Below are 55615 nucleotides of genomic sequence, written 5' to 3' on the forward strand. Positions count from 1 at the left end.
GGATGCGTGGCGTTGCGCCCCGATGATCTGCTGGCCTTGGCGGCCAGGCTGACCGCCGCATCGGTGATTGATATTGGTCTTGATAACGACCGATGAGCCGGGATGTATCAGGAGGGGCGTGTGCCGAAAATGGCGGTGCCTACCCGCACATAAGTCGCCCCCATGACGGCGGCAATCTCATAATCGGCGCTCATACCCATAGACAATTTGGCCAGCCCGTGGCGGCGCGCCAATTTGTTGAGCAAGGCAAAGTGCAGGGCGGGATCGTCATCGGCGGGGGGAATACACATCAATCCGGCGATATCGAGGGCCAGTTCATCGCGGCAATAGGCCAGAAGGTCCGCCAGATCATGAAGTGCGGCGCCGCCTTTTTGTGGTTCGTTGCCGGTATTCACTTGAAGGAAAAATGTCGGATGGCGATCCAGCTTGTCCACGGCATCTTTCAGTTTTCGCGCCAGTTTCGGGCGATCGACGGTTTGGATAACATCGAACAAGGCCACCGCTTCTTCGGCTTTGTTGCTTTGCAATTGGCCGATCAGATGCAGTTCGGTTTTGGGAAATTCCGCTTTCAGGGCCGGCCATTTTTCTTGGGCTTCTTGAACCCGGTTTTCCCCGAATACATGGTGGCCGGCCTCCAGCAAGGGACGGATATGGTCGGCATGAAACCGTTTGGAAACGGCAATCACCTGCGGGCGCGGCGTTTCAAGGCCATGCTCTGTCATGGCGGCATCGATGCTTTTGGAAATATGGGCAAGATTGCCAGCCAGTGCCTCGGGGCGATAGGGTTCGGTCATCTGTTGCGGTCCTGTTTGTCTGTATGGAGTCTCAGGTGAAACACATCCGGCCTTTGGTCAAGAGGGCGCCGCCGTGCTTTTTTCTCGCCGATCGGGGCGCGGGGCGTGATCCCTTGGCCATTTTACCGCATTTGCGTCGGGGAAGTGGCGTGGTTTTGCGAGATTATGATGCCGGGGACCGGGCGGCATTTGCCCAAAAGATGGCCAATATGGCCCGCATGCACGGCCTGTTTCTGTTGGTGGCAGGGGATGCGGCCCTGGCCCAAAAAATAAGGGCGCAAGGGCTGCATCTGCCGCAATGGCACCTGTTGCGGATGGGGCGTACACAGATTGGACGGTTGCGGGCGACCTGCGGGCCGGGTGCAATTCTGACCGCTGCGGCGCATGATCGCACCGCTTTACGGCATGCGGCCTTTCTGGGGGTGGATGCGGCCTTTGTGTCGCCTGTGTTTTCCACATCCAGCCATCCACAGGCCGTGTCCCTTGGTCCGCACCGGCTGGCCCGCCTTATGGAGGCAACGAATATTCCGGTTTATGCTTTGGGCGGGCTCAATAGCCAGACCATGCGCCGATTGCCGCCCGGTCTTGCAGGATGTGCGGCGATTTCAGGCTTTGCCGATCCGCTGTCCCGTAGGGCGCTTCTTGGCCATTTTTAGAAATTGAGGCGGGTGCCAGATAAAGCAGGCCAGAGCGGTCCGCCGAGTCGGGGTCCAGGCTGAAGCGATTGCCATAATCGAACAGCCGCACCCCGCCAGACACGCGCAGCCGCTCTGAAACCGCATAAGCGGCCCCCAATTCCAGCTTGTGGAACTGGTTGTCCAGCCCGACAAGGCCGTTTTGTGCGTCTGTGCGGTTATATTCGCCAACGGAAATCTGGGTGGAAAAGGCCGACCATTCATAGCCAAAGCCAACATCGAAGCCTTCGATATCATCCAAAAGCCCGCCGGTTTCGCGGGTTATGGTGGCGCCCACCACAAAGCCCAGATATCCGACAGACAGCCCCACATTTACCGACTGGCGATCATAGGGGCTTAGCTGGTCATAAGGCGCGAATGCCGAGGAGGTCGGGGACTGTTCCACCAAAAATTCCGACCGAAGGGCCAGATTGACACGATCCTGCACATCGCTGGTTTTTTGCGGTGCAAAGCTCAGGGTCATTTCCGATGTGGCATAACGGGGTGTGAAACTGCTGAGGATTCGCGCCTGTCCGCCGGCATCAATGCCGCGATCAAGGCCACCAAGGGCGCTGATTCGCGGTGTGAAATTGGTGATGGGCCGTGAAACAGGGATCGGCGGCATATCGGCATCATCGTCTTCATCACGCAGATATAAAAAGCCGGGTTCTTCGCTGGCTTGTTCACTGCGGAAGGCGAAATCGATCTTCAGCCGGGCCGCGCGCTCTTCTTCGGCATTCAAATACGCGCTTTGATCGGTAAACAGGTCAAGGGATTGCAAAAATCCGCTGGATTTGAAACGAGGGGCATCGGCTGCGTTCACAGAGGTTGTGAATGCAAGACAAAGGGCCGTTGCCGCCAATCCTTTCAAAAACGTTTTCTGCACGGGTCTGTTGCTCTTGGGCTGTTATTGTCTACGCTGCTGGTTACGAATGGAGGGGATGCTCGGAAAACCGATGGTCTGAGATCCCCCCTTGAATGCACATTCATATAGTAAGTGCCCGATCAGATTACCATTCCCTTATCAAGGAATCCAGTCGGCTTGCGCATTTCCTTTCAACCTGTTGCCTATCTGCACTTGGGCCAAGAGGAAAGCGTCGGGAAGGGGGATGTCCGTCATGATCTGGACGGTTCTTCATGTCTCGCCTCTGGTCAAGCGCCGATAAGCTGGGTATATAGCCGAGTTCGGTGGTTTTCCGGCGATGATGGCCGGAGTAATAGAGCGAAAAGGATCTTCATGACATTCACACGTCTTGTGGCGGTAATTGGCCTTGTCGTTTCGGCGCTTAGCTATCTGCTTGCGGATCCGGCGATAAGGATCGCGTGCGTATCGAACCCACGGAATCGGGGGTGAACGGTTATTTATGGCGCGCGTCTCTGGATACGCTGTCCTTCATGCCGATGATTGATGTGGACGCTCGTGCCGGGGCCTTGATCAGTGATTGGTATGTGCATCCCGATACCCCGGATGAGCGGATGAAGGTGTCGGTGTTTATTTTGGGCAGCCAATTGCGCGCCGATACGCTGAAAGTGACCGTGGTGCGCCAGCTTCGCAATTCTACGGGGATTTGGACCAACCAGCCTTTGCGGGCAGGAACCGAACTGAAGATCGAAGATGCCATTCTGGCGCGCGCCCGGCAGCTTCGTATCGATTCACTGGATCAGTGACCCTTTAACCAAAGATCCTCAAGGCAGACCGAGCCATTACCCGACCTTGTTCGAGGTCGGGCCGATGCAAAGGATGAGAGAGCGGGCTGGCCGCCAGATTCGCCCTTAGGCCCGCAGCCAGGCTAGTTTTCAGGCCAGTTTTCAGGTCAAGTCTTCAGCTTAGTATTCAGGAACCATCATGTCGCGTTACAACCCCCGGGCAACTGAAATGAAATGGCAGCGTCAATGGGACGAGGCCGGCATTTTCCGTGCGGAAAATACGAGCACAAAGCCGAAATATTATGTGCTTGAGATGTTCCCTTATCCATCGGGGCGCATCCATATGGGGCATGTGCGCAATTACACCATCGGTGATGTGTTGACCCGCTTTTACATGGCACGCGGTTTCAATGTGTTGCACCCCATGGGCTGGGATGCTTTCGGCATGCCGGCGGAAAATGCCGCCATGGAAAAAGGCACGCATCCCGCCGACTGGACCTATGACAATATCGCCGCCATGCGCACCCAACTAAAGCAGGTGGGGCTGGCCATTGACTGGTCGCGCGAAATTGCCACATGCGACCCCGACTATTATGGCCATGAACAGGCACTGTTCCTTGATTTTCTGGAAGCGGGCCTCGTTTACCGCCGGGAATCCTGGGTGAATTGGGACCCGGTGGACAATACGGTTCTGGCCAATGAGCAAGTGATCGACGGCTGTGGCTGGCGCTCCGGTGCGCCGGTGGAGCGGCGGAAATTGTCGCAATGGTTTTTGAAGATCACCGAATTTGCCGATGATTTGCTCGATGGCTTGAAATTGCTGGAACGCTGGCCGGAAAAAGTGCGGCTGATGCAGGAAAACTGGATCGGGCGCTCCGAAGGCTTGCGCTTTACCTTCCAGATTACCGGCCATGATGAGGGAATCGAGGTGTATACCACCCGCCCCGATACGATTTTCGGTGCCAGCTTCTGTGCCATTGCCGCTGACCATCCTTTGGCGGCCCGTTTGGCGGAAGACAATGCCGAGCTGACGGCGTTCATCGCGGAGTGTCGCCGCATGGGCACCTCGCAAGAGGCGTTGGAAAAGGCGGAGAAAAAAGGCTTCAATACCGGTCTTACGGTTCGTCATCCTTTTGATGACACACTGGAATTGCCGGTCTATGTGGCCAATTTCGTTTTGATGGATTATGGCACCGGGGCGGTGTTTGGCTGTCCGGCCCATGATCAGCGCGATCTGGATTTCGCGCGCAAATATGATCTGCGGGTGCAGCCTGTTGTGGTGCCGCAAGATGTGCCGGTGGCGGATTTTTCCGTTGAAGAGGACGCCTATGTGGGGCCGGGCCGTTTGGCACATTCGGATTTTCTCGATGGCTTGAGCGTGGAAGAGGCCAAAACCCGGGTGATCGACCGGGCCGAGGCCGAGGGCTGGGGAAAACGCTCCATCACCTTCCGCCTGCGCGATTGGGGTGTTTCCCGCCAGCGCTATTGGGGAACGCCGATCCCCATCGTTCATTGTGAGTCCTGTGGCACGGTGCCGGTCCCACGTGAGCAATTGCCGCTGACATTGCCCGAAGATATTTCCTTCGATAAGCCGGGCAATCCTTTGGATCATCATCCGGACTGGAAGCACACATCCTGCCCGTCATGCAAAAAGCCGGCGCTGCGTGAAACCGATACGCTGGATACCTTTGTGGACAGCAGCTGGTATTTCATTCGCTTTACCGCCCCCGATAGCAGCCAGCCCATCGATATGGATGCGGCCAATTATTGGCTGCCGGTGGATCAATATACCGGTGGGGTGGAGCACGCGATCCTGCATCTTCTTTATGCGCGTTTTTTCACGCGGGCTTTGCAGCATTGCGGGCATGTGTCCTTGAAAGAGCCGTTCGACGGGCTGTTCACCCAAGGCATGGTCAATCACATGACCTACCGCGATGAAGACGGCAAATGGGTCTTTCCAAGCCTTGTGCGTGAACGGGACAATGGGGCCCTGATGCGATCAGACACCGGCGCTGCGGTGGAAGCGGGCCGTGTCGAGAAAATGAGCAAATCCAAGCGCAATGTGGTCGATCCCGACGATATCATCGATCAATATGGGGCCGATACGGCCCGCTGGTTTGTGCTGTCCGACAGTCCGCCAGAACGGGATCTGGTGTGGACGGAAACCGGCATTGAAGGGGCATGGCGCTTTACGCAGCGCTTGTGGCGGCTGGTTTCGGGCGCACAGGGGTCGCTGGTGGCACCGGGGACCGCGATTGCCGATCCCGTGTCTGAAGACAGCCTTGCCCTGCGCCGGGTGGTGCACAAAGCCATTGCCGGGGTTACCGCAGACATTGAAGGCTTGCATTTGAACCGGGCGGTTGCGCGGCTTTATGAGCTGGCCAATGCCATTGGCGGATGCGATGTGCCGGAAATCAATCCGGCGGTGTACCGCGAGGCATTGGAAATTCTGGTGCGGTTGGTTTCGCCGATGATGCCGCATCTGGCGGAAGAGCTGTGGCAGAGCTTGGGTCATAAAACTTTGCTTGCCGGGGCGGATTGGCCGCAGGCCGATGCCGCAATGCTTGTGGATGATACGGTAACCATGGGCGTGCAGGTGGGCGGTAAATTGCGCGATACCATTGTTGTGGCGAAAGATGCCCCGCGTGAGGATGTGGAAACGGTGGCCCTTGCATCGGATAAGGTGATGCGGGCCATTGATGGCAAAACCGTGCGTAAAGTGGTGGTTGTTCCCAACCGTATCGTCAATATCGTGGTATAAATCATGCACTGTCCCCCGCTTTTGGCCCGTTCTTGTGCCCGGATCACGCTGCTATTGGCCTTTTTGCTGGCTGGCTGCGGGTTTCAGCCGATTTATGGCACAAATGGACCGGCAGCCGGGACCGCGTTTGAAGATTTGACCGAGGCTTTTGCCGGCATCGATGTGGCCCCCATGCGTGATCGGGTGGGGCAAAAGCTGCGCAATGATCTGGTCAGTACCCTAACACCGCGCGGGGAAGCGGGCACCCCGCGTTATAGCCTGCAAATGGAATTGAAAGAGCGCTTTGAAGGCTATGCCTTTCGTGAAGACCGGGCGATCACCCGCCAGCGTTTGCAATTGGATGCCCGCATGGTGCTGGTGGATCTGGAAAGCGGCGAGATTGCGCTTTCCGATGATCTCAGTGCGTGGATGGCCTATGATGTGGTGCAATCGGATTTCGCCAATCTATCAGCGGAGCGCGATGCCCGTGATCGGGCGGCGGCGCAGCTTGTCGATAAAGTGGTGGCGCGTCTGGCCCGTTATTTCAGGCGTGATGCACCTTAGGGGACAGCGCGATGGTCAAGGCCAATAGGGGACAAAGTCTTGAGGCAACCCGGGCACTTCCCGCACATTATCGGGCTGTTTTGTTATATGGCCCCGATGAAGGGTTGATCCGCGAACGCACGGAAGCCATTGGCAAGCAGGTGGTGGCCGATCTCACCGATCCGTTCCGGGTGGTGCGCTTGGGAGGCGATCAGTTAAAGGCCACACCATCCTTGTTGGCCGATGAACTGGCGGCCTTTTCCATGACGGGCGGGCGCAGACTGGTGCGGCTGGACGGGGCCAGCGATAGCATGGCGCCCTCGATTGCGGAGGCTCTGTCCGCCGGTGGCGATAGCCTTTTATTGGTGACGGCGGATGGGTTGGGTGCCGGGTCGAAGCTGCGAAAGATGTTCGAGGCCGAAAAGCATCTTTTGGCCATCGCCTGTTATGCTGATGAGGGCCGCGACCTTCTGGATCTTGTGCACCGCACTTTGGAAGAGGCCAAGATAAGACCGGCGCCCGATGCGGTGACATGGCTTGCCAGCCATTTGGGCAGCGATCGTATGATCACCCGAAACGAGCTGGACAAGCTGATTTTATATAAAGGGGCCGATGAAGATCGCACGCTCAGCCTTGCGGATGCGCGGGCCTGTGTAGGCGATGGCGCGGCCATGACCCTGTCGCAAATTGCCGAAGCGGTCACCGGCGGCGAGGTTGGTCGTCTCGATCGCCTGATCGAGAAGGCTTATATCACCGGAGAAAACCCCATCGCCATTTTACGCGTGTTGCAAAGCCGCCTGACGCGTTTGCATCTGGTGCGCGGCCATATGGCGCAGGGGCTGGATGCAGCGCAGGCGGCATCCAAATTGGCACCACCGGTGTTTTTCAAGGAACGCGACGGGTTTTTGCGCGATGTTCGGCGTTGGCCTGAAAATCGTTTGAAGGCGGCTTTGGATCTGGCTTTGGAAACCGAACTCATGTGTAAAAGCACGGGTCAACCGGCGCAGACCCTGACGGCGCGGTTGTGTCTGCGACTGGCAGCTTCGGTGCAAGGCCGATAACCCTTTCGGGTTGTTATTAGCAGAAATTTTCCAATTTTATCGAGCATAAGATGTGGCCTATATGCGGCAAGACCACAGATTGGCGCGCTTTTTCTTGCACAGGCTTCACGTGGACGCATGATCCCCGCTAAGCACGAAATAAGTGCAGATTGCAAAAGCGCTGGGGAAAATTGCTGTGGCATCATCGCATCAGGTAGAGGCGCGTCCGGTTGGTCGGGCGTATCCCGAATTAAGTTGGCACGCCATTATCGTTGGCTGGTTCTTGGGTGTCATTATCGCGGCATCCATTGGCTATGCGTCTTTGAAGCTGGGCTTTTCCATTGAAGGCTCGGAATTGGCGGCCATTTTGGGTTTTGGTATTTTGCGCGGCCTTTTGGGGCGGCGGTCCATTGTTGAAAACAATGTCACCCAAACGGTGGCCAGTGCGGTGAACGGCGCGTCCTCGGGGATGATGTTCTCTGTTCCGGCGATTTTCATTCTGGGTCAGGGCAGCGAATTCGATCCGGTTTTGCTGACATTCGGCTGTATAGCCGGGGCGTTTCTCGGCATTGCTTCATCATTCCGCTCAGAAAGCAGATGATCGATTTCGAGCGTCTCACCTATCCCGGCGGGGTAGCGGTGGCGACCATCCTGAAAGCCCCCGGGGCGGGCATCAGGAAAGCGGTTCTGCTGTTGGCGGCGGCGGCCGTTGCGGCCATCTTGCACGGTATTTCTCTTGGGACCGGTGTTGACCATTTCGATCTGGGCGCGTTGATCGGGATGCCCGGCTATATGAGCGGCGTTTGGTATTTGTCGTTGCTGACATTGGGGGTTGGCTTCATTTCCGGGCGTGGCGGTGTGGCATTCATCATTGGTGGTCTGGTGGTCTATTGGGTCATTGCACCCATGCTGGACCTGACCGATGCTTTCCCCATTGCCGCCGATGGCGCGCGGATCACCGATCCAGAATCCTTGCGGGTTATGTTGTTCCGCCCTGTGGGCATCGGCATGCTGATTGGCGGCGCCATTGCAGGGGTGTTTTTTGCCTTTCCGCTGATCGCGTCCGCTGTGCGCTCGATGCAGGATGCGGCGAAATCCAAAGCGGGCATCAGTGCCGATGAAATGCCCATCAAACTTTTATATTACGCCATTGCCGGCGCCACGGTGCTTTTGGTGTTCATGGCCATCACATCGGTAGAAACCGTGGGCATTGGCCGCGGCCTTGTGATGGGGGTTTTGGGCACATTATGGATCTGGATGGCGGGGATCATTCTATCGGAAGCCATTGGGCGCACCAATTGGTCGCCGCTTTCAGGCATGACGCTGATCGCCGTTACTTTGTTGATCATTGTGGTTGCGGATCTGGAACGGGGCGATGCCATCGTTGCCGCCATCATGGTGGGGGCGGCCACCTGTGTGGCCATGAGCCAGGCCACGGATCTGATGCTGGATATGAAAACCGGTTATCTGGTGGGTGCCACGCCGCGGATGCAGCAATTGGGTCAGTTCATGGGCGCATGGCTGGGGCCGATTGTGGTGATGGCGCTTATTTTCGTCCTGCATGAAGCTTATGGCATGGGCTCGGCGGAATTGCCCGCGCCGCAAGCCACCGCTTTGGCGTCTACGGTGGATGGTATTCTGGGCGGCGATGTGCCGGTGCATAAATATATTGCCGGAGCCCTGATGGGCGCGTTGTTGACCGCCACTCAAGGTGGGTTGGGTATCACGGTGGGTCTGGGCTTTTATCTGCCCTTCGCCATCGTTCTCACCTATGGGGTGGGCACATTGCTGCGGGAAATCACCGATCGTCGCAAAGGCAAAACATGGTCTGAAGAGGTGGGAATCCCCATTGCTGCGGGCTTCATTGTCGGCGAAGCGCTGGTGGGTGTCGGCTTTGCCGCTTATATGATTCTTGGCGCGTGAGGGGACAAACCATGACCATTGATCGCATTGCTCTTCTTATAATCACCGCCTCATTCTTAACGGGCACCTATCTGGCTTCGCTTGACGAGGAGCTGGTGACGTGGGCCTTCTTTGTGCCGGTTTTGCTGGTGGGGGCGCTGGGTGTTGTGTTGCTGCGCCGCTCTCGCAAGGCACAAGCCAGCGCCAGTCATGTGTTGCACGGTAATCGTGACATACTTGTTTCCAGCCTGAGTGCCATTGTTTCCAGCCTGCAGGACTTTGATGCCATTAAGGAAACACTGCCCACCGATCAATTGCGTCATGAGGTGGACCAGCGGTTCCGCGGCCATCTTCTGGCCTTTGTGGAGGCGCGGGAAAGCTTGTCGCATCTTTACGGGTTGAGCTTTTATGCCCAGATAATGTCGAGCTTTGCTGCCGGCGAGCGTTATCTGAACCGTGTCTGGTCGGCCTCTACCGATGGCTATGGCGAGGAAGCCTGTGCCTATATCAGCCGGGCTTTGACCCAGTTTCGGGAGGCACAGGACATTTTGGCCAAGGTAACAAAAGCCGCCTAAGCGCTATAATCATAGCGATCCGTGTTGCCATTTATTCTCCGGCGGCGCGGATCGTCGTGTCCACATGTTTGCGGCGGGCATCCAGTTCGGCGGCAATGTCTTCGTCGCGTTTTTGCAGCGCGTCGATATCCACATCGGCAAAAGACAGCACGCCCATGTCACGATAAGCGGTCTGTACCTTTTCGCTCCACAAGCCGATATCTTTCACAATGGGTACGATGCGGCTGAATAGAAAGCTGCGGAATTGTTGCATGGTGCCGCTTTCTTGCAGATGCTTCACACATTCTTCCACTGGCAGGTCCATGGTTTCCCAAACCTCGCGGGCTTCAAAGCGGTCGCGCATCAAATAACAGGCTTCGATCAGGAAGTCTTCGCGTTCGCTGCGTTCGGCTGCGCTCAATTGCGGATAATAATCGCGCAAGGCCAACCGCCCAAAGGCCACATGGCGGGCTTCATCTTCCATCACATAGGCATTCACCTGCTGGGCCAACGGGTTTTGTGCCTGATCGCGCACCATGGCAAAAGCCGCCAGCGCCAGACCCTCGATCACCACCTGCATGCCCAGATAGGTCATATCCCAGCGTTCATCTTCCAGCACTTGATCCAGCAAGGATTGCAAAGGCTTGCTCATGGGCCATGCAATGCCGAATTTGTGCATCAGGTTTTTATAAGCCTCTACATGGCGGGCTTCATCCATCACCTGCGTTGCCGCATAGAATTTGCTGTCCAGATCGGGGACGCTTTGCACAATTTTGGCGGCGCATAAAAGCGCCCCTTGTTCACCATGCAGGAATTGCGAATTGGTCCAGGCCTGATGGTTTCGCCGGACCTCGATCTGGCGGGCCGGGCTTAGTTTCAAAAAGCAGGGCGCATCGTTGATGGGCAAGACTTGCGGAGGAAGCTGTTGCGGATTTTCCGGGTCCAGTTCCAGACTCCAGTCGATCCGCTCCACGGCATTCCATTGTTTGCGCTTGCCTTTTTCATACAGGCCCAAAAGAGATTGCCGGCCATCATCGAACCGCCAATCAAAGCGCGTGGCAAAACGGTTCATCACATCATGATGGTCGGGGGTGTCTATGGGATACAGATCCTTGAGGCTCATGGTTTGGCCTTTCTACAGCAAAAGAAACCGGAACAAGCAACAGATCACATGGCATCAAGGGCAGAATACCATGCGAAGTATAAGGCCGAACCAAGCGGTTCTGGTAGCCCGTTGGACGGGGGCGGCCGATCAATCGGGAAGGCGCAAAAGCTGGGCAATCACCGTTTCCGGCGATCCGGGGGCAATGGTGCGAAAGTTTCCGACGATACGGCTTATGATAACGTCTTGATATTGTTGTGTATCAAGGGGTGCGCCTTCCATGCTTTGCCTTAAGGTGGGAACAGCAAGCGCAATCACCTGTTCCAGCATGGCGGAAAAACCACATTGATCCAGAAATTTGTTCAGGGCATGGGGGCCGCGATGATAAAGCTGCAACCGTGCGGGAACAAGGCCAATTTCTGCCCGCACGGCACAGGCCGCTTCCAATAAATCCCGGTCCCCTAAAATCACGGCACGCAAGACAAGGCTGTCACGCAGATGACCTTTTGAATTTATGCGCCGAAGAATGGTCAGAAGGGTTTTTTCCGGCAGGGCATCAAGCCGTCCCAAAACCGCTTCATCGCGGGCACGTATCACAAGATTTTCCAAGAAAGGTGGGGGCAGGTCGATCTGCTTTTTGATGAAGGTTTCCAGACCGATACTGGCATGTAAAATGATGTCGATCGCAAGATTGGCGGGTAGATCGTGGCGTTTGGCGATGGCAGAAAGAACTTTGGCGCTTTGGCCGAACCGATCGGCGGCCCGCTGGGCATCATCGGGATGAAGCGCCGCCCCTTTATTTTGTAGCGCCTGTTCCACCACTGGTTTCGTACCCTGTGAAATCAGCATATGGGTGACGGCCTGCGTAAGGGCCGGACGCTTGGCAATGGCCATTTGCTTGCGATCATCATGTTGCATGATAATGGCGATCAGATCCTCATCGGTTAGAGCCAGCGCATTTATCAGGATGGGCTCGGCAACCGAAGTCACATCTTGTGCCAGTTTTCGGGCCAGCGAGGCGGGCAACACCGGCGTATTGGCCAGGCAATGCGCCAAAGCCCGACGCACAGACAGGCTGGTATCATGGGCAAAGCGGTGCAACACATCGATGGCCGCTTCCCGTTCGGGCGCGCTGAGGCCGTTTTGCGCATATATCTGGGCGACAAATTCCGCCAGACTACGCCGGGCGCGGGCATCGGGTCGGTGGCCGGTGTCGAGAATGTTCAGGATGGCATGGGGGGCTGCCCGATCTTTGTCGGCCTTTTTCGCCTTTGATGGCGTATGTGATCGCTGCTCCGACATGCGCCCGACCCCTCGTTGCGCTTTTGGATAGACCTTCAAAACAATACACAGATAAAAATAGAGAGATAGCGTTATTCTTGTTTTTTATAAGCGAAAGAGATCAAGTGAATAAAAATGTTACAGGCGATATTATAGAAAACAAAATCTGGCATGAAAGAAGAAATTTTGTCGTGTCTTTGGCAAGTGGATGGAAACATTTAAAAACAAATTTACCATGTTTGATCTGAAGTCTTTTTGAAACGAGGCCCCTATGTTTGACAGAACCATTGAAACCGGGCGTTTGATCCTACGTCTTCATCAGCTTGAAGATTTTGAGGATGAATGCGCCTTGTGGGCCGATGATCAGGTGGTGCGCCATATTGGGCCGCCTGCCTCACAAGAAGAATGTTGGGGCCGGTTGTTGCGCTATATCGGGCATTGGGCGTTGCTGGGTTTTGGCTTTTGGGCGGTGATTGAAAAACGCACCGGACGTTTTGTGGGGGAGGTGGGGTTTATGGACTTCAAGCGCCAGATCGACCCGCCTTTGGGGGATGTGCCGGAGATGGGATGGGCCTTGATCCCTGAAGCGCAGGGGCAGGGCTATGCCAGCGAGGCGGTGGCGGCAGCGCAAAATTGGGCGGATGCACATTTCAGGTCAAGGCGGGCGGTGTGCCTTATCCACCCGGACAATCGCGCGTCTTTGCGGGTTGCTGAAAAGGCGGGGTTCAAGAATCCGGTGGAGCGTTGTTACCGCGATCAGCCGACAGTGGTTTTATCGCGGGGCATGGATGGTGTGTCATAGCGGACGCGGCTCAGATACAATCCGTCGGGCGGAGCATTAAAGCCCAAAGCGCGGCGATCTTGGGCCAAAAGGGCCTCTTGCACTTGTTGCGGGGCCCATTTCCCCGCCCCCACCAGTTCCAATGTGCCCACCATAGAGCGCACCTGATGGTGCAGGAAAGACCGGGCCGCCACATGCACGATAATTTCCTCGCCCTGCCGCTCCACCATCAAAAGATCCAGCGTTTTCACCGGTGATTTCGCCTGACAGGCCACATGGCGGAAGGTGGTGAAATCATGGCGTCCCACCAGATATTGGGCCGCTTCATGCATGGCCTGTGCATCCAAAGGCCGCGCCACATGCCAGGCAAGGCCCTTGTCAAAGCTCAAAGGGGCCCGGCGGTTGATGATGCGATAGCGATAGGCGCGTCCGGTGGCGGAAAAGCGCGCATGAAAGCTGTCTTCCACCGCTTCCACCTTCAGGGCGGAAATGGGGTGCGGTTTCAGATGATGGTTCAGCGCGCCCTGTACTTGATGCGCCGCCATGGGTTTTTCGATTTCCACATGGGCCACTTGTCCGGTGGCATGGACACCGGCATCAGTGCGCCCGGCCCCTTGAACCAGAACATCTTCATTGGTGAAGGCGGCGATGGCTTCGGTAAGGGCTTGTTGAACGCTGGGGCCGTTTTTCTGCATTTGCCAGCCCACAAAGGGCCGGCCATCATATTCGATGGTGATCTTGAACCGTTGCATCACAGTCACGCGCTTTTATGGGGCGTAAGAAGCTGGCCGGCTGTTACGGGAAAGCCGCGCAAGAATGTGTCCCGATCCATGGCGGCGCGTCCGGGCCGTTGTATCTGTTCAAGGCGCAAGGCATTGTTACCGCAGGCAATGGTCAATTGATCGTCCAAAACCGTCCCGGGTATGGCGTTTGGATCTTCTTGCGGGATAAGGCGCGCTGCCAAAAGCTTCACCCGTTCGCCCTTGATCCATGTATAGGCCCCGGGAAAGGGATAAAGCCCCCGCACCTTGCGCGCCAGAATGGCGGCATCTTGCGACCAATCGATTTCGGCTTCGGCCTTGTCGATCTTATGGGCATAGCTGATGCCGGTTTCCGGCTGGGCGGCGGCATTGATGGTGCCCAGCGCCACTTTTTCGAGCACTTCCACCATCATCGGGCCACCCATAGACGCCAGCCGGTCATGCAAACTCAAGGTGGTGTCGTCATCATTGATGGGGGTGCGTTTCATCAAAAGCACCGGTCCTGTGTCCAGCCCCTCATCCATTTGCATGATGCTGATGCCGGTTTCCGTATCGCCGGCCATGATGGCCCGGTGAATGGGGGCTGCTCCACGCCAGCGCGGTAAAAGCGACGCATGTACGTTGAAACAGCCCAGCCGCGGCGCATCGAGAATGTCTTTGGACAGGATTTGGCCATAGGCCACCACCACCGCCGCATCCAGATCAAGGGCACGAAATTGTTCAATTTCTGCGGGTTTTTTCAGCCGCTTGGGGGTGAAGACCGGCAGACCGGCGTCTTCGGCATATGCATGTACGGCGCTTTTGCGCAGGCTATGGCCGCGTCCGGCAGGGCGGGGCGGCTGGCTATAAACGGCCCGCACATCGTGGCCAGCCTCAAGCAAGACGGCCAATGTGGGCACCGCAAAATCCGGCGTGCCAAGAAAGGCGAGTTTTAAACCGGCCATGGATGTCTCTTTTTATAATGGGGCGCGTTTTGGCTCGCCTTATACCATTTCCGTATCGCGGTTGGCCTTGGCCACTTTTCGGATGATCATATCGCGCTTCAGCTTTGACAGATAATCGATGAACAACACGCCGTTCAGATGGTCGATTTCATGTTGCAAACAGGTGGCCAGCAGGCCATCGGCATCAATGCTGTCTTCCTTGCCGTCACGGTTGATGAAGGTCACCTTGCACGCGGCGGGGCGTTCCACTTCGGCATAATGTTCGGGGACGGACAGACACCCTTCATTATAGACATTGCGCTCGTCCGAGGTCCAAACCACTTTCGGATTGATCAGGACATGCGGACTGCGCACCGCGTCGTCATCGGAAATATCAGCCACCAGCAATTGCCGGGGAAGACCAATCTGAATTGCTGCCAAGCCAATGCCCGGCGCGTCATACATGGTTTCCAGCATATCTTCGATCAGTTTATCGAGATCGCTGTCCACATGCTCTACCGGTGCGCTTTTCTCGCGCAATATGGGATCAAGACAGGTTACAATCGGGCGTAAAGACATGGCTATCCGGATTCATTAGGGGTTTGGCCAGATACCTAGGGGGGCGAAGGCCGCACGTCAAGAAAACGTCGTTCTTTTCGGTCGTGCGCCCTCGCCTTTGATTTTAGAGGTGCAACAAAATCAGCACCCACATGGCCACCACAATCAACACCCCGATCAGGAACACCGAAAAGCGGGCCTGCACCTTGTTTCCGCCAAGATGAATGGCGCTGTGCAAAAGCCGTGAAGCCACAAATCCCCAGGCCAGTATCATCATCACGGTGCTTACCGATTGGGTGAGATAGGCAATGATGCAGGTGAGGTAGAAAAGCGGCGGTACTTCCAGAAGATTGTGGAAATGCCGGCCCATTGCCGCCAGCTTGTCGGGCTCTTCCCCGCCGCGATATAGCCGATAAAAGGATAAGGGAACCTGCCCCTTTTTCACGGCCCCCAAACGCGAAAGGCCAACCATAAGCAGAATGGCCAAAGTCCATAAGACAAGAACGGCAACAGGATAGAAAATAACAGAATCGATCATTGGAATAAGCCCCCGATAGCTGGAAAGAGCGGCGTGATGCACCAAAGCATTTCACGAGCGGTAACAGCATAAGCCAAATGTGCCATGCCCGATAGGTTTTATGGGTGTTGGCGTTCGTGCGCCGGCGGGGTGCCTTTTTTATTGTTTGGGCTGTTGCTCAAAAAGGGCGTCCATAAAAGCGTTTTAAGGCCAAGCTGGTCTTGGGATCGCCATTGGGGAAGGCCGATCTGCATATCCTTCAGCTTTATCGGGGCGGGCTTTATAGGTGCCAAAGGCATAATCCCACCAAGGCAGGTTGAAGCCGTAATTGGTATCATGGTCGCGGCGCAGGGTGGAATGGTGCACCAGATGAAAGTCGGGCGTTACCAGAATTCTCCGCACCATGCGGTCAAGTCTTTCGGGAAGGTGCAGATTGCATGATTGAACATGGCGGTGGCATTCAACAGGATTTCGAACACAATCACTGCAACCACATCGGCCCCCAATGCCGTCACCACCCCCACCTTGATCAGCATGGACAGCACAAATTCAAAAGGGTGGAAGCGAATGCCCGAAGTGGCATCCAGCATCAGATCGGAATGGTGCATGCGGTGAATGCGCCACAAAAGGGGGATGCGGTGGAAGGCCACATGCTGGGCATAGATGGCCAGATCCAACAGCAAAATGGCGGCCACCAGTTCTACCCACCGGGGCAAATCCACAAGATTGAACAAGCCTATATCGGCATCGGCAGCGCGCAAGGCCGCTTCTAAGGCGATCAGCGGGACAATCATCCGAATGGCCAGACTGCCCAGCACCACCATGCCCAGATTGAGCGGCCAGCGTTTGAGGCGATTGGCCCCTTTCCGGCGTGGCGCAATAATCTCGGCCAAGGCCACGATCAGGAAAACAGAGACAAAGGCGGTGGCCCGCACGGCCATTTCATGATTGAGAAGAAAATCTTGCATAGGCGGACTATAGGGCGTTGTTTCGGACAAATCATCCAGGACGTGTTGCCGCGGTAGGACTGGCAGATTTTTATGGCGCGGGTTAGGCTTCGGGCATGAGCGCCACATCCCATATGCCCTTGTTGTTTTCCTTGCACGGCGTTGGCCAGATTTATGGTGCACACCGAGCATTGGGGCCGCTGGATCTGGAAATTCAGGCAGGCGAGCAGCTGGCGCTGATCGGGCCATCGGGCTGCGGCAAATCCACGTTGATCCGCTTATTGGCGGGGCTTGTCACCCCCAGTGAAGGAACGATCCGCTTTCACGGCAAGGCGCTTTCGGATCTGGATATGGGGCCCTATCGCCAGAATTTGGGATATGTCATTCAAAATGGCGGTCTGTTCCCGCATCTGACCGCTGCCCGGAATGTAACGCTGATGGCCCGGCAATTGGGCTGGTCAAAGGCGCGCATCCAAGACCGTCTTCTTGAATTGGCAAGGCTGGTTCATCTGGGGGAGGATCGTCTGGCGCAATATCCCGCAGATTTATCGGGTGGCCAGCGCCAGCGGGTCAGCCTGATGCGAGCTTTGATGCTGGAGCCGGAAGTTTTGCTGCTGGACGAGCCTTTGGGCGCCCTTGATCCGATGATTCGCTATCAATTGCAGACGGATCTGCGCGATATTTTCCAAACGCTGGGTCTGACGGTGATTTTGGTCACCCATGATCTGGCAGAGGCCGCCTTTTTATCAAAACGCATTGTTTTATTGCGTGAGGGGCGGTTGGTTCAGGATGGCGGATTCAAGGATCTGGTCGATCGCCCTGCCGATCCCTTTGTCAGTGCGTTTGTAAAAGCGCAACGGGGCGTGCTGGCCGGAGGGTCCCCGTGATGATGGCCCGTTTGATGATTGCCTGCGCATTGCTTTTTTTGACGGCGGCGGCAGCGCCCCCGAAGACGGATGATCGCGCGGTGGTGGTTGCGTCCAAAGCCTTCACGGAATCGGTGATTGTGTCCGAACTTGCGCGCCTTTCCTTGCGGGAAGCCGGCCAACAGGTGGTGCACCGGCAGGCTTTGGGGGGCACCCGCATTGTGTTTGGGGCATTGAAGCGCGGTGAAATCGATGCCTATCCCGATTATACGGGCACGCTGCGTTTTGAAATTTATGCGGCGGCAAAGGCGACAGACCCGGCCGCTTTGGAGCGCTTGTTGGCGCAAAACGGCATCGCCATGACAAAACCCTTGGGGTTTAACAATAGCTATGGCTTGGCGATGCGGGCCGATGTGGCCAAAGCCAAAAACATCACACGGATTTCCGATCTGGTGGGACGCACGGATTTGCGCTTTGGCCTGTCCAATGAATTTCTTGATCGCGGCGACGGTTGGCCTGCCTTGAAAGCCGCTTATGGCTTGGCGCAAAAGGCCGATGGCTTGCAGCATGATCTGTCTTATCGCGGCCTTGCGGATGGGCGTCTGGAGGTGATCGATGTGTATACCACTGACGCGGAAATCGCTTTTTACGACCTAAAAGTTCTTGAAGATGACCGCGGCTTCTTTCCCGCCTATGAAGCGGTGTTTTTATACCGGGCGGATCTGGCACAGAGCCATCCGCAAGCGGTGGCGGCCCTTCAGTCTTTGGCGGGGCGGATTTCGGCGCAGCACATGCGGCAGATGAACAAAAGGGTGAAAATAGACCGCCGACCGGAAACCGCTGTGGCCGCCGATTTTTTGAGCCAGGAAACCGGCCAGACAGTGGTGGGAGAGGGGGGTGCAGGGCTTTTGGGGCGCATTTGGCAACGCAGTGTGGAGCATCTGCGTTTGGTGGCCCTGTCCTTGACCATGGCGCTGGTTCTGGCGGTGCCTTTGGCCATTGTCGCTTTTCGCAAGCCGCATCTGGGGGGAGCGATATTGGGCTTTGTGGGTATTTTGCAAACGGTGCCTGCCTTGGCCCTGTTTGTATTCATGATCCCGCTTTTGGGGATCGGAGCCGCCCCCACCATTGCGGCGCTGTTTTTATATTCGTTGTTGCCCATTGTGCGAAACGGCCATGCAGGGCTTGCGGGCATCCCCGCCGATTTGCAGGAATCGGCGCAGGCCTTGGGATTGCCGTCGATGGCGCGGTTGTGGCGCATCGAATTGCCTTTGGCGCTGCCCACTTTGCTTGCAGGCATCAAAACGGCGGCGGTGATCAATGTGGGCGCGGCAACCCTTGGGGCGTTGATCGGCGCGGGCGGTTATGGGCAACCAATTCTTACCGGCATACGGCTGGATGATATGGGGCTTATTTTGGAAGGGGCTGTGCCGGCGGCTTTGCTGGCACTTTTGGTCACGGGGCTGTTTGATTTGGTAGAACGCTGGCTGATACCGCGCGGATTGCAGCTTTAAGGTCGCACTTTACCAAATTGGATTATCGCCATTTTTTGCCATTCAACGGGATCAGATCGCTGTGGTGGCCCCATCCACATGCAGATTGGTGCCATTGATATAGGCGGCTTCGGAGCTTAACAAAAACAGCACGGCAGCGGCCACGTCATGGGGCTTTCCGGGACCGGCGGGTGGAAATCCCCCGGCATATTTGCTGGTGTCCGATCCGATATCGCGCAAGGCTCTGGCCAGCATCGGTGTGTCCACAGGCCCCGGCGACACGGCATTGATGCGCAGGCCGAAGGTGGCATAATCCCGCGCTGCCGATTGGGTGAGCCCGACCACCGCGTGCTTGCTGGCTCCATAAGCGGCAATCCACGGGGCGCCGCGGGTTCCCAAAATCGAAGCGATATTGACGATGGCGCGGTTCCTGTCCGGATCCCCATTTTCCAACATGGCCGGGATTTCATGGCGCATGGCGTAAAAAATACCATCGGCATTGGTGGCCATCACATTGCGCCAATGATCGGGGTCGATATCGGCCAAGCGCTGCGGCGGGTGGCTGATGCCGGCGCAATTCACCGCCATATCAAGGCCGCCAAGGCTTTGAAGGCAGTTGGCAACAAGCTGGCGCATCTGGTCATCCACCCGCACATCAGCAGTCACAAACCGGGCCTTGTGGCCCTGGGCGCAGAGGGTGTGTTCCAGGGCTTCACCGCATCCATCGGGCAATCCGCAAAACATCACCTGCGCCCCTTCTGCCGCAAGGGCGCGGACCACATCGGCACCGATGCCGGAACTGCCGCCGGTCACTAAAACGGATGTGTCTTGAAATCGCTGCGGGCGTGCTGTGATGGTCATAGGGTCCTTGCCTGTCGCCAGTTTGCGCCCTTTCGGGGTGAAGAGAAGGGCCGTGCATAACGCTGCCATCTTCGGCAGGCAAGGCACAGATCATCGCGCTTTATCGCTTCTGTGCTCTTTTTTCGTATATTGGGCATTGTATGCTGTAAGGCCACTTTTAATCAGTGTGAGACGTCCCATGCCCCATTATCGCCCGATGACCGATCTCGCCACCCATGATGTGACCAACCAGCCGCCGCCTCTGGTTGATTATAATCTGTTCTCAACAGACAGGGCGCTGGTGGATGCAGTACGGCGGGAAGGCAATGAAGAGGCGGTGCAAAAAGCCTCTGCCTATGGGGCCGTTTTGGGGACGTCGGAGATTTTGCAAGCCGGTGACGATGCTAATCGGTATCCGCCGGAATTCATGCCCTTTGATCGCTATGGCCAGCGAATCGATGAGGTGCGCTTTCATCCCAGCTATCATCAATTGATGGCGCTTGGCATGGCCCATGGCCAGCAAAGTGTGGCCTGGACAACCCCGTCGGCGGGTCATGTGACCCATGCGGCGCTGGAATTTTTATTGCATCAGGTGGATGCCGGTGTGTGCTGCCCCCTGAGCATGACCTATGCCGTTGTGCCTGCCTTGCGCCACAATCCGCAATTGGCCGCTTTGTGGGAACCGAAATTATTATCCGGCCACTATGATCCGGCTTTTGTGCCGGTGGAGCGCAAAACCGGTGCCACCATGGGTATGGCCATGACGGAAAAGCAAGGCGGCTCTGATGTGCGGGCCAATAGCACCAGAGCCGAGCCTATTGATGGCAAGGATGGGTGCTATGAACTGGTGGGTCATAAATGGTTCTGTTCCGCCCCCATGTCCGATGCATTTTTAACGCTGGCTTATGCGCCAGATGGGCTGACCTGCTTTTTCGTGCCGCGCTGGACCCCCGATGGAGCGCGCAACCGCCTATTCATCCAACGCCTGAAAGACAAGCTGGGCAACAAGGCCAATGCCTCGGCGGAAATTGAATATCATGGGGCATGGGCGCAACGGGTGGGTGAAGAAGGGCACGGTGTCCGCACCATTATCGAGATGGTGCATCACACAAGGCTTGATACCACAGTGGGGGCGGCGTCTTTGATGCGCCGGGCTCTGGTTGAAGCGCTGCATCATGCAACGCACCGTCGGGTGTTTCAAAAGGCTTTGATCGATCAACCCGTGATGCAGAATGTGCTGGCCGATTTGGCTATTGAGTCGCAGGCCGCCACCTTGTTGGCCATGCGTCTTGCCCGTGCTTTTGACGAAAGTGCAAGTGATCCTGACGCCGGAGCCTTCGCCCGTCTGGCGGTGGCGGTGGGGAAATACTGGCTCAATAAGCGGGTGTCGCCGCTGATTTTTGAAGCCATGGAAGTGCATGGCGGTGTGGGCTATGTGGAAGAAACGCCCATGCCGCGTTTGTATCGGGAAGCGCCATTGAACTCCATTTGGGAGGGGTCGGGCAATGTGATTGCTTTGGATGCGCTGCGAACCGCTGTGAAGACGCCCGATTCGCTGGTGGTGCTGATGGATGAACTGGACCGCGCGCGGGGCGGTGACAAGCGCTTTGATGCGGCTCTGGATCGGTTGGGGAACCGTTTGGCCAAGGGCATGCCCGAAGAATCCCAGGCCCGGCGTTTGGTGGAAGATATGGCGGTGCTCTTGGAAGGGTCTTTGATGGTGCAATTCGCACCAGCGGCTGCTGCTGACGGGTTTTGTGCCAGCCGTTTGGGCGGTGATTGGGGCCAGAGCTTTGGCACATTACCGGGTGGTCTTGATATGGCGGCGATTATCGACCATGCCCATCCTTAAAGAAAAAGCGCTATCGCGTGACCATGCGACAGAGATATGAGGCAGCAAGATGGATGTGAGTATTGTCGCGGTGGGCAAAGCCGGACGACGGCCAGAAGCCGCGCTGGCACAGGGTTATCTGGATCGTTTGTCCTTTCCTGCGCGCATTATAGAAGTGGAAGAACGCCGTCCTTTAAGCGGCGAGGAACGTAAAAAACGCGAAGGGGAAAAGGTGCTGGCCGCCTTGCCTGCCAATGCGTTTGTAATTGTTCTGGATGAACATGGAAAACAACCGACCAGCATGGCATTGTCGCAAAAATTGCAAGACTGGTTTGGCTTTGGCCGTCCATTGGCCTTTGTGATCGGCGGCGCCGATGGACATGGGGCGGCGGTTTTGGCCCGTGCCGATGCCACGCTGTCCTTGTCAAATCTGACATGGCCCCACATGCTGGTGCGGGTGATGCTGGCGGAACAGATCTACCGCGCGATGTCCATATTTGTGGGGCATCCTTATCATCGGGAATGACCACATTATGCGCCTTCAAGGGACTGATATGACCATGATAAAGGCGACCGGACCCATTCTTTGGCTGCGCTTTTTGGGGCTGTGGTTTTTGGCGGCGGCCTCGGTGCAGGCGCAGGTTGCGGACCCCGATAGAGCCCGCGACCAGTTGCAAGCCATCGAGCAAGAACTGGCGGATCGGGCGCAGCATCAACGGGATCTGGCCGAACAAGCGCAAAAGGCGGGTCGCGAAACCGAAGCGCTTACCCGGCGGATCATGGCCGCCACCGCCGATGTGCAGGGTCTGGAAGAACGGGTGACGGCGCTTCTTATGAAGATCGAGAGTTTGGGCGACATATTGGTCGAACAGGAACAAAATCTGGACCGGCGACGCGGCCAGATGGCCCATACATTGGCGGCCCTGCAACGTCTGTCGCGCCGGCCCACGGATTTGGCTTTATTGCGCCCCGGAGAGGCGGACGACACCATCAAAAGCGCTATTTTGCTGCGTGAACTGGCTCCGCAGCTTGAACGTCAGGCGCGGGAAATCGGTGAGCAGGTGGCGCGAATTCTGGCCTTGCGGGAAGATTTGATTGCCGAGCGCGAGGCGCTTGAGCAAGAACATCAGGCTTTGGATGACAGCCGTCGGGAGCTGGAGATTTTACGCCAAAGCCGGGAGGCGGACCGGAAGCGCTTTTTGCATGAAGCCGATGAAGAATCCCGTGTCGTTCAAAGTCTGGCCAAAAAGGCGCGGACTTTGGAAGATTTGCTTGTCGCTATTGAAGCCGAACAGGAAAAACGCCGGGTTGCGGCGGCCGAGGCGGCCAAACGCCTTGATCAGGCCCCGAAGCGCACCGAATCTGCGCCACCATTCGCCAAACCTCTCAGCACTGCACGGGGCAGCCTGCCGCTTCCGGCGCGCGGGCGGCTTTTGCGGGCATTCGGCGCGCTGAATGGCGGCCTTCATGAAAAGGGAATCACCATAGAAACCCTTGCAGATGCACAGGTGGTGGCCCCATATGATGGACGGGTTGTGTATTCCGGGCCGTTCCGTGGCTATGGCAAGCTCTTGATCATTGCCCATGGCGAAGAGTACCATACATTGCTGGCCGGCATGGATCGTGTTTATGCGTCTGTGGGTCAGTGGGTGCTGGCGGGGGAACCTGTCGGGGCAATGGCGGGAGATACGAAAGTGGCTCAGATCGCTGCGATCTCATCGGAGCACGCGCCAAAGCGTCACGCACCAGAGCTTTATGTGGAATTGCGCAAGGGGGGTGAGCCGGTAGATCCCTTGCCGTGGTTGGCGGCGGGATTAGGAAAGGTAAGTTGAGAATGCGAGGATATCTTTTAGGCGCGGGCGTGGCGGTCATGGCCTTTGTGGGCAGCGCTACATCATATGCCGCAGGCAATAATGCGGAAACGTACCGGCAGCTCAATCTTCTGATGGAAGTGTTCGAGCGGGTGCGTGCCGAATATGTGGAAGAGGTGGAGGACAAAGAGGTTCTCGAAGCGGCTATCAATGGCATGTTGGCCTCGCTTGATCCGCATTCCAGCTATATGGGCCCCGATAGTTTCCGTGCCATGCAGGTGCAGACGCGCGGGGAATATGGCGGGTTGGGGCTGGAAGTGACCCAGGAAAACGGCGTTGTCAAAGTGGTTTCCCCCATTGATGACACACCGGCCTCACGGGCGGGTCTCAAAAGCGGCGATTATATCACCCAGATTGATGGCAAGCCGGTTCTGGGTCTGACACTCAATGATGCTGTCGAGATGATGCGCGGCCCCGTGGGAGCCCCTTTGACCATCACGGTGGTGCGCCCCATTGAAGGCGAAGAGGACGAGATTTTCGATGTGGATCTGGTGCGCGACAATATCACCGTTGCCGCTGTATCGCATCGCATAGAGCGCGATAATGTCGGTTATGTGCGGGTCCGTACGTTCAATGACCAGACCACGCGCGGCGTCAAGGAAGCGGTGCGCGACATCGAAGAACAACTTGGCGATTCCATGGTTGGTCTTGTTCTGGATCTGCGCAGCAATCCCGGTGGGCTTCTCGATCAGGCCATTGCCGTTTCCGATGCGTTTTTGGAAAAAGGCGAGGTGGTGTCCACCCGAGGTCGCCATGCCCGCGATACCAAGCGCTGGCATGCAACGCCGGGTGATTTGATCAATGGCAAGCCGGTGGTGGTTTTGGTGGATGCCGGATCGGCCTCGGCTTCGGAAATTGTGGCCGGTGCGCTGCAAGATCATCGCCGTGCCACCATTCTGGGTGATGATACCTTTGGCAAGGGAACGGTGCAGACCATCATTCCTTTGGGGGCGGAAAGTGCCCTGCGCCTGACCACGGCCCGTTATTATACCCCGTCTGGCCGGTCTATTCAGGAACGTGGCATCGAGCCGGATATCGAAGTGCATCAGCCGCGTATTTTGCCCAATGGGCGGGTGTTGAAGCCGCGTCGGGAAAAAGACCTGATTGGCCATTTGCGTAATGAGCAGTTGGTTGACGAGTCGGAAAGCGATGTGGTGGATGAAATCGCTGCCGTTATCGATCCGGATGCTGATGCTGCCAAGGATCAGGCCGCACCGGATCCGCAACGGGATGCAAAGGCCACGGCCGACGCTGCGGATAGTGCCGATGCAGAAGCAGAGACGGAAGAAGACCCCGGTGATTACCAGCTTAATTATGCGCTGGATCTGTTGCAGGGGATCCGCACGGTTGAAACCCAGCAACAAGCTGCAGCGGATATCGAAAATTAAATGGCGGGGCCGTGGGGTTTCAAAAGCTGTTCATGACTGGATTGACCAAGAGGCTCGGCGGTGTCGGGCCTCTTCTCGTGCTGTGGCTGGCAACGCTTTCGGGGTTGGCCGGGCTGGTATATGGCTGCAATTCAGCTATCAGCCGTTAAAGGCAGAAGGGCCGGACCATCATATGGTGGAGGATCGGCCCGCTGTTGCCCAAGCCAAAACGGGGCAGGATAAAGCGCCGTCCCGGACCGAAATGACAGATGCCCCGCAAACCGCTGTTTCAGCCGATCCCTCTCCGGCGCAAACACAGCAATCTGCAAACACGGCCTTGCCATCACAGCCTTCATTGGCTGAAAAGGGCGGCGCGGCTTTTTCCGATATGGCCCCGAATCCGGCGGCGCCGGTGATTTCCCTAGGACCGGTGCCAGATCCGGCCTTGGTGGAAACCACCGAAGACGGCACCTTGCCGGTGGTGGGGGCCGATGGTCGCAAGCCATGGCAAGCCTATGCGCGGCCCTATTTGCCCAAAGCCAATGAGCCGGTCATTGCGTTGGTGATCGAAGGCATTGGTTTGTCACAAGCCGCCACCGCGCGCGCCATTAATGATCTTCCCGCCGATATCACCCTTGCGATTTCACCTTATGGACGCAATCCGCAGGCCAGCGTGGAGGCGGCAAGGGAGGCGGGCCATGAAGTGTTGCTGATGGTGCCGATGGAGCCGATGGCCTATCCGCGCAACGATCCCGGTCCCGATAGTTTGCTGGTGTCTTTGCAGCCTGCGGAAAATATTGCGCGTTTGCATCGGGTGATGAGCCGGATGCAAGGCTATGCGGGGCTGACCAATCATATGGGATCGCGCTTTACGGCCAGCCGTGATGCCTTGGAACCGGTGTTGAAGGATATTGCCCGCCGCGGCTTGATGATTGTGGATTCACGCTCTTCGGCGCGGTCGGTGGTGGGCGCCGTTTCGCAAGAGCTGGGCTTGGCTTATGCGGTGAATGATCGCTATATCGACAATCAGGCATCCGAGGCCGAAATTGACCGCTATCTGGCAGATCTGGAATTGATTGCCAGACAACGGGGTGTCGCTGTGGGATTCGGGCGGCCTTATCCCATCACGATGGCGCGCATCCGCCATTGGGCCGACGGCTTGGCTTTACGCGGCATTTCTCTGGCCCCTGTCAGCCTTGTGGCGGCAAGACAATCCGCTCCGGATTCTGCCGCACCCTGAATTGGATTGTGAGATTGGGCCCCATGACAGACAAAATCGACCTCCCCTATCGTCCATGCGTGGGCCTGATGATGCTGAATGCGGAAGGATTGGTGTTCACCGGTCGCCGCATCGATACAGAAGCCAAGGCATGGCAAATGCCGCAAGGGGGCATCGATCCCGGCGAAGATCCGCAAAGTGCCGCCCTGCGTGAACTGAAAGAAGAAACCGGCACGAATAATGTACGTATTCTGGCGCAGACGTCCAAACCGGTGCTTTATGATCTGCCGTCAGAGCTTTTGGGCAAGGTATGGGGCGGGCGCTATCGCGGCCAGAGCATGATCTGGTTTGCCTTGCGGTTTCTGGGTCAGGATGCCGAGATCGACATCACCGGACCACATCAGGAATTCAGCACATGGCGGTGGTCACCGCCTGCCGAACTGCCCGATCATATCGTGCCCTTCAAGCGGCCGGTTTATGAAAAGGTGTTACGGGAATTTTCCCATCTGCTGTGATGGTCAACAACTCGTGATGATGCTTGGCTGAATTGGCAGGCTGTGCGCTTTTTGACTTGGGCTATAATGAAGCCATGTCAGACAGGTGCACATCTTTTACGGCATGGCGCAAAGCCGGGCACTCTTACAGGCTTTTGGGCCGGCAGATCTTTTGTGCCGATAGCGCCAGCGAAGACCCTGATGCGCTGCAAAAGCCGGTGATCCTTTTGGTGCATGGCTTTCCCACATCGGGCTGGGATTTTCACAAGATCTGGCCGTTTTTGACCCCGCACTATCGGTTGATTGTGCCGGATATGCTGGGCTTTGGCTTTTCCGATAAGCCGCGCAAACACCGCTATAGCATTCCGGAACAGGCGGATTTGCTGGAAGCTTTGGCGGCCCAGTTGCACCTGCCATCCTGTCATATTCTTGCCCATGATTATGGTGACACGGTGGCGCAGGAACTGATGGCCCGGGACAATCAGCGCGCTGAGCAAGAGCGGTTTTTCCTGTCTTTGTGCCTGCTGAACGGGGGGCTGTTTCCCGAAACCCATCGGGCCAGAGTGATCCAGAAGCTGCTGGCCAGCCCCTTTGGCCCGTTGCTGAACCGGCTAACCACAAAGCGTCGCTTTGACAAAAGCTTCTCTGCGGTATTCGGGGCGAATACCAAGCCTGATGCCGCGGAATTGGAGGGCTATTGGCAAGTGATTTCCGCCAATGACGGCCAGCATGTGTTCAGTTCCCTTATTGGTTATATGGCGGAACGGCGGGTAAACCGAGAGGCCTGGGTGGGGGCTTTGGTGAACAGCCATTGTCCGGTGCAAGTGATCAATGGCTCGGCGGACCCGGTGTCGGGCGCGCATATGGTGGCGCGGTATCGGCAGGTGGTGCGGGCCGATGATGATATCGTCGAGCTTCCCCATATCGGGCATTATCCGCAGCTGGAGGCCCCCGATCAGGTGGCGGCGCACTATCTGCGGTTTCTTCAGGCTTTAAGCGGATAAAACAAGGAATGTCAGGGCCATGACAGCATCCAGGCCGGAATTCGATCTGATCATTCGTGGCGCGATGCTGTTCGATGGCGGGGGCGGCGTGCCGCACCATGCGGATATGGCCATAAGCAATGGTCGGGTGGCACGGATTGCCGATAAAGGTGCTTTGGAGGGCGCGTCGGCTGTTACGGTGGTCGATGGATCGGGCCATTGGTTGATGCCGGGCTTGCTGGATATCCACACCCATTTCGATCTGGAAGCGGAAATCGCTCCGGCTTTGCCGGAAGCGGTGCGGCACGGGTCCACAACGGTGGTGGTGGCCAATTGCTCTTTGGGGCTGGCATTTGGCAATCAGCGCACCAAGGATCAAGATCCTATCGTTGATTGCTTTGCGCGGGTGGAAAATATCCCCAAGCATATTTTGCGTGCCGTGGCGGATAAAGCCGTTTGGCAAGACAGCGGAGCCTATCTCGCCCATCTGGAGCATTTGCCCCTTGGCCCCAATCTGGTGCCGCTTTTGCCTCATTCCATGCTGCGGATCGAAGTGATGGGTCTGTCAGACAGCATCCGCCGCGATCCCACGGATGCGGAAATCGCCCGCATGGAAGCGCTTTTGGAAAAAGCCATGGAGGAAGGCTATGCGGGCTTTTCAACCGATGCGCTGCCCTTTCACTATCTGGCCAATCGCCCCAATGAACGAAGCCGCATCCCTGCCCAATATGGCCGCTTTGAAGAATTGAAGCGATTAACGAATATTGTGCGCCGCCATGACAGGTTGTGGCAGGCAACCCCGCCCAAAGACAGCCCCTTGCAGGTGTTTCGTACCTTCGCTTTAAGCAGTGGGCGGCTTTATGGAAAGCCTTTGAAGCTTACAGCGGTGGCCGCCATCGATATTGCCACCAATAAAAGCATTGTAAAACTGGGGCGGTTTTTATCGCGGTTCTTGAATTCAAAGCTTATGGCGGGCCAGTTCCGTTTTCAGGCACTGGCGGCTCCGTTCAGGGTATGGGCGGAAGGACCGTTAACCCCGCTGGCAGAAGAAATTCCCAGCTTGCGCAGGCTCAATGAACCGGATCTGGAAGACAGGAAAGCGCGTTTGGAAATCCTGCGCGATCCGCAATGGCGCAAGCAATTCAAGGCCATGTGGTTTCATGGAAAGACCGGTTGGTCTTTGGCGCGCTTGAAGCGGCTTTTGCAGCGGGAAGATTATGCCATCAGCCGCGATCTTGCGGATATGGTGGTGGATCGCTGTCCGGTGCCGGATTGGGCGGGGGAAAGTCTGGCCGAGATTTATGACCGGCTGATGGGCGGCAAGGCCGGGCGCTCCGGAAAAGAACAACAGGCACTCGATCGCCTTGCTCCTTTGGTTGCGGATGAAGCGGATTTCCTCATCGCCTTGTTCGAGCATTTTGATACGGAACTTTATTGGTCGATGATAAGCGCCAACCGCGATCCCAAAATCGTGCGCGATCTGGTGATGGACCCAAAGATATTGCCGGGCTTCAACGATTCCGGTGCGCATCTGACCAATATGGCCTTTTATGATGGCAATCTCAGAGCATTGCAGATCGCCCAAAAAGAAGGTGTAGAGGCCGTTGCTTATATGGTGCGGCGGCTAACCAAAGATCCTGCGGATTTTTTCGGTGTGGATGCCGGGTCTTTGGAGATCGGGGCGCGGGCTGATCTGGTACTGATCGATCCCGATGCCTTGGCGGCTTATGATAGCGCCGCGCAAACATATCTGATCGATCGTGCCGAATTTGGCCATCACCAATTGGTCAACCGGTCCGATGGGGTGGTGCCTTTGGTGGCGATCAATGGCCGGATTGCCTGGCAAAAGGATCGGTTCGCGCCAGAGCTTGGCAAGGATACCGGCTTTGGCCGGCCTTTACGCGCCAAAAGCCATGCCCAAGGCGTGCAAGGCCGGCAGGCCGGGCAGGGGGTGGCGGCCGAATAAAGCCTAAATTTCCCATGCCCAGCTTTGCCCAGCTTCTTCGCGCAGCCATGCCATGAAGCTGGACACTTTTGCCAGATTCTTTTTCTGTTCGGGGCAAACCATATAATAGGCAAAATCCACCGGATGCGATTGCCGGAAGGGTCGTACCAGCCGTCCTTGTTTCAGGTCGCTTTCCGCCAAAGTCCGCTTGGCCAAAGCCACACCGCGTCCGGCGATGGCGGCTTCGATGGCAAGGGCCGTTTGGTTGAAATGCAAAGCGCGTTGGCCTTCGCCCACTTTCACGCCCGCGGCTTTTAACCACATGGGCCAGGTGGGGTTGCTTTCATCATCTAAAGAACTGTCATCATGGATCAGTGTGACATGCCCCATGTCGCAGGGTGTCCGCACAGGGGTGTCGCCTTCCAGCAAGGCGGGCGAGCACACAGGAAAGACCTCTTCGCGCATCAGCTCTTCCACGAACAGGCCGGGATAATGTCCCGCCCCATAGCGAATGGCCAGATCCGTATCTTCGCGGCTGAAATCGGTCAATTCATTGGTGGCGGCGATTTTCACCACCACATTTGCATTGTCTTCATAATAGCGTTGCAGGCGCGGGATCAGCCATTTGGCGGCAAAGGATGGCGAAACGGACAAGGACAGCACATTGTCGTCGGCAGGGCTTTGCAACACCGAGCAGGCATCTTCAATCAGATCAAAGCCCTGACGCAAAGCCTCCAGCGATTCCTGTGCGCGTTCGGTCAGGATCAGGGCGCGGCTGGTCCGCCGGAACAGCTGGATGCCCAAATAATCTTCCAGCGTGCGGATTTGCTGGCTTACCGCTGCGGGTGTGACGGACAGTTCATCGGCCGCTTTCTTGAACGACAGGTGCCGGGCCGCCGCTTCAAAGGCTCGCAAGGCATTCAGGGGAAGTTGCGAGCGTTTGAGACGACGAATGGCGGGTTGGGTAGGGTCATCAGCCATAGCTATTCATATATCCAGATATCGGTTGACGGCCCGACAAAAGCCGGGCCTTGCCGCCGGACTTACAGGCTGGCCTGCTTTCGGGCGTTCGACAAGGATAAATGGATACCGCATTCGGTCTTGTCCAGTCCGCTCCATCGTCCAGACCGAATATCGCCGCCCGGAGCCACGCGCTGGGTGCAGGGCATGCAGCCGATAGAGAGATAACCGTCCGCCTCCAAAGGATGCTTTGGCAGGTCGTGCCGGTCGAAATAGCGTTCTATATCGGCACGGGACCAATCGGCCAGCGGACTGATCTTGATGCGCTTGTCGGCGGCTTCGATTCGCTTCAGATGTGTGCGCGCCCCGCCATGAAACTGTTTGCGGCCGGAAATCCATGCGCCATAGCCTTTAAGGGCGCGTTCCAAAGGCTCCACCTTGCGCCAATAGCAGCAGGCATCAGGGTTTTGCGCAAACAACAGGCCCTTGGGGTCTTTTCCCGATAAAGCGTTGGGATCGGGTGATATGGTTTGAAGATTGGTCAGACCCAGCCTTGCAACAAGCTGATCGCGGTATCGTTTGGTTTCGCCAAACAGCTTGCCGGTATCCACAAACAGCACAGGGATATGGCGATCGATTTCAGACAGCATATGCAGCAACACCGCCGATTCCGCCCCAAAAGACGACACCAGCGCAATGCGGCCGGGAAACACATCATGGACCATGGCGGTTAAAAGCTGTTGCGCATCGGCACGACCATAGCGGTCGGACAAAACAGCAGCCCACGGCCCGGAAAGATCGGGGTCCAGATAGCTCATGAGGCCAGCCTTTTACGTGTCCGCCCGTGGCGGAGTTCCAAAATCGTCGGGCGGGCATCCAGCGTATCTTGATACCACAGCGAATAGAGCTTCAGACGCTTGATGAAATGATCCACCGCCAGCGGATCGCCCAGTTCCACCGAAGTGACGCCGGAGCGTAAAAGGAATTCCGCATGGTCGGCGATCAGATGGCCGATGGCGCGGATTTCACCGCCAAAGCCCTGTTCGTCACGCAGCCGGTGCGCAAGGGAAAAGCCGCGCCCATCGCTGAATTTTTCAAACCGGATGGCAATAAGCGTAACCTTGTCGAGCCAAGGCGCAAGATCGGCGGCTTTTGCTTGGCCGGGCACCAAAAGCCCCACCGGATGATTGCGGGCAAGCAGTGTCTCGCTTTCTGCTTTGAGCCGCTCAAGGCTCACCAGAACCGCCCCTTCTTCGGGCATTGGCGCATCATCGTCCATCTGGCGGTAGGGTTTGAGATGCGCACCTGTTAGTTTGCGAAGATCAAGCCGTTCCATAAAGCGCCTCCTTGAAGGGAGCCGGTCCCAACCGGCGATAGGTTTCGAGAAATGTTTCGTCGGTTTCGCGGTGGCCCAGATAGGTATTCACCACCGTATCCACCGCATCGACGATCCCGGCCTCGTCAAAGCCCCGACCGGTGATCTGGCCGATGGAGGCATCTTCCGCGCCCGATCCGCCAAGGGTGAGCTGGTACATTTCCTCACCTTTGCGATCGACGCCCAAAATGCCGATATGACCAGCATGATGATGGCCGCAGGCATTGATGCAGCCGGAAATCTTGATCTTCAGTTCGCCGATCAGGTCTTCCCGGCCCTTGGCGGCAAAGCGTTTGGAGATTTCCTGGGCAATGGGGATGGAGCGGGCATTGGCCAACACGCAATAATCAAGACCGGGGCAGGCGATGATGTCGCTGGCGCGGTCCAGATTGGCGGTGGCAAGCTCGGCTTTGTCAAGCGCTTGCCAGACCGTATAAAGATCGCGTTTTCTCACATGGGGCAGCACCAGATTCTGGGCATGGGTGGCGCGGATTTCATCATGGCCGGCTGTTTGCGCCAGATCCGCCACCAGATCCATCTGGTCCGCAGAGATATCGCCGGGAATGCCGCCATAGGGCTTGAGCGAGATATAGGCGATCGCATAGCCCGGTTGTTTATGGGGAACCACATTCACGGCCACCCAATGGGCAAAGGCGTCATCGGTTTTCAACGCTTGCTCATAATCCTCATTCTGGTCGGGCAATTGGTCGAATGTGGGCGTGATAAATTGTGAGCGGATACGGGCCAACTCCCTCATCGGAAGATCGTCGGCTGTGGGCAAAAGCCGTGCAAATTCCTGTTCTACCATTTCGGAAAAGGCTTCTTTTCCAAGCTCATGGACCAGAATTTTAATGCGCGCTTTAAATGCGTTGTCGCGCCGCCCCAGCTCGTTATAGCTGCGCAGCACCGCTTCCAGATAGGTGAGGATTTGTGCCTCGGGCACAAATTCGCGTAAGATGGGGCCAATGAAAGGCGTGCGCCCCATGCCGCCGCCCACCACCACCGAAAAGCCCCGGCCTTTCTGTGGATCGTTTTTCAATTGCAGGCCGATATCGTGGAATTTTACGGCGGCGCGGTCAGTTGCGCTGGCATTTACGGCGATCTTGAATTTTCGCGGCAGGAAGGAAAATTCCGGATGCAGTGTTGACCATTGACGAATCAGCTCTGCATAGGGGCGCGGATCATCCAGCTCTTCCGCTGCGGCCCCGGCATAGGGATCGGCGGTAACATTGCGGATCAGATTGCCCGATGTCTGGATGGCGTGCATATCCACAGCGGCCAATTCTTCCAGAATATCGGGCATATCCCGCAAAGCCGGCCAATTATACTGGATATTCTGGCGCGTGGTGAAATGGCCATAGCCTTTGTCATAGGTGCGGGCGATATGGGCCAGCTTGTGCATTTGGCGGCTGTCCAGTGATCCATAAGGCACGGCCACCCGCAGCATATAGGCATGAAGCTGCAGATAGACGCCGTTCATCTGGCGAATCAGCTTGAATTCTTCCTCGCTTAAATGGCCGGACAGACGACGTTCTACGGCATCGCGGAAATCGTTGATCCGTTGGCGCACGATGGTCTGGTCATAATCGTCATAGCGGTACATAGGGTCTTATCCTTAATCGGCGCGAGCCGTTGCTGCCTGATAGCCAAGATCGCGGCGGACGGTTGGCCCAAGGGCGCGGATATATTCACGGTTGCGGGTGGGCCATGGGCGGCCATCTTCACGCAGTGTGGCGGCGGCCAGATGCACCAGTTCCACTTCGGCGCGGGCATTGGAAGCTTGGCTAGTTCAAGCAGATGCAGGCTGTCTTCGGCGCTGGTGCTTAACGCGGCCTGTGCGGGGGCCGTGCTCCATGTGCCGTCACGGGTCAGGAAAACGGCCTGTCCGGTCCAAAGCTCATTGGCGGAGATCAGTTGTGATGCGGCGGGTTTGAGGTCTGCCATCGGGCTGGTCCTTTAGCTGACAAGAGAAAAGATCGGGGCTTCGCCAAGAATCGGCGACAAGGTATCTTGCGGCCAGTCTTTGGCGAGCAGGGCCACCGTGCCAATCACGATAAGGGCGGGGCTTTTCACCTGATTGCGGGCCACCAATCCGGCCAGATCGCCCAGATGGCCATAGAGGCGGCGTTCTTCAGGGCGGGTGCCATTTTCAATGATGGCCAGCGGCAAATCGGGGGACACGCCATCGGTAATCAAGGCATCTGAAATGTCCTGGGCGGTGTTGATGCCCATATAGACCGCCACCGTGCGGTCGGGGCCGGCAAGGGCGCGCCAATCCAATGTGGACCCGGCCCGTACATGGCCCGTCACCAGCGTTACGGCGGAGGCATGATCGCGGTGGGTCAGGGGAATTTCCGAGGTGGCGGCGCAGCCTGAAAGCGCGGTGATGCCGGGGATCAGATCGACGGCGATCTTATGCTTTCTAAGGGCGTTGATTTCTTCGCCGGCGCGGCCAAACACCATGGGATCGCCGCTTTTGAGGCGCACCACCCGGCGTCCGGCGCGGGCATGGCGTACCATCAGATCATGAATGGCCTCTTGGCCGCGTCCATGATCCCCCTGACGCTTGCCCACATAATGAAAATCTGCGTCACGGCGCGCGAGATCCAGAATGGCAGGGCTGACCAGTGCGTCATATAAAATCACATCCGCCTGTTGCAGTGCCCGTTGTGCCTTCAGGGTCAGCAGTTCCGGATCGCCGGGGCCTGCCCCCACAAGCTGCACAAGGCCATCGGTGTCCCTTGCTTGTCTGCTGTGCGCGCGTCTTGGGCCAGCTTTTCCAGATGGTGGGTGAAGCTGTCATCATCCAGCCCCACAAGGCTTTGTGGATTGGTTGTGTCGAATAAACGGTCCCAAAACCGTCGTCGGGCGCTTTGGCCGGGTAAAAGATCGGCCAGCCGACCGCGAAATGCCCCGGCACGGGCCACCAAGGTGCCAATGCCCTGGGGCAAAAGTTGTTCGATCATGGCGCGCAGGCGGCGGCCGAATACGGGGGCCGCCCCGCCGGTTCCAATGGCCACCACCAGCGGGGACCGGTCCACAATGGCGGGGGTGGTGAAGTCGCACAGATCGGGGCGATCAACGATATTCACCGGCACATTGGCCGCACGGGCAAGGGTGGCGATCTGCCGGTCATCGGCTTCCACGCCCGTTGCGCCATATACAAGGGCCGCGTGTGCAAGATCGGCCGATTGCAGCGGACGGCCCAGAATGGTCAAGGCGGGCAGGCCGGAAAAGTCCTGACGGGCGGCCTTGACCGCGTTTTCATCGGCCACCAACCATAAAATGGCGGCAGGGGTTTTCAAAAGCAGCCGTAGCTTGGCGCGTGCGGCATCGCTGTCGCCCACCAGAATGACGCGACGTCCATGCAGTTTGAAAAAGATCGGTAAACTATCCATCGCCACAGCCTTCAAAACCTATAAGGCCAGCCAATAAAGGGGGCCTTTCAGGGTTCAGAGCTATGAAGTTTGTCGCAAGCTAGCAAACGATGAATTCTTGTTGGGGAGGGTAGAAAAATTGTCGGCCTCAGGCAAAAATGCTTAAAGTCCGGCAATTTTCAGCAATTTTTGTGCGAGATCATCAGGCACAGGCATCACCGAAAGGCGTGGCTGGCGCACCAAAGCCAGCGATTCAAATGCAGGATCGACCTTGATGGCGCTTAAAGACACGGGCTGCGGCATGGATTGCACGCTGGTCACATCCACAAGGCCGGATTTCGCATCTTCGGGATTGGGATAAAAGCTGCGGCTGATGGCCACCAACCCGACAATGGCGCGCTCTTTGCCTGAATGATAGAAAAAGGCCCGGTCGCCCGGCGCCATTTTGCGCATATTGCTCAAGGCCTGGGCGTTGCGCACCCCATCCCAGCGGGTTTCGTGGGCGGCCAGTTGATCCGCCCAGCTCCAGCTTCCCGGTTCGCTTTTCAACAGCCAGTAAGCCATGGCTTAATCTTCCAATCGCGCCCAGCGCCCGGTGACGGCAAGAAAGGGTTTGATCTCGACGGACCGGAACAGCCCGGCTTGGGCATAAGGGTCGTTTTGCGCGAACAAACGCGCCGCTGTTTCCGAGGCGGCGTCGATAACGATCATCGAGCCAAGGGGGGTGTCTTTATCGTCGCGCAAGGGGCCAGCCAGCTTCAGGCGGTCGCCTGCGCCCTTGAGATAATCCAGATGGGCGGCACGGGTGGCTTTGCGTATGGCGCTGCTGCCATCTTTATCGGTGGCCAGAATAACAAAAAGCATGGTTTAAATCCCTTCATGCCGAAATGGTCGGCTGAGCAGATGCTTCAAGACGTCTCCGACATCGGCGTCCGAGTGCAGCAAGGTGGCCACAGCCTCGACGATGGGCATATCCACGCCGGCTTCAAGTGCCAGTTTTTGCACCACAGCCGCACTGGCCGCCCCTTCGGCAACGCCGCGCCGTTCGGCCAGAATATCGGCCATTTTACGGCCTTCGCCCAGCGCCTTGCCCAAAGACATATTGCGTGATTGTTCCGAAGAGCAGGTAAGGATGAGATCACCCACCCCCGACAGGCCGGTCATGGTTTCGCGCAAGGCCCCAAGGGCCAGCCCGAAGCGGGTCATTTCCGCCAAGCCCCGGGTGATAAGGGCGGCTCGGGCATTTTCACCCAAAGCCAGCCCCGCCACCATGCCGCAGGCGATGGCCAGCACATTTTTCACCGCGCCACCAATCTGCGCCCCGATGACATCGGGCGAATAATAGGGCCGGAAAGTGGGTGCGCCAATGGCATCGACAAGGGCGGCGCCCAAGGCTTCATCATGGCAGGCCAAGGTGACGGCGGCAGGCAGGTCGCGGGCCACTTCGCCGGCGAAATTGGGGCCGGAAAGCACAGCCACCGGGTTTTTCGGCAAGACATCGCCCAAAACCTGGCTCATCAATGCGCCGGTTTCCTGCTCGATGCCCTTGGCGCAAATGATCAGGGGAATATGCACATCCAGATGGGGCCGCAAGGCCAAGGCCATGTGCCGTATGGTTTGCGCCGGAGAAACCAGAAGCAAGGCATCGCAACCGCCAAGATCGGCGATATTGGTGCTGGCCTTTAAACGCGGCTCAAGCGCGATATCGGGCAAATATAAGTGATTGGCGTGATTGTGGTTGATATCGGCCACCACCGCTTCATTGCGTGCCCAAAGCAGGGTTTTTTGCCCTTTACGCGCACTGACGCAGCCAAGGGCGGTGCCCCATGCGCCGCCGCCCAAAATGCCGATAGAACGAAATGTTGTCTTGTTTTCCATATGCAGACGGTGGCCGAATCTATCTATAATCGCAAGAGCCTATAAGGATTTGCTCAGGCTTTGGCGCCCTTTTGTCCATGGCCGTAAAGGGGTGGGGCGGTTTCATCCAATGGCCAGCGGGGGCGGGCCGGACTGTCCAGCGGATCACTTTGACCGATCTGGAAGCGCTCCATCCCTGCCCAGGCGATCATTGCACCATTATCGGTGCATAGCCACAAAGGCGGTGCGTAAAAGGCAAGGCCGTGATCTTGTGCAAGGCCGGTGAGTCGCTGTCTGAGCGTCTCATTGGCGGCCACCCCGCCCGCCACCACCAAAGCCGGGGCTTTTGGGGCATAATCCTCCAGATATTGTGCGATGGCATGCTTTGTGCGGTTGATAAGGCAATCGCCGATGGCGGCTTGGGTGCTGGCTGCCAGATCGCAGAGATCACGATCATGCACCCCGCCCTGTTCTGATTCCAAGGCTTCCGCCGCCCGACGCACAGCGGTTTTAAGCCCCGAGAAACTGAAATTGCAGCCCGGCTTGTTGGTAAGGGGCCGGGGCAGGGAAAAGCGCTTGGGATCGCCGGATCGGGCCGCCAATTCGATGGCCGGCCCACCGGGATAGCCAAGGCCCAGCAATTTTGCCGTTTTATCGAAAGCCTCGCCGGCGGCATCGTCGATTGTGGAGCCAAGCCGGTGATAGCGGCCCACGCCTTTTACCACCAAAAGCTGGCAATGCCCGCCCGAAACCAGCAACAACAGATAGGGAAAGGCTATATCCGCGGTGAGGCGCGGGGATAAGGCGTGGCCTTCCAGATGATTGACGGCAATGAACGGTTTTCCTGCCCCCAGCGCCATGGCCTTGGCGGTAACAACGCCCACCATCACGCCGCCGATCAGCCCCGGTCCTGCGGTGGCGGCAATGGCATCCATATCACAAAGCTGCATATCCGCTTGGGACAATGCCTGGCGGATCAGATGATCCAGATGATCCACATGGGCGCGGGCGGCGATTTCCGGCACCACACCCCCATAAACCGCATGGGCGTCCACCTGGCTCCATAAGGCATGAGCCAAAACACGCTTATCGGCGCTGACGATCGCCGCCGCCGTTTCATCGCAGCTGGTTTCAATGCCCAGAATAATGGGATGTTGTGCCATATCATTTGCTCATGCTTGACCGAAAGCGGGGATACACGTACCAGATATTCGATGCAACACAGCCTTAAAATTGGAACCCGTGGCAGCCCCTTGGCCCTTTGGCAGGCGCATATGGTGCGTGATGCGCTGTTGGCGGCACATTCACATTTGTCTCCCCGGTCTATCGAGATTGTTACGGTGAAAACCACCGGCGATAAAATTCTCGACCGGCCTTTGGCAGAGATTGGCGGAAAAGGTCTGTTTACCAAGGAATTGGAAGACGGGCTTTATAGCGGTGCTTTGGATTGCGCCGTTCATTCCACCAAAGACATGCCCACCCATCTGCCCGATGGATTGGCCATTGATTGTTTTATAAAGCGCGAAGACCCCCGCGATGCCTTGATTGCCGCCAATGGCGGGTGCCTTATGGATTTGCCGCAAGGGGCGGTGGTGGGATCGGCTTCTTTGCGCCGACAGGCCCAGCTTTTGGCACTGCGTCCGGATCTCAAGGTGATCAGCTTTCGCGGCAATGTGGGCACGCGGTTAAAGAAGCTGGCTGCCGGAGCTGCGGATGCCACCTTGCTGGCTTATGCTGGAATGAAGCGTCTGGGTGTGGCGGAAAAGGCCACGAATATTTTGCCTGTGGACCAGATGTTGCCTGCTCCGGCGCAAGGGGCCGTGTGTGTGGAGCGCCGCGCCGATGATCCCCGCATAGCCGATTTATTGGCGCCTTTGAATGATGCAGCAACGGCGCAGGCGGTGACAGCAGAGCGCGCCTTTTTGGCCGCCCTTGAAGCAATTGCCGCACCCCCATTGCCGCTTTGGCGACGATCAGCGGTTCGCGCCTGACTTTGGTTGGTAAAGTCTTGTCGCTGGATGGGGCCGTCTGCTTTGAGGATCGCCGTGAAGGGGCGGCTTTGGAAGCCGCAGCCATTGGCCATGCCGCAGGGATGACGGTGCGCCAAAAGGCCGGAGAGGATTTCTTGAAGGCCATTGCCTTGGAGCAGATGGGGTGACGATCTTGCTGACCCGCCCAAAGCCGGATTGTAACCGGCTCTTGGAGCGTTTGCGGCATAACGGCCATCGGGTGATATGTTCGCCGGTGCTGGATATCCAGATATTGGAGGTGGATTTTAACGGACTGCAGGATATGCAGGCGCTTTTGTTCACCAGCCGCAATGCTGTGCGGGCTGTTGCACGCCGCTTTTCCCATTGGCATGGTCCGGTGTTTACCGTTGGGGACGGCACAGCAAAGGCCGCTCGAAAAGCGGGGTTTGATCAGGTGCTATCCGCCGATGGCGATGCGGCCGATCTGGCGCGGTTGGTGACTGCGCGGTGCTCTCCCCGTGATGGGTCCTTGTTGTATCTGGCGGGGGAAACGCGCGGCGCGGTACTGGAACAAATGCTGCAAGATGCGGGTTTTTCGCTGCTTTCGCGTGATGTTTATCGAGCCAAACCGGCGGATGCGCTGTCCCATGATGCGGCTCAGGCATTTGCAAGGGGCGACATTGATCTGGTGTTGTTATATTCTCCACGCAGTGCCCGTGTTTTTCGGGATTTGCTGCGTAAAGAGCTGGAAGACCGGGTCTTGGAAAAGGTGGATGCAGCCTGCCTGAGCCCAATGTTGCACAGGCGGCAGGGGAGGGGTGGCGGCGCAAAATTGTCGCTACAAATCCCGATGAACCGGCGCTTCTGGCAGCGCTTGAAGCGGCTTATGGCGGTGGGTTTGATGGGTGAAACAAGGATGGACGCGGCATGACGGAGCGGCATGATGGTGAAGATCCGCCGGTGATCGAAGGCGAATTTCATGAAGATACGCCCCATTCTGCGGATAAAAGCGGTCAGGGGCCGCGTTCGTCGGGCCGTCGGGCTGTGGCCTTTTTGCCGTGGTTTTTGCTGTTATTGCTGTTGAGCTTTATCGGTGGGCTGTTTGCCATGCCCTATGTGGAGCGGCAGATGGTGGCGTGGGGGATGATGGAGCCGCGCCCCGCCAACAGCATGGCCCGAATGGCACAGGATGAAACGGCGCGCGCCCAGCTTGCGGATCTGAGCCGCGCCCAGCAAGATCTGATGGGCCGCTTGAAAATTGTAGAAGTGGCCGCCCGGCAGCTTGGCGAAGAAAGCACCGCCACCTTATCGCGGCTGGATCGCCTTGGAGACGATTTGGCGGATATGAGCGCCCGTTTGGATGTGGCGCAGGCGATGCCGGATGCTGCACAAGGCGGGGCGGAGGAAGGCGTGTCTGCCGGTGCGGCGGCCGGGATCGTTCAGGAAATGGCCTCTTTACGGGACCGGATGGCGGCCTTGGAAGCGGCGATGTCGCAAAATCAGGACGGGGCAGGCACCGCGCCTTTGGGCCAGTTCAATGCGATCAATGATGCGCTGGCTGCGGCCCGCACCGAACGGCGCGGCCTTGATCAAAGGCTGGAGGGTTTAACCTCTCGCATGGCCAGCCTGGAAGCGGTGGATCGCGGCGTCACCATGATGACGCCGGGGCTGGCGGGAAGCCTTTTGGCCATCGGGCGGCGTGTGGATACCGGCCAGCCTTATGCGGGGCCTTTGGCGGATCTCAGGGCGGCGCTGGTGGATAAGCCGCCGCTGATGCGGTTGGGGGCGGCCCAGCCTTTGGCCATCTTGGCCCCCCATGCGGCCAAAGGTTTGCCGGGTATGGACCGCTTGACCAAAGACTTTGCGGCCCTTGCCGGTGATGTGCAACGGGCCTTGCTCTCCGGCGCTTTGGGCCAGACGCAGGACAAGGCCGGGGAGCCGGGTGTTTTGACTTGGCTGAAAAATCTGGTGGTGGTGCGCCCTGCCGATCCCAAGGATGGCTCCGATGGAGCAGCACAGGTGTCGCAGATGGAAGCGCTTTTGGAAGCAGGGGATCTTGAAGGGGCTGTGGCCTTGGCTGAAGCGCTGCCCGATGCCGCCCGCGCGGTTCTCGTCGGTTGGTTGGGCGCGGCCCATGAACAGTTGAAGGCCAAAGCAGCTTTTCAGCAGCTTTTGACCTTGCTTGGTTCTACTCAGGCTGAGGATCGGCTTGAGCAGGCCCCCGATGCACCGCAAGAGAGCCGTCCCACGCCATGATCCGCCTTTTGATATATGTGCTGTTGATCGTGGCAGCGGCCTTTGGCGCGGCGTGGTTTGCCGATAATCCCGGCACGGTGCGTATGGAGTGGCTGGGCTATCGGGCCGAAACGTCGATGACGGTGTTGGGCTTTTTGCTGGCCTTGCTGGTTTTCACCGGCATGGCGGTGCAAAAACTGATCACCCTGATCGCTCGTGATCTGCCATTTTCGGCAGAGAAACGGCGCAAGCGGCGTCTGGAAAAAGGCTATGTCGCCCTTAATCAAGCGATGGTCGCGCTGTCGGCGGGGGATAAAAAGCTGGCGCAGCGCTTGACCAACAAGGCTGTGCGCTTATTGCCTTCGCAACCCTTGACCCATGTGATGGCCGCGGAAGCCGCCAAACTTGCCGATAATCCAGCGCAGATACGGGCCCATTATGAAGCGTTGGCCGAAAGCAAAGAGGCAGCATTTTTAGGCTTGCGCGGTTTGGTGGGCGAGGCCCGTGCCAGCGGGGAAACGGCGAAAGCCCGCGCTTTGGCGACGCAGGCTTTGGCTTTGCGGCCCAAAAGCATATGGGCCTTGAAAACGGTGTTTGATTTTGCCGTTGCGTCTGCCGATTGGGGGGATGCGCTGGCCGTGCTGGAAAAAGCGGAACGGGCCGGGGTGTTTGAAAAGCCGCTGGCCAAGCGCCATCGTGGGGCCTTGCTTTATTGTCAGGCGGTGGAAGCGGATCTGGCGGGGGACGAGCCTTCGGCGCGGCGCTTGTCGATGGAATCGGTGGATTTGCGCCCCGATCTGGCTCCGGCTGTGGCCTTGGCAGCAAAGCTGTTGCAAGCGGCAGGGCAAGCCAAGAAAGCGGAAAAACGCATTCTGTCCGGCTGGGCGGCGGGGCCGCATCCTTTGCTGTTGAAGGCATGGTTTGCCCTTGCCGCCGATGAACCCGCCCATATGCGGCTCAAGCGTGTGGAAACATTATGTGCCAAAAATCCGGCCCATTTGGAAAGCATCTGGCCTTGGCCGATGCGGCCATGGCGGCGCAGCGCCTTGATCTGGCGCGCGAGGCTTTGGCGCAGGCCGAAGAAAGCGGCGATCGGCGGGTTTTGACGGCGCGGGCCGACCTATCGGCGTATCAAGGGGATCAGGACAAGGCCCATGCCTTGGCAGAACACGCACAGCAGGGCGGTGTGCGGGCCTGTTGGCGCTGTGGATCTTGCGGGCATGGTCAGGATCGCTGGGCGCCGATTTGCCCGTCCTGTAACCATTTTGACAGTTTTTCATGGAGCAGCCTGCGTGCTGGTGATGTGGCGCATTTGGCCCCGCCGGAATCGGCCATCGGGCTGTTGGCCAGCCAGCCAGATCAAGGCCTTGAGCAAGGCCGTGACCCAAGCGGGGGACGCGGAGGCATATAGGGTTGGCGCCATTTCAAGCCGCTCTTTAGGAGCGATGATGCAAAGACCTGTTCTTAGCTCTTGCGGGATTGCTTTTGGATCATTATGTTGCGCCGCGCATTGCACCGATGAAAGCCGGTGCCAGTGCGTTCGCTTTTGTCGGGCCGCAATAGCTCAGGTGGTAGAGCACATCATTCGTAATGATGGGGTCGGGGGTTCGAGTCCCTCTTGCGGCACCACTTTCCGGCAATCGTTTTTGAACACAGCGTGCAACGGGACTGTTTTAGGGTCATCTTTGGCCTTATCATATTGAAACTGTGCAGGCTGAACGCCCAATGCGGGACCGATCAATTTCATGGCCAGTGATATGAAAACCCTTGTGGATGCGCGAGGACGAATACTTATGCCCCATGAGGGCGAGGCGCGGATCGTGTCTTTGTCTCCGGCTTTGACAGAGCTTGTGTTTGCCCTTGATCTGGGAACGCATCTGGTGGGCCGGACAGGGCGATGCGCAAAATCGGTGGAGGGGCTTGCGGCGGTGTCTTGTGTGGGGATCTGCACAGCATTGATTATGAGCGCCTGCAATCGCTGAACCCTACCCATGTGTTGATGGATTTCGGCAATACGCCCAAGACGGTGGTGGATGCGCTGGATGCTCTGGAGCTTCCCTTGCTGAGCGTTGAAATGACCGACCCGCAGCAAAATTTCGATCTTTATTCGCTGTTTGGCGCGGTTTTTTCCGTACCAATGGCAGCAGATACCTTGTCGCGGCGCTTTGAAGCGGCCTTGGCCCGCGTCACCATGGCCATGCGCAACAAAACCCGGCAGCGGGTTCTGTATCTGGCGCAGAAAGACCCGTATCAGACGGTGGCGAAATCCAGCTATGGCGCGGCCTTGCTCGATCTGGCGCAGCTGGAACTGATAGGTGCTCCTGAAACGGCCAGCGAGATGGAAGATGGCGGCGCGCTTGCGATGACCGAGTCGTTGTTATTGAGCGTGAATAAAATTCTGTTCAATGGATCGTCGGTAAAATTCAAACGGGCCGATATCAAGGCCTTTGCCGAGGAGTTCGGCGTTCCGCGCAGCAAGCTGGTCCGGCTGGACAATGATCCCAATATGCAATTTGGCGTGCGGGCCATTGATTCGATGGATCGCTTGATTGCCCTGCGGGAAAAGACCGACGCCTGATCGTCCGGTCGCGCCGCCATCCTTTAAAATCACCGTTATTTAAAAGTCGCTGGCAATGCCATTTTTCTCCCAATCGCCAAAGCGGGTGGGTTCCGGCCCTTTGCGGCCGCCCAGTTCTTTCGCATTTTGTGGGGCGGTGGGCTGATCGGCTTTTGAGGCCGGGGCGGTGGCTGTGGGTTTCGGGTCCGACATGGGCAGTCTCCGGCTTTGGGGCATCTTTGATTTGCTGTTTTATATAGGGCCGCCCGGTCGATTCGTCCATTGACCATATATGGGAAGCCACCCACATAAGGGGCGGCCATGATCGGGGCCATCATGCGGTAACAGGCCAACGGGATTAACGATGAATTATCTCAAAACGACACTTCTTCTTGCGGCGATGACCGGGCTTTTTCTAGCCATCGGGTTTTTGCTGGGTGGAACCGGCGGCATGGTTATTGCGTTTTTGGTGGCCATCGCCATGAACGGATTTGCTTATTGGAATTCCGATAAACTGGTGCTGCGTATGCAAGGTGCACGCCCGGTCAATGAAGCGCAGGCCCCGCAGCTTTACCGTATTGTCTCTCGTTTGGCGGCGCGGGCGCAATTGCCCATGCCAAAGGTTTATCTGGTGGATCAGGCGCAACCCAATGCCTTTGCCACCGGGCGCAATCCGCAAAATGCCGCCGTGGCTGCCACCACCGGGCTGTTGCGGTTGCTTGATGAAGATGAAATCGAAGGCGTGATGGCGCATGAACTGGCGCATGTGAAAAACCGCGATACGTTGATTATGACCATGACGGCGGTGGTGGCAGGGGCCATTTCCATGCTGGCCAATTTCGCGCTGTTCTTTGGCGGAAACCGGAACAATCCTTTGGGTATTTTCGGCGCAATTCTGATCATGATTTTCGCGCCTATGGCGGCGATGCTGGTGCAAATGGCCATCAGCCGTACCCGTGAATATGCCGCCGATCGCGGTGGGGCCGAAATCAGCGGCAAGCCTATGGCTTTGGCCAGTGCGCTCGATAAATTGCAAAATGGGGCGCGGCGTTGTCGCAATGATATAGCCGAGGCCAATCCGGCGCAGGCCCATATGTTTATTGTCAATCCATTGTCCGGCGAGAAGATGGATAGCCTGTTCTCTACCCATCCGGCGACACAAAACCGGATTGCCGCTTTGCGTGCTTTGGCCGGGTCCGGTGGGGGTGATGGTGATAGAGGCCCGTCCTCCCATCGGCAGGGCCAGCCTTGGGCCAGCCAGCGGCCTCGCCGGAGCACGGGTTCTGTGTCGGGCAGTGTGCCAAGGGCCGGACGGCGCGATCATTGGCGTCCATGACGGTGTTTTTCGCTGAATTATGATGTTTTTGCGCTTTCGGCCAAGAGCATGGCTTCCCTTGCCGCGCGCTTTGCATCATAGTCCGCCGCCATGACAGATAGCCTTGCCCCGCGCCGTTTCGCGCTTGCCATTCTCGACCATATATTGAACCGCCATCAGACATTGGATGGAGCGGTGGATCAGGCGTTGAAGACATGGCCCATGATTGGATTGGACCGCTCTTTTGCGCGGGTCATTGCCACCAAAACCCTGCGTAATTTGGGGTTTATAGACCATGTTCTGGCGGATTTCCTGACCCAGGGTGTGCCCGATAAATGCCGGTATGCGGATCTGGTCTTGCGCGGCGGTCTGGCGCAGATCTTGTTCATGGATGTGCCCGATCATGCGGCGGTGGATAGCTCTGTGCGGTTGATCGCGGGTGCCAAACATCGTGCGGACCGGGGCATGAAGCCGGTGGTGAATGCGGTGTTGCGCCGGGCGGTGCGTGAACGGGACAGCCTTTTGGCGCAGCTTGATGCAAATCCAAGCCTTGCTTTGCCGCGCTGGTTGGCAGATCGCTGGCGGAAGGCCTATGGCGCGGAAACGCTTTCGGATATGGCGCGGGTGATTATTGCCGATCGCCGCTGGATTTGAGCCTGCGGGGCCCCATGAGCAAGAAGCGTTGGCCAAGGCGCTCGAGGGCGTGTGTTTGCCCACAGGGTCGGTGCGTTTGACAAAATTGACGGACGTGACGGCGCTTGAGGGGTTTGATGAAGGACGCCTTTGGGTGCAAGATGCCGCAGCCAGCTTGCCGGCGCGTCTTTTGCCCGAGGGGGATGCCATTGATTTCTGTGCGGCACCGGGCGGTAAAAGCCTGCAACTGGCGGCCCAAGGGCGGCATGTGGTTGCGCTTGACCGGTCGGCCCGGCGGCTGGCCCGCCTACGCGAAAATCTCATACGGACCGGGCTGGATGCCGAGATTGTGGTGTCCGATGCGCTGAACTGGACCCCAAAACAGGCCCCCAAACGGGTGTTGCTGGATGCGCCCTGTTCGGCCACGGGCACTTTGCGCCGCCACCCCGATACCGGCTGGCTAAAAAGCCCCGTCGATGTGGAAAAGCTGGCGGCTTTGCAAAGCAAGCTGCTGGATCATGTGGCCCACATCATGGCCGATGACGGGGTGATGGTCTATTGCGTGTGTTCTTTGGAACCCGAAGAAGGTGAAGATCAGGTCCGCGCCTTTTTGCAGCGCCGCCCGGATTTTGAACGGATGGCGATCACGCCCGATGAACTTCCCGGCCTTGATATGGCCCTGAACAAAGACGGCGATGTGCGCACCTTGCCAAGCCATTGGGCGGTTCAAGGCGGACTGGATGGATTTTTTATTGCCCGTTTTCGCAAGATTGCCTGATTTGCGTTGCCATGGCCGTTGAGCAAAGTTTAAGAAACTGCTAACGAGCAGAGCATGACACAGCCTTTACGCATTGCCCCGTCCATTCTTTCCGCCGATTTCGCGCATCTCGGTCAAGAGGTGCGCGCCATTGATGATGCCGGTGCGGATTATATCCATATCGATGTGATGGACGGGCATTTCGTCCCCAATATCACCATTGGGCCGGCGGTGGTGAAGGCGCTGCGCCCGCACACGAAAAAGCCGTTCGATGTGCATCTGATGATCGCTCCGGTGGATCCTTATCTGGAAGCCTTTGCCGAGGCGGGGGCCGATATCCTGACCGTGCATCCTGAAGCCGGACCCCATCTGCATCGCAGCCTGCAAAGCATCAAGGCTTTGGGCAAACGTGCCGGTGTTTCGCTTAATCCGGCAACGCCCATCAGCGCCATAGAGCATGTGATGGATCTGGTGGATCTTGTGCTGGTGATGACGGTCAATCCCGGTTTTGGCGGGCAATCTTTTCTCGAGAGCCAATTGGGCAAGATCGAACAGCTGCGCAAGATGATCGACGCCACGGGCCGCCCCATCGATCTGGAAGTGGATGGTGGTATCACCGCTGAAACTGCCCCTCTTGCCCGTTCTGCAGGGGCGACTGTGTTGGTGGCAGGCACTGCAAGCTTCAAAGGTGGTGCAGCCGCTTATGCCACCAATATTGCGGCTTTGAGGGGCAAGGAATAAGGCGCGCATTTGATGAACAATCCCGCCGCAATCAAGATGAAACCGGCGGATCCGGTGCATCAGGAGCAACGCTTGCTGACACGGCCGATGGCGGACAGCCTTGTGGATCGGCTGAAAGCCGGTCTTGGCCAGCGCCTAAGGGGCTGGGCTTATGGCACCCTTCTTTATGAATGGCGCTTGAAGGGGCGGCATCCCTTGAAATTGCTGGGCAGCCCCGATGATCCCTGGCCGGGTAATCCGCAGGCGGGGGACGCGCTGTTGGCCGGCTATATGGTGATGGGCGATGACAGGCTGGAGGTGGATGACCCCGCCTTTTGGCCCAAGGCGGCGCAAAAACCTGCCTTGCGGCGCTATGCTTCGGCTTTCACTGGTTGCGCGATCTGGCACATATGGTGGATCAAAAACGCGCGCGGACAATTGCAGAACGTCTGATGCGCGGCTGGCTGGCGCGGTATCACCGTTATCATTTCGAGGCGTGGACGCCGGTGGAAACGGCCCAGCGTCTTGGCTTCTGGCTGTTGCACGCGCCCTTGATCCTTTCAAGCGACGATCTGGTTTATCGCAGTGCGGTGTTGAATGCCACGGCCCGTCAGGCCCGCCATCTGGCGCGGGTGGCCGGGGATTCGCCATCCGGCGCGCCTTTGGTGGATGTGGCGGGTGGCCTTATTCTATGCGGGTTGTATCTGCCCCACGGGATGGGCTTGCGGGCGAAAGGGGAAGCCCTGTTGCGTCGGGCGCTGGCGGCTTTCGTTTTGGCCGATGGCGGGGTTATGACCCGCTGCCCCGATGATGTATTGTCGGTAATGAAAAGCCTTATCATTGTGCGCGATGCGTATATGAGCCAGCAAGAAGAGCCATTATTGGATATCCAACATGCTTTGGACCGCATGGCACCGTTTTTGCGGGCTTTGCGCCATGAAGATGGCCGTTTGGCGCATATCAATGGCGGCGGGGCAGAGCCTTTGGGGCTTGTGAGCCGTATTCTGGACCGTTCCGGCACAACGGGACAGGCGCTGGATTATGCCCCCTATAGCGGCCTGATGCGTATGAAAGCGCGGGGGCTTCTGGTGCTGTTCGATGCCATGCCGCCTGCGCCTTCTGGCCGGGATATGCGCGGGCATGCAGGGGCGTTGTCTTTTGAATTGGCGGATGGCGGGGCCCGCATTGTCACCAATATCGGTCCGGTGCCGGATGGGGCAAAAATTCTGGCGCCGGATATGGCGGCTTTGGTGCGGACGACGGCGGCCCATTCCACTTTGGTGGTGGACAACCGCAATTCCACGGAATTGCGCGATGGCGTGCTGGGCGATGGGGTGAACAGCATTGAAATCAGCCGCAGCCAAAGCGCCGATGGCCTGTCCATCTCGCGCGCCATGATGGATATCGCCGCCGCTTGAAACTGGATCACCGCCGCAGCCTGACCATGAGCGCGCGCGGCGACAAGCTGGAGGGTTGCGATGAATTGCTGCCCCAAGGCCGTATCCCAAGGGGCGGGATCGACTTTGATCTGCGCTTTCATCTTCATCCCCGAATTACTGCTTCGGTGACGCAAGGTGGTTCGGCAGTGTTGTTGCGTTTGTCCGATCGGCATGGCTGGCTGTTCCGCCTTGAAGGTGGCAGCGCCGAATTGGAAGACAGCCTTTATATGCAGGAAGCGGTGCCGCTTCAAAGCCAGCAGATTGTTGTCAAAGGCACGGTGCGGCGCGATGAAGCGTGCAAGATTTTGTGGCAATTTGAACGCTTGGGGGCCGCAAAATCCCAGCCGCAATCATCAGACAATGCCACCGTTTTGGAACAGACAAGGGAAGAATCCGCACCATGAACGACATCATCCATATTCGCCGCGCACTTATTTCTGTATCGGATAAAACCCGGCTGGTGGAACTGGGGCAGGCCTTGGCGGCGCATGGGGTGTCGATCCTGTCCACGGGCGGATCGGCAAAGGCGCTGGAGGCTGCGGGCATCAGCGTTACGGAAGTGGCGGATTATACCGGCTTTCCTGAAATGCTGGATGGTCGGGTGAAAACGCTGCATCCTTTGGTACATGGCGGTTTGTTGGGTGTGCGCGATGATGAAAGCCACCGGGCTGCCATGGAAGATCATGGTATCGATCCCATCGATCTGGTGGTGATCAATCTTTATCCCTTTGAAAACACAGTCGCCAAAAATGCGCCTTTCGCAGAGTGCATCGAAAATATCGATATTGGCGGTCCGGCCATGATTCGTTCTGCTGCGAAAAACCATGCGTTTGTCACGGTGGTCACCGATGTCAGCGATTATGATGCGCTGCTTGAAGAATTGTCTGAACAGGAAGGCGGCACCACTTTGGGATTGCGTCGGCGGTTGGCGGCGCGGGCCTATGCGCGCACGGCGGCTTATGATGGCGCGATTTCAAGCTGGTTTTCCCGGCAATTGGATGATCCGTTTCCGGCCCGCAAAACCTTGTCTGCCAGCCGCGATGCGGTGTTGCGCTATGGCGAAAACCCGCATCAAAAGGCCGCCCTTTATAAAGATCCTTTGCAGCCGCGAATCGGCGTGACCACGGCACAGCAGCTTCAGGGGAAGGCGCTTAGCTATAACAATATCAACGACACCGATGCGGCCTTTGAACTGGTGGCGGAACTGGATCGGGATCAGCCGGCGGTGGCCATTATCAAACATGCCAATCCTTGCGGCGTGGCCTATGGCGAAACGCTTTGTGATGCTTATGAAAAAGCACTGGCTTGTGATGCGGTGAGCGCCTTTGGCGGTATTGTGGCGCTGAACCGTTCATTGGATGGCGAAACGGCCCGGAACATTGCCAAAATCTTCACCGAAGTGGTGATAGCCCCCGACGCGGATGAAGAGGCCCGTGCGATCATGGCCGCCAAAAAGAATTTGCGGTTGTTGATCACCAATGGCCTGCCCGATCCCGCCCAAACACTGATGACATGGCGGCAGGTAGCGGGGGGCTTTTTGCTGCAAGACCGGGATACTGGCCATATCACCGCTGATGATTTGAAGATCGTCAGCAAGCGCGCCCCCAGCGATGCAGAAATCCGCGATATGGTGTTTGCCTTCACCGTGGCCAAGCATGTGAAATCCAATGCCATTGTATATGCGCGCCATGGCATGACGGTGGGCATTGGCGCCGGTCAAATGAACCGCCGCGATTCCAGCCGTATTGCCGCCTTGCGCGCCGGAGAAGCGGCGCAAGCCGCCGGTGAAGCGCAGTCCTTTGCTTTCGGGTCGGTGGTGGCATCCGATGCCTTTTTCCCCTTTGCCGACGGGCTGCTGGCCGCCGCAGATGCAGGGGCCACGGCGGTGATCCAGCCCGGCGGTTCCATGCGGGATGAAGAGGTGATCGCGGCTGCGGACAAGGCCGGATTGGCCATGGTGTTCACCGGTATGCGCCATTTTCGGCATTAAGCGGGCTTTTTCCCCGCGGCGTGCTTTTTGATCGTCATTCCCGGGCTTGACCCGGGAATCCAGATCTTTTTTGTAACGCCCTGCAGTGTGGCTTGACTGGATCCCCGGATCACGTCCGGGGATGACGGTTTTTGATCTGGCGGCAGTTCGCTGGCGCTTCGATTATCCAACATTCAAAGGATTGGCTCGTCCAGTTGATGGCGGCCATGGGGGTCTTCGATCTCCAGCACCCAAAGATCACGGTCGCGGGCAAGGCGCTTTTCGATCATCTCCTCAACATGGCGGTCGTCCACCGGCTGTGGTCCGGTGCTTTTTATCCATGCCCGCCCGCCATCCATGGCCATGGTCGGCTCCAAAAGCTGTGATCCGCGGTTGAAGCCGTTGATTTTCAACAAGATACCGCCTGCATCCACATCTCCGCGATGGCGTAAGAACGCCTCCAGATCCAAAGCCTGACAGCGGCGGATATGGGCTTTGATCCAAAGCTCCGATTTCAATCGTGGAGAAAACATGCGGCGGTCCGATGGTGGGGCATAAGCTGTTTCGTGATATGAAAGGCATTATGGCCTTGGTTCAACCCATCATTTTATGGTTCCGGCAAGATTTGCGTCTGTCGGATCATGTGGCGCTGATGACAGCGGTACATGAAAAGGCCCCGATTCTGCCGGTTTTCATTCTGGATGATCGGCTGGAGGTCAAAGGCTCCTGGGCGATGGGGGCGGCCAGCCGCTGGTGGCTGCATCATAGTCTCAAGACATTGGATCACAGCCTGCGTCGCTTGGGCAGCCGTCTTGTTCTCCGCAAGGGCTGCGCCAAGACTATTCTTATAGAGCTGTGCAATTCTTTTGGGGCGCAAGCGGTTTTTGCCAGCCATATGATCGAGCCAGAGGCGCAAAAGCGCGATAAATGCGTGGCGGATGCGCTGGCTGTGCCAATGCGTTTGTTTGAGGGGGCCTGTCTTTATCCGCCGGGGGAGATCCGCACTCGACAAGGCGGGATCTATCAGGTGTTTACGCCTTTCTGGAAGGCCATATTGGCGCGGCCCGATCCGCCCGCGCCGCTGGCATCGCCCGACCATCTGTTTGTCCCGAAGGTCTGGCCGGAAAGTGCGGCTCTGGATGATCTGGCCCTTTTGCCGCGCCATGATTGGGCTTCAGGGCTGGATGCGCATTGGGATGTGGGGGAAAAGGCCGCCCATAAGCGCTTGGCGGCGTTTTTGGAAGACGACATTTCGGCCTATATCCAGGCACGGGATCGACCGGATCGGGCGGGAACGTCGGGTTTGTCCCCGCATGTGCATTTTGGCGAGATCAGCCCCCGACAGCTATGGCACCGGGCACAGGCGGCGTGCTTCAGGATGGATGCAGCGAAAGAGGGCGCACAGGCCTTTTTGCGTCAGGTGGCATGGCGTGAATTTGCCTATCATCTTTTGGCTCATATCCCCGGCCTGCCTGAAAGCCCCATGCGCCCTGCTTTTGCGACATTTCCTTGGGAAAAGAACGAGACAGGGTTGCGGGCCTGGCAGCGCGGCCAAACCGGCTATCCCATTGTGGATGCGGGGATGCGGCAATTATGGCAAACTGGGACAATGCATAATCGGGTGCGGATGATCGTGGCCAGTTTTCTGGTGAAAGATTTGATGATCCACTGGCATGCGGGGGCCCGGTGGTTCTGGGATACATTGGTGGATGCGGATTTGGCCAATAACAGCATGGGCTGGCAGTGGGTGGCAGGCTGTGGCCCCGATGCGGCGCCGTTCTTCCGCATTTTCAACCCCGTCAGCCAAGGCCAGACCCATGATCCTCAAGCCGCGTATATCCGCCACTATGTGCCGGAAATAGCCGCGCTTCCGGCGCGTTATATTTACCAGCCATGGACCGCACCGGCCTCTGTTCTGGACAAAGCCGGGATCCTATTGGGGACACATTATCCTTTTCCCATTGTTGATCACCAAAAGGCGCGCCAGCGGGCTTTGCAGGGGTATAAGGAGATGAAAAAAACCATGTGATCAAGGTGCTTTGAGAAGTGTCGGACTACGCGTAAACTCATGTCTTTCGGGGGTATGTTGCTGGGGAGCGATGATGGAAGATCATGGAAAACGGGCCTTACAGGTCACGCAGGCCGGGATGTCGCCTGTGGATTGGCTGATGGCGCGGTTGGGCGGCTCCAGGGCGCTGTTTGCCTTGGGGCGTGGGCGGTTGAAAATTGGCTCGGCCTTGCTGCGTTTGCCCGATGGAAACCAGCATTATTTCAAGGGCACCCGGGATGGGCCCCATGCGGAATTCGATGTAAAGCGCTGGCGGGCTTTGGGCCGTATGGCCCGCGGCGGGGCGCTTGGTTTTGCCCGCTCTTATATGGATGGTGATTGGGACACGCCGGATCTGGCGCAGGTCTGCGCTTTGGGCTCGGCCAACCGGCACAGTATGGCGCAGGGGTTGCGCGGTTCAGCCTTGATGCGCGGGGTGGATCGGTTGCGCCATGTCTTGCGGGCCAATACCAAAGGGCAGGCGCGAAAGAATATCGCGTTCCATTATGATCTGGGCAACGGCTTTTATAGCCCGTGGCTGGACGAGACCATGACCTATTCGTCTGCTTTATTCGCCCCCGGGGATCAAGGGCTGGAAACGGCCCAATTGCGGAAATATCGCAGGCTTCTGGATGTTTTGCAGGTCAAACCCGGCGATCATATTCTGGAAATCGGTTCGGGCTGGGGGGGCTTTGCCGAAGTGGCCGCCGCCGAACGGGGATGCCGCGTTACTGGCCTTACCCTAAGCCGCGAACAGCTTGATTATGCCAGCGGGCGTATGGCGCGGCAGGGGCTTTCCGATAAAGTGCAATTCGCCTTGCGCGATTATCGCGATGAAACCGGCCGCTATGATCATGTGGTGTCCATCGAAATGTTCGAAGCGGTGGGGGAAGCCTATTGGCCGGTCTATTTCGACACATTGCGGCGGGTGCTAAAGCCCGGTGGCCGGGCCGGGCTGCAGATCATCACCATTGATGAAGGGCTGTTCCCCGCTTATCGGAAAAGCGCCGATTTCATCCAGACATATATCTTCCCCGGCGGCATGTTGCCCACCATTGCCGCTTTGCAAAAACATACAGCGAAAGCCGGGCTTGGCTGGTGCGATATGCGCAGCTTTGCCGATAGCTATGCACAAACCCTGTCCCTATGGCGCACGCGCTTTAATGCAGCGTTTGAAGCGGGGGCCTTGCCGCATGGCTTTGACGATGTGTTTCGCAGGCTATGGAATTTTTATCTGCCTATTGCGAAGGGGGATTTCGCGGCGGCAGCATTGATGTGGTGCAGCTTGCTTTGGTGCGGGATTAGAGCCCGGAGGGCCGGGCTCTAATAGGTTTTGATTAGATAAGAGCCATGCTTACCGGCTTGCCAGATCGTCCACGGCGTGCATCAGGCGCGCCAGATCGTCAGGCGTGCTGAGCCGATGATCGCCGGATTTGGAAAGGCACAGATTGAGATCGTCGCTTTGTAGCATGTCCATCAGGGTCAAGGCGTGGCCCATGGGTACATCTTCATCCTTGCATCCTTGCAAGATCCGCACCGGGGCGGTGACGGGAATGGGCTTGTCCAGTAGCAGATGGTTGCGACCATCCTCGATCAAGGCGCGGGTGATGATATAGGGGTCGTCGGAATAGTCGCTGGGTTGTTCGTAAAACCCTGTGTCCATGATCTGCTGTTTGACAGCATCGGAAAATCCGTCCCACATCAGCCTTTCGGTGAAATCCGGCGCGGGGGCGATCAGGACCAGTCCATGCAGGCGCTGGGGACGGGCCAAAGCCACCAGCAAAGCCAGCCATCCCCCCATGGAGCTGCCCACCAGAATTTGCGGCCCATCGGTCAGTTGATCGATCACGGCCAGACTGTCTTTCAGCCATGCGCCGATGGTGCCATCGACAAACCGGCCCGAAGAAGCCCCATGCCCCATATAATCGAATCGTATGAAGGATCGGTCGGCTTTTGCGCAATGAGCCTCCAAAGCCAGAGCCTTGGTGCCGGTCATATCGGATTTGAATCCGCCGAGAAACACCACGCCGGGGCTTTGTCCCTTGCTTTGCGCATAGGCAAGCTGGACGCCATGGGGTGTGTCGAGTATGGATGGCGCTGTCACAGATCCTCCTTCATCAGTTATAAACGGGACGTGCATATGTCCGAATATTCGTCGTCACGCGACCTTATCATTCGGCCATTGTCGAAGGAACTGGCGGATGCCTCGGTCTTGCAGGTGATCGATAATCTTGAGCCCCATGGCCTCGCCCGTTCGGCGGTGGATGTGGCCAAGGCTTTGGCGGCGCGCGGGGCGACATCGCTGATTGTTTCGTCGGGCGGTGCTTTGGTGCCGGAAGCGCGAATCGCCGGGGCCGATCATATCAATCTGATGCCGCCGGCGCCCAATCCTTTGAAAATGCGGCTGATGCAACGCCAAATCGCGCGACTGATCCAAAAGCATAAGGTGGATATCGTTCATGTGCGAAGCGCCGGATTTGCGTGGCCGGCGCTGCGGGCGGCCAAAGCGGCCGGCTGTGCCAGCATCAGCACGGTCAGTGATGTATCGGCAGAAACGGGCGGCTTTTTTACGCGGCGCTATGAGCGGGCGTTTACCGGTGCCGATCATATCATCGCCATTTCCGATTTTATTGCCGAAAAGGTGCGGACCTTGCGGGCCGTCCCCACAGAGCGGTTGTCGGTGATTCATCGCGGCATCGATCTGGCGCGCTTTAATCCGGCGGCGATCAAG

58 protein-coding genes, 1 tRNA gene and 4 pseudogenes (2 of these 63 running past the window's edge) are annotated in these 55615 nt (G+C 57.6%); 37 read left to right on the forward strand and 26 right to left on the reverse strand.

Going from position 1 to position 55615, the window contains the following annotated elements:
• On the forward strand, positions 1 to 96 hold the end of the coding sequence (locus JCM17844_RS05300; protein WP_149999997.1) for a L,D-transpeptidase family protein. 444 nt of this gene lie to the left of the window's left edge; the window shows 96 of its 540 coding nt (coding positions 445-540); its start codon lies off the left edge, out of view; the stop codon is at positions 94 to 96.
• 11 nt (positions 97 to 107) lie between these two features.
• Here JCM17844_RS05300 and JCM17844_RS05305 read toward each other — a convergent pair whose 3' ends face one another.
• The gene (locus JCM17844_RS05305; RefSeq protein ID WP_149999998.1) at positions 108 to 794 is read right to left on the reverse strand and encodes a YggS family pyridoxal phosphate-dependent enzyme; all 687 of its coding nucleotides are present in this window, start codon (positions 792 to 794) and stop codon (positions 108 to 110) included.
• Between the two features lie 35 nt (positions 795 to 829).
• Here JCM17844_RS05305 and JCM17844_RS05310 point away from each other — a divergent pair, with 35 nt between their 5' ends.
• A complete protein-coding gene (locus JCM17844_RS05310) occupies positions 830 to 1450 on the forward strand; it encodes a thiamine phosphate synthase (protein WP_210431418.1) in 621 nt (206 codons plus the stop codon).
• Here the strand turns inward: JCM17844_RS05310 and JCM17844_RS05315 are convergent.
• Complete coding sequence (locus JCM17844_RS05315) at positions 1344 to 2354, reverse strand: porin (RefSeq protein ID WP_150000000.1); 1011 nt, start codon at positions 2352 to 2354, stop codon at positions 1344 to 1346. The two genes, JCM17844_RS05310 and JCM17844_RS05315, sit on opposite strands and share 107 nt — an antisense overlap.
• A 437-nt stretch (positions 2355 to 2791) precedes the next feature.
• On the opposite strand from JCM17844_RS05315, the gene JCM17844_RS05320 reads away from it, so the two are divergent.
• The 6 genes and pseudogenes from JCM17844_RS05320 (at position 2792) to JCM17844_RS05345 (ending at position 9915) form a co-directional block, all read left to right on the forward strand.
• On the forward strand, positions 2792 to 3136 hold the full coding sequence (locus JCM17844_RS05320) for a DUF3576 domain-containing protein (protein WP_210431419.1): 345 nt from the start codon (positions 2792 to 2794) through the stop codon (positions 3134 to 3136).
• Positions 3137 to 3314: 178 nt separating this feature from the next.
• Positions 3315 to 5876, forward strand: coding sequence for a leucine--tRNA ligase (leuS, locus tag JCM17844_RS05325; protein WP_150000001.1), 2562 nt, complete (start codon positions 3315 to 3317; stop codon positions 5874 to 5876).
• A 3-nt stretch (positions 5877 to 5879) separates the two neighbouring features.
• Positions 5880 to 6419: an LPS assembly lipoprotein LptE gene (gene lptE, locus JCM17844_RS05330; protein ID WP_150000002.1), complete on the forward strand. Its 540-nt coding sequence runs from the start codon at positions 5880 to 5882 to the stop codon at positions 6417 to 6419.
• Positions 6420 to 6430: 11 nt separating this feature from the next.
• Positions 6431 to 7459: a DNA polymerase III subunit delta gene (holA, locus tag JCM17844_RS05335; protein ID WP_150000003.1), complete on the forward strand. Its 1029-nt coding sequence runs from the start codon at positions 6431 to 6433 to the stop codon at positions 7457 to 7459.
• Positions 7460 to 7634: 175 nt separating this feature from the next.
• A pseudogene (locus JCM17844_RS05340) lies at positions 7635 to 9361 on the forward strand (OPT family oligopeptide transporter).
• A gap of 11 nt (positions 9362 to 9372) precedes the next feature.
• Positions 9373 to 9915: a hypothetical protein gene (locus JCM17844_RS05345; protein ID WP_150000004.1), complete on the forward strand. Its 543-nt coding sequence runs from the start codon at positions 9373 to 9375 to the stop codon at positions 9913 to 9915.
• A 31-nt stretch (positions 9916 to 9946) separates the two neighbouring features.
• On the opposite strand, the gene JCM17844_RS05350 is transcribed toward JCM17844_RS05345, so the two are convergent.
• A complete protein-coding gene (locus tag JCM17844_RS05350; RefSeq protein ID WP_150000005.1) occupies positions 9947 to 11017 on the reverse strand; it encodes a diiron oxygenase in 1071 nt (356 codons plus the stop codon).
• A 129-nt stretch (positions 11018 to 11146) separates the two neighbouring features.
• Entirely contained in the window at positions 11147 to 12298 is a 1152-nt protein-coding gene (locus tag JCM17844_RS05355; protein ID WP_150000006.1) for a DUF2336 domain-containing protein, read from the reverse strand.
• A gap of 250 nt (positions 12299 to 12548) precedes the next feature.
• Between JCM17844_RS05355 and JCM17844_RS05360 the strand changes: the two genes are divergently transcribed.
• Positions 12549 to 13079: a GNAT family N-acetyltransferase gene (locus tag JCM17844_RS05360; RefSeq protein WP_150000007.1), complete on the forward strand. Its 531-nt coding sequence runs from the start codon at positions 12549 to 12551 to the stop codon at positions 13077 to 13079.
• Here the strand turns inward: JCM17844_RS05360 and truA are convergent.
• From truA to JCM17844_RS05385, 6 genes are all read right to left on the reverse strand, one after another.
• A complete protein-coding gene (gene truA, locus JCM17844_RS05365) occupies positions 13034 to 13810 on the reverse strand; it encodes a tRNA pseudouridine(38-40) synthase TruA (RefSeq protein WP_150000180.1) in 777 nt (258 codons plus the stop codon). The two genes, JCM17844_RS05360 and truA, sit on opposite strands and share 46 nt — an antisense overlap.
• A 5-nt stretch (positions 13811 to 13815) precedes the next feature.
• Positions 13816 to 14763: a methionyl-tRNA formyltransferase gene (gene fmt, locus JCM17844_RS05370; RefSeq protein ID WP_150000008.1), complete on the reverse strand. Its 948-nt coding sequence runs from the start codon at positions 14761 to 14763 to the stop codon at positions 13816 to 13818.
• Between the two features lie 39 nt (positions 14764 to 14802).
• Positions 14803 to 15321 (reverse strand): peptide deformylase, encoded by a 519-nt coding sequence (def, locus tag JCM17844_RS05375; protein ID WP_150000009.1) that lies wholly within the window; start codon positions 15319 to 15321, stop codon positions 14803 to 14805.
• A gap of 103 nt (positions 15322 to 15424) precedes the next feature.
• Positions 15425 to 15838 carry an MAPEG family protein gene (locus JCM17844_RS05380; RefSeq protein ID WP_150000010.1) on the reverse strand — a complete coding sequence of 138 codons (414 nt, stop codon included), beginning with the start codon at positions 15836 to 15838 and terminating at the stop codon, positions 15425 to 15427.
• A 183-nt stretch (positions 15839 to 16021) separates the two neighbouring features.
• Positions 16022 to 16222: a sterol desaturase family protein gene (locus JCM17844_RS14515; RefSeq protein WP_210431422.1), complete on the reverse strand. Its 201-nt coding sequence runs from the start codon at positions 16220 to 16222 to the stop codon at positions 16022 to 16024.
• Positions 16201 to 16815 carry a sterol desaturase family protein gene (locus tag JCM17844_RS05385; RefSeq protein ID WP_210431423.1) on the reverse strand — a complete coding sequence of 205 codons (615 nt, stop codon included), beginning with the start codon at positions 16813 to 16815 and terminating at the stop codon, positions 16201 to 16203. Before JCM17844_RS05385 ends, JCM17844_RS14515 begins: the two co-directional genes overlap by 22 nt.
• A gap of 65 nt (positions 16816 to 16880) precedes the next feature.
• Here JCM17844_RS05385 and JCM17844_RS05390 point away from each other — a divergent pair, with 65 nt between their 5' ends.
• The gene (locus JCM17844_RS05390) at positions 16881 to 17651 is read left to right on the forward strand and encodes an ABC transporter ATP-binding protein (protein ID WP_150000011.1); all 771 of its coding nucleotides are present in this window, start codon (positions 16881 to 16883) and stop codon (positions 17649 to 17651) included.
• Positions 17651 to 19144 (forward strand): ABC transporter permease/substrate-binding protein, encoded by a 1494-nt coding sequence (locus tag JCM17844_RS05395; protein ID WP_150000181.1) that lies wholly within the window; start codon positions 17651 to 17653, stop codon positions 19142 to 19144. Before JCM17844_RS05390 ends, JCM17844_RS05395 begins: the two co-directional genes overlap by 1 nt.
• 51 nt (positions 19145 to 19195) lie before the next feature.
• On the opposite strand, the gene JCM17844_RS05400 is transcribed toward JCM17844_RS05395, so the two are convergent.
• Positions 19196 to 19984: an SDR family NAD(P)-dependent oxidoreductase gene (locus JCM17844_RS05400; protein WP_210431425.1), complete on the reverse strand. Its 789-nt coding sequence runs from the start codon at positions 19982 to 19984 to the stop codon at positions 19196 to 19198.
• A 178-nt stretch (positions 19985 to 20162) separates the two neighbouring features.
• Between JCM17844_RS05400 and JCM17844_RS05405 the strand changes: the two genes are divergently transcribed.
• The 8 genes from JCM17844_RS05405 to JCM17844_RS05440 all read left to right on the forward strand — a co-directional run bounded on the left by JCM17844_RS05405 (position 20163) and on the right by JCM17844_RS05440 (position 29694).
• Positions 20163 to 21815 carry an acyl-CoA dehydrogenase family protein gene (locus JCM17844_RS05405; protein ID WP_210431426.1) on the forward strand — a complete coding sequence of 551 codons (1653 nt, stop codon included), beginning with the start codon at positions 20163 to 20165 and terminating at the stop codon, positions 21813 to 21815.
• 49 nt (positions 21816 to 21864) lie between these two features.
• Positions 21865 to 22320: a 23S rRNA (pseudouridine(1915)-N(3))-methyltransferase RlmH gene (gene rlmH / locus JCM17844_RS05410; RefSeq protein ID WP_150000013.1), complete on the forward strand. Its 456-nt coding sequence runs from the start codon at positions 21865 to 21867 to the stop codon at positions 22318 to 22320.
• 28 nt (positions 22321 to 22348) lie between these two features.
• Complete coding sequence (locus tag JCM17844_RS05415; RefSeq protein WP_210431427.1) at positions 22349 to 23626, forward strand: murein hydrolase activator EnvC family protein; 1278 nt, start codon at positions 22349 to 22351, stop codon at positions 23624 to 23626.
• A 2-nt stretch (positions 23627 to 23628) separates the two neighbouring features.
• On the forward strand, positions 23629 to 25053 hold the full coding sequence (locus tag JCM17844_RS05420) for a S41 family peptidase (protein ID WP_150000183.1): 1425 nt from the start codon (positions 23629 to 23631) through the stop codon (positions 25051 to 25053).
• An 82-nt stretch (positions 25054 to 25135) separates the two neighbouring features.
• A complete protein-coding gene (locus JCM17844_RS05425) occupies positions 25136 to 26272 on the forward strand; it encodes a divergent polysaccharide deacetylase family protein (RefSeq protein WP_210431428.1) in 1137 nt (378 codons plus the stop codon).
• 23 nt (positions 26273 to 26295) lie between these two features.
• Entirely contained in the window at positions 26296 to 26766 is a 471-nt protein-coding gene (locus JCM17844_RS05430) for an RNA pyrophosphohydrolase (RefSeq protein ID WP_150000016.1), read from the forward strand.
• Between the two features lie 23 nt (positions 26767 to 26789).
• The gene (locus JCM17844_RS05435) at positions 26790 to 27749 is read left to right on the forward strand and encodes an alpha/beta fold hydrolase (RefSeq protein WP_210431429.1); all 960 of its coding nucleotides are present in this window, start codon (positions 26790 to 26792) and stop codon (positions 27747 to 27749) included.
• A 19-nt stretch (positions 27750 to 27768) separates the two neighbouring features.
• Positions 27769 to 29694, forward strand: coding sequence for an N-acyl-D-amino-acid deacylase family protein (locus JCM17844_RS05440; RefSeq protein ID WP_150000017.1), 1926 nt, complete (start codon positions 27769 to 27771; stop codon positions 29692 to 29694).
• 3 nt (positions 29695 to 29697) lie between these two features.
• Here the strand turns inward: JCM17844_RS05440 and gcvA are convergent, their stop codons facing one another.
• From gcvA to tsaD, 12 genes and pseudogenes are all read right to left on the reverse strand, one after another.
• Positions 29698 to 30654, reverse strand: a complete 957-nt coding sequence (gene gcvA / locus JCM17844_RS05445; RefSeq protein ID WP_150000018.1) for a transcriptional regulator GcvA — start codon at positions 30652 to 30654, stop codon at positions 29698 to 29700.
• A 62-nt stretch (positions 30655 to 30716) separates the two neighbouring features.
• On the reverse strand, positions 30717 to 31451 hold the full coding sequence (locus tag JCM17844_RS05450; protein WP_150000019.1) for a phosphoadenylyl-sulfate reductase: 735 nt from the start codon (positions 31449 to 31451) through the stop codon (positions 30717 to 30719).
• Positions 31448 to 31969: a DUF934 domain-containing protein gene (locus tag JCM17844_RS05455; protein ID WP_150000020.1), complete on the reverse strand. Its 522-nt coding sequence runs from the start codon at positions 31967 to 31969 to the stop codon at positions 31448 to 31450. The genes JCM17844_RS05450 and JCM17844_RS05455 overlap by 4 nt, the downstream gene beginning before the upstream one ends.
• Complete coding sequence (locus JCM17844_RS05460; protein ID WP_150000021.1) at positions 31956 to 33611, reverse strand: nitrite/sulfite reductase; 1656 nt, start codon at positions 33609 to 33611, stop codon at positions 31956 to 31958. Before JCM17844_RS05460 ends, JCM17844_RS05455 begins: the two co-directional genes overlap by 14 nt.
• A 12-nt stretch (positions 33612 to 33623) precedes the next feature.
• Positions 33624 to 33767 (reverse strand): DUF2849 domain-containing protein, encoded by a 144-nt coding sequence (locus tag JCM17844_RS16435; RefSeq protein ID WP_150000022.1) that lies wholly within the window; start codon positions 33765 to 33767, stop codon positions 33624 to 33626.
• Positions 33768 to 33859: 92 nt separating this feature from the next.
• A pseudogene (locus tag JCM17844_RS17170) lies at positions 33860 to 33952 on the reverse strand (hypothetical protein); the annotation flags it as partial.
• A 12-nt stretch (positions 33953 to 33964) separates the two neighbouring features.
• Positions 33965 to 34732: a uroporphyrinogen-III C-methyltransferase gene (gene cobA, locus JCM17844_RS05475; protein ID WP_150000023.1), complete on the reverse strand. Its 768-nt coding sequence runs from the start codon at positions 34730 to 34732 to the stop codon at positions 33965 to 33967.
• Positions 34690 to 35406 (reverse strand): precorrin-2 dehydrogenase/sirohydrochlorin ferrochelatase family protein, encoded by a 717-nt coding sequence (locus JCM17844_RS05480; RefSeq protein WP_150000024.1) that lies wholly within the window; start codon positions 35404 to 35406, stop codon positions 34690 to 34692. Before JCM17844_RS05480 ends, cobA begins: the two co-directional genes overlap by 43 nt.
• Before the next feature lie 141 nt (positions 35407 to 35547).
• Positions 35548 to 35949, reverse strand: coding sequence for an EVE domain-containing protein (locus tag JCM17844_RS05485; protein WP_150000025.1), 402 nt, complete (start codon positions 35947 to 35949; stop codon positions 35548 to 35550).
• Between the two features lie 3 nt (positions 35950 to 35952).
• Positions 35953 to 36249, reverse strand: coding sequence for a YciI family protein (locus tag JCM17844_RS05490; RefSeq protein WP_150000026.1), 297 nt, complete (start codon positions 36247 to 36249; stop codon positions 35953 to 35955).
• A gap of 3 nt (positions 36250 to 36252) precedes the next feature.
• Positions 36253 to 37263: an NAD(P)H-dependent glycerol-3-phosphate dehydrogenase gene (locus tag JCM17844_RS05495; protein ID WP_150000027.1), complete on the reverse strand. Its 1011-nt coding sequence runs from the start codon at positions 37261 to 37263 to the stop codon at positions 36253 to 36255.
• A gap of 53 nt (positions 37264 to 37316) precedes the next feature.
• On the reverse strand, positions 37317 to 38405 hold the full coding sequence (gene tsaD, locus JCM17844_RS05500) for a tRNA (adenosine(37)-N6)-threonylcarbamoyltransferase complex transferase subunit TsaD (protein WP_150000028.1): 1089 nt from the start codon (positions 38403 to 38405) through the stop codon (positions 37317 to 37319).
• Positions 38406 to 38456: 51 nt separating this feature from the next.
• Here tsaD and hemC point away from each other — a divergent pair.
• The 8 genes and pseudogenes from hemC to JCM17844_RS05540 all read left to right on the forward strand — a co-directional run bounded on the left by hemC (position 38457) and on the right by JCM17844_RS05540 (position 44025).
• A pseudogene (gene hemC / locus JCM17844_RS05505) lies at positions 38457 to 39400 on the forward strand (hydroxymethylbilane synthase).
• Complete coding sequence (locus JCM17844_RS05510) at positions 39397 to 40143, forward strand: uroporphyrinogen-III synthase (protein ID WP_150000029.1); 747 nt, start codon at positions 39397 to 39399, stop codon at positions 40141 to 40143. The pseudogene hemC and the gene JCM17844_RS05510 overlap by 4 nt, the downstream one beginning before the upstream one ends.
• On the forward strand, positions 40140 to 41468 hold the full coding sequence (locus tag JCM17844_RS05515; protein WP_150000030.1) for a hypothetical protein: 1329 nt from the start codon (positions 40140 to 40142) through the stop codon (positions 41466 to 41468). The genes JCM17844_RS05510 and JCM17844_RS05515 overlap by 4 nt, the downstream gene beginning before the upstream one ends.
• Complete coding sequence (locus JCM17844_RS05520; RefSeq protein ID WP_150000031.1) at positions 41465 to 42553, forward strand: heme biosynthesis HemY N-terminal domain-containing protein; 1089 nt, start codon at positions 41465 to 41467, stop codon at positions 42551 to 42553. The genes JCM17844_RS05515 and JCM17844_RS05520 overlap by 4 nt, the downstream gene beginning before the upstream one ends.
• Positions 42463 to 42858, forward strand: coding sequence for a hypothetical protein (locus tag JCM17844_RS05525; RefSeq protein ID WP_210431432.1), 396 nt, complete (start codon positions 42463 to 42465; stop codon positions 42856 to 42858). Before JCM17844_RS05520 ends, JCM17844_RS05525 begins: the two co-directional genes overlap by 91 nt.
• A gap of 142 nt (positions 42859 to 43000) precedes the next feature.
• Positions 43001 to 43076 (forward strand) — tRNA-Thr (locus JCM17844_RS05530).
• A 116-nt stretch (positions 43077 to 43192) separates the two neighbouring features.
• On the forward strand, positions 43193 to 43429 hold the full coding sequence (locus JCM17844_RS05535) for a hypothetical protein (protein WP_150000033.1): 237 nt from the start codon (positions 43193 to 43195) through the stop codon (positions 43427 to 43429).
• Positions 43381 to 44025 (forward strand): ABC transporter substrate-binding protein, encoded by a 645-nt coding sequence (locus tag JCM17844_RS05540; RefSeq protein ID WP_210431433.1) that lies wholly within the window; start codon positions 43381 to 43383, stop codon positions 44023 to 44025. Before JCM17844_RS05535 ends, JCM17844_RS05540 begins: the two co-directional genes overlap by 49 nt.
• A 39-nt stretch (positions 44026 to 44064) precedes the next feature.
• Here the strand turns inward: JCM17844_RS05540 and JCM17844_RS05545 are convergent, their stop codons facing one another.
• Complete coding sequence (locus JCM17844_RS05545) at positions 44065 to 44217, reverse strand: DUF1674 domain-containing protein (protein ID WP_235898922.1); 153 nt, start codon at positions 44215 to 44217, stop codon at positions 44065 to 44067.
• A 151-nt stretch (positions 44218 to 44368) separates the two neighbouring features.
• Here JCM17844_RS05545 and htpX point away from each other — a divergent pair, with 151 nt between their 5' ends.
• From htpX to purH, 7 genes and pseudogenes are all read left to right on the forward strand, one after another.
• Entirely contained in the window at positions 44369 to 45340 is a 972-nt protein-coding gene (gene htpX / locus JCM17844_RS05550) for a zinc metalloprotease HtpX (RefSeq protein ID WP_150000036.1), read from the forward strand.
• Positions 45341 to 45430: 90 nt separating this feature from the next.
• Positions 45431 to 45973: a transcription antitermination factor NusB gene (locus JCM17844_RS14525; protein WP_210431434.1), complete on the forward strand. Its 543-nt coding sequence runs from the start codon at positions 45431 to 45433 to the stop codon at positions 45971 to 45973.
• A gap of 76 nt (positions 45974 to 46049) precedes the next feature.
• Positions 46050 to 46730: an RsmB/NOP family class I SAM-dependent RNA methyltransferase gene (locus tag JCM17844_RS14530; RefSeq protein WP_210431435.1), complete on the forward strand. Its 681-nt coding sequence runs from the start codon at positions 46050 to 46052 to the stop codon at positions 46728 to 46730.
• 54 nt (positions 46731 to 46784) lie between these two features.
• On the forward strand, positions 46785 to 47450 hold the full coding sequence (gene rpe / locus JCM17844_RS05560) for a ribulose-phosphate 3-epimerase (RefSeq protein ID WP_150000037.1): 666 nt from the start codon (positions 46785 to 46787) through the stop codon (positions 47448 to 47450).
• A 12-nt stretch (positions 47451 to 47462) separates the two neighbouring features.
• The gene (locus JCM17844_RS05565; protein ID WP_150000038.1) at positions 47463 to 47882 is read left to right on the forward strand and encodes a hypothetical protein; all 420 of its coding nucleotides are present in this window, start codon (positions 47463 to 47465) and stop codon (positions 47880 to 47882) included.
• 614 nt (positions 47883 to 48496) lie between these two features.
• Positions 48497 to 49272, forward strand: a pseudogene (locus JCM17844_RS15855) (heparinase II/III domain-containing protein).
• A complete protein-coding gene (purH, locus tag JCM17844_RS05580; protein WP_150000041.1) occupies positions 49269 to 50858 on the forward strand; it encodes a bifunctional phosphoribosylaminoimidazolecarboxamide formyltransferase/IMP cyclohydrolase in 1590 nt (529 codons plus the stop codon). Before JCM17844_RS15855 ends, purH begins: the two are co-directional and overlap by 4 nt.
• Positions 50859 to 51031: 173 nt before the next feature.
• On the opposite strand, the gene JCM17844_RS05585 is transcribed toward purH, so the two are convergent.
• On the reverse strand, positions 51032 to 51370 hold the full coding sequence (locus JCM17844_RS05585; RefSeq protein WP_150000042.1) for a DUF1491 family protein: 339 nt from the start codon (positions 51368 to 51370) through the stop codon (positions 51032 to 51034).
• Between the two features lie 50 nt (positions 51371 to 51420).
• Here JCM17844_RS05585 and JCM17844_RS05590 point away from each other — a divergent pair, with 50 nt between their 5' ends.
• The gene (locus JCM17844_RS05590; RefSeq protein WP_150000043.1) at positions 51421 to 52866 is read left to right on the forward strand and encodes a cryptochrome/photolyase family protein; all 1446 of its coding nucleotides are present in this window, start codon (positions 51421 to 51423) and stop codon (positions 52864 to 52866) included.
• Between the two features lie 70 nt (positions 52867 to 52936).
• On the forward strand, positions 52937 to 54211 hold the full coding sequence (locus tag JCM17844_RS05595) for an SAM-dependent methyltransferase (RefSeq protein WP_210431437.1): 1275 nt from the start codon (positions 52937 to 52939) through the stop codon (positions 54209 to 54211).
• A 27-nt stretch (positions 54212 to 54238) separates the two neighbouring features.
• Here the strand turns inward: JCM17844_RS05595 and JCM17844_RS05600 are convergent, their stop codons facing one another.
• Positions 54239 to 55024 (reverse strand): alpha/beta hydrolase, encoded by a 786-nt coding sequence (locus tag JCM17844_RS05600; protein WP_150000044.1) that lies wholly within the window; start codon positions 55022 to 55024, stop codon positions 54239 to 54241.
• Here JCM17844_RS05600 and JCM17844_RS05605 point away from each other — a divergent pair, their 5' ends adjacent.
• On the forward strand, positions 55025 to 55615 hold the start of the coding sequence (locus tag JCM17844_RS05605; protein WP_210431439.1) for a glycosyltransferase family 4 protein. It continues 609 nt past the right edge of the window; 591 of the gene's 1200 nt are visible here — the first part of the coding sequence; it begins with the start codon at positions 55025 to 55027; its stop codon lies off the right edge, out of view. It begins immediately after the preceding gene.

Source organism: Iodidimonas gelatinilytica, from assembly GCF_008579125.1.
In the GTDB taxonomy this organism is placed as follows: domain Bacteria; phylum Pseudomonadota; class Alphaproteobacteria; order Sphingomonadales; family Rhodothalassiaceae; genus Iodidimonas; species Iodidimonas muriae.

What these genes read in the sequence shown, in the direction of transcription:
- JCM17844_RS05345 (WP_150000004.1), top strand. Translation starts at nt 9,373, where the DNA reads ATGACCATTGATCGCATTGCTCTTCTTATAATCACCGCCTCATTCTTA.
- tsaD (WP_150000028.1), bottom strand. Translation starts at nt 38,405, where the DNA reads ATGGCACAACATCCCATTATTCTGGGCATTGAAACCAGCTGCGATGAA.
- purH (WP_150000041.1), top strand. Translation starts at nt 49,269, where the DNA reads ATGAACGACATCATCCATATTCGCCGCGCACTTATTTCTGTATCGGAT.
- lptE (WP_150000002.1), top strand. Translation starts at nt 5,880, where the DNA reads ATGCACTGTCCCCCGCTTTTGGCCCGTTCTTGTGCCCGGATCACGCTG.
- JCM17844_RS05495 (WP_150000027.1), bottom strand. Translation starts at nt 37,263, where the DNA reads ATGGAAAACAAGACAACATTTCGTTCTATCGGCATTTTGGGCGGCGGC.
- JCM17844_RS05440 (WP_150000017.1), top strand. Translation starts at nt 27,769, where the DNA reads ATGACAGCATCCAGGCCGGAATTCGATCTGATCATTCGTGGCGCGATG.
- JCM17844_RS05380 (WP_150000010.1), bottom strand. Translation starts at nt 15,838, where the DNA reads ATGATCGATTCTGTTATTTTCTATCCTGTTGCCGTTCTTGTCTTATGG.
- gcvA (WP_150000018.1), bottom strand. Translation starts at nt 30,654, where the DNA reads ATGGCTGATGACCCTACCCAACCCGCCATTCGTCGTCTCAAACGCTCG.
- JCM17844_RS05305 (WP_149999998.1), bottom strand. Translation starts at nt 794, where the DNA reads ATGACCGAACCCTATCGCCCCGAGGCACTGGCTGGCAATCTTGCCCAT.
- JCM17844_RS05450 (WP_150000019.1), bottom strand. Translation starts at nt 31,451, where the DNA reads ATGAGCTATCTGGACCCCGATCTTTCCGGGCCGTGGGCTGCTGTTTTG.
- fmt (WP_150000008.1), bottom strand. Translation starts at nt 14,763, where the DNA reads ATGGCCGGTTTAAAACTCGCCTTTCTTGGCACGCCGGATTTTGCGGTG.
- htpX (WP_150000036.1), top strand. Translation starts at nt 44,369, where the DNA reads ATGAATTATCTCAAAACGACACTTCTTCTTGCGGCGATGACCGGGCTT.
- JCM17844_RS05585 (WP_150000042.1), bottom strand. Translation starts at nt 51,370, where the DNA reads ATGTTTTCTCCACGATTGAAATCGGAGCTTTGGATCAAAGCCCATATC.
- JCM17844_RS14515 (WP_210431422.1), bottom strand. Translation starts at nt 16,222, where the DNA reads ATGGTGCGGAGAATTCTGGTAACGCCCGACTTTCATCTGGTGCACCAT.
- JCM17844_RS05565 (WP_150000038.1), top strand. Translation starts at nt 47,463, where the DNA reads ATGAACAATCCCGCCGCAATCAAGATGAAACCGGCGGATCCGGTGCAT.
- JCM17844_RS05545 (WP_235898922.1), bottom strand. Translation starts at nt 44,217, where the DNA reads ATGTCGGACCCGAAACCCACAGCCACCGCCCCGGCCTCAAAAGCCGAT.
- JCM17844_RS05520 (WP_150000031.1), top strand. Translation starts at nt 41,465, where the DNA reads ATGATCCGCCTTTTGATATATGTGCTGTTGATCGTGGCAGCGGCCTTT.
- JCM17844_RS05485 (WP_150000025.1), bottom strand. Translation starts at nt 35,949, where the DNA reads ATGGCTTACTGGCTGTTGAAAAGCGAACCGGGAAGCTGGAGCTGGGCG.
- JCM17844_RS05350 (WP_150000005.1), bottom strand. Translation starts at nt 11,017, where the DNA reads ATGAGCCTCAAGGATCTGTATCCCATAGACACCCCCGACCATCATGAT.
- truA (WP_150000180.1), bottom strand. Translation starts at nt 13,810, where the DNA reads ATGCAACGGTTCAAGATCACCATCGAATATGATGGCCGGCCCTTTGTG.
- JCM17844_RS05360 (WP_150000007.1), top strand. Translation starts at nt 12,549, where the DNA reads ATGTTTGACAGAACCATTGAAACCGGGCGTTTGATCCTACGTCTTCAT.
- JCM17844_RS05535 (WP_150000033.1), top strand. Translation starts at nt 43,193, where the DNA reads ATGGCCAGTGATATGAAAACCCTTGTGGATGCGCGAGGACGAATACTT.
- JCM17844_RS05405 (WP_210431426.1), top strand. Translation starts at nt 20,163, where the DNA reads ATGCCCCATTATCGCCCGATGACCGATCTCGCCACCCATGATGTGACC.
- JCM17844_RS05355 (WP_150000006.1), bottom strand. Translation starts at nt 12,298, where the DNA reads ATGTCGGAGCAGCGATCACATACGCCATCAAAGGCGAAAAAGGCCGAC.
- JCM17844_RS05590 (WP_150000043.1), top strand. Translation starts at nt 51,421, where the DNA reads ATGGCCTTGGTTCAACCCATCATTTTATGGTTCCGGCAAGATTTGCGT.
- JCM17844_RS05455 (WP_150000020.1), bottom strand. Translation starts at nt 31,969, where the DNA reads ATGGAACGGCTTGATCTTCGCAAACTAACAGGTGCGCATCTCAAACCC.
- JCM17844_RS05595 (WP_210431437.1), top strand. Translation starts at nt 52,937, where the DNA reads ATGATGGAAGATCATGGAAAACGGGCCTTACAGGTCACGCAGGCCGGG.
- JCM17844_RS05490 (WP_150000026.1), bottom strand. Translation starts at nt 36,249, where the DNA reads ATGCTTTTTGTTATTCTGGCCACCGATAAAGATGGCAGCAGCGCCATA.
- JCM17844_RS14525 (WP_210431434.1), top strand. Translation starts at nt 45,431, where the DNA reads ATGACAGATAGCCTTGCCCCGCGCCGTTTCGCGCTTGCCATTCTCGAC.
- JCM17844_RS05400 (WP_210431425.1), bottom strand. Translation starts at nt 19,984, where the DNA reads ATGACCATCACAGCACGCCCGCAGCGATTTCAAGACACATCCGTTTTA.
- def (WP_150000009.1), bottom strand. Translation starts at nt 15,321, where the DNA reads ATGTCTTTACGCCCGATTGTAACCTGTCTTGATCCCATATTGCGCGAG.
- holA (WP_150000003.1), top strand. Translation starts at nt 6,431, where the DNA reads ATGGTCAAGGCCAATAGGGGACAAAGTCTTGAGGCAACCCGGGCACTT.
- JCM17844_RS05395 (WP_150000181.1), top strand. Translation starts at nt 17,651, where the DNA reads ATGATGGCCCGTTTGATGATTGCCTGCGCATTGCTTTTTTTGACGGCG.
- JCM17844_RS05460 (WP_150000021.1), bottom strand. Translation starts at nt 33,611, where the DNA reads ATGTACCGCTATGACGATTATGACCAGACCATCGTGCGCCAACGGATC.
- JCM17844_RS05600 (WP_150000044.1), bottom strand. Translation starts at nt 55,024, where the DNA reads ATGCACGTCCCGTTTATAACTGATGAAGGAGGATCTGTGACAGCGCCA.
- JCM17844_RS05430 (WP_150000016.1), top strand. Translation starts at nt 26,296, where the DNA reads ATGACAGACAAAATCGACCTCCCCTATCGTCCATGCGTGGGCCTGATG.
- rlmH (WP_150000013.1), top strand. Translation starts at nt 21,865, where the DNA reads ATGGATGTGAGTATTGTCGCGGTGGGCAAAGCCGGACGACGGCCAGAA.
- leuS (WP_150000001.1), top strand. Translation starts at nt 3,315, where the DNA reads ATGTCGCGTTACAACCCCCGGGCAACTGAAATGAAATGGCAGCGTCAA.
- JCM17844_RS05515 (WP_150000030.1), top strand. Translation starts at nt 40,140, where the DNA reads ATGACGGAGCGGCATGATGGTGAAGATCCGCCGGTGATCGAAGGCGAA.
- rpe (WP_150000037.1), top strand. Translation starts at nt 46,785, where the DNA reads ATGACACAGCCTTTACGCATTGCCCCGTCCATTCTTTCCGCCGATTTC.
- JCM17844_RS05420 (WP_150000183.1), top strand. Translation starts at nt 23,629, where the DNA reads ATGCGAGGATATCTTTTAGGCGCGGGCGTGGCGGTCATGGCCTTTGTG.
- JCM17844_RS05390 (WP_150000011.1), top strand. Translation starts at nt 16,881, where the DNA reads ATGAGCGCCACATCCCATATGCCCTTGTTGTTTTCCTTGCACGGCGTT.
- JCM17844_RS05480 (WP_150000024.1), bottom strand. Translation starts at nt 35,406, where the DNA reads ATGGATAGTTTACCGATCTTTTTCAAACTGCATGGACGTCGCGTCATT.
- JCM17844_RS05415 (WP_210431427.1), top strand. Translation starts at nt 22,349, where the DNA reads ATGACCATGATAAAGGCGACCGGACCCATTCTTTGGCTGCGCTTTTTG.